We start from the raw sequence: 49,836 nt of genomic DNA on the forward strand, positions 1-49,836 counted from the left end.
TAAAAAAGCAATTGGAACAGTTGTTTTGATGGAAGGCATTTTTTTAGTTAGAAGTTATAAGGAACTGTTAATTGCTGATTGCTAATTGCTAATTGCTAATTTTTTCCCATTGGCCATTAGCCATTAGCCATTAACCATTAACCATTAACCCTTAACAATTTGCTGCAACTGCGTTAATTGATGATGATGCCATGCAAAATGCAGAATATTAATTCCCATTTCTTGGGCACCGCGAATAGTTTCTCTTGATAGCGATAAAGTATCATCAATTCCCCAAGCGCTAGAAAGTGAACCAACTACTAGTACAATGCCACCCCAGTTAAATAGGTGAATCGGGTAATTTTGCACAATTGGTAATTGAGCAAAGAGAAACGGTTGATTACGTAAAGAATGGTTAGAACTCAAAGTATCTGAATTGGCAGTAATAATGCCCATATCTTCAGCAAAATCGCGGATTGGTTGCAAAAATTCCCGTAACTGCTGAGTTAAATTTGACTCAACGGCTTTAAGTTCAGTTTCTAGCTCTTGGCGAACTGAGGTGATTTCCGATTCGTCGGTGAGGTTGGCGATCGCAAATCGCAATTGCTGTCTGACGGCACTTAGTTCAACAATATTCGCCTCTTGTATCGACACTTCTAGCAGTATCACTGCCCCACCTGCCAAATATTGACGTAAAGTCTGACGCTCAGACTCTTGTAATGTCAACAGTTGCCCAAGCGTGAAAAAGAGCAAATCGTAATCTAATTGCTCTGCACCTGCTTGCAATGTCACCTGGTTAACTGTTCCCTGTATAGCTGGGTAAAGAGCCGTAACTGATTGCATCAGGTAAGAAAACTTTGCAAAAGTCACAGCATCCCCCGTCTGTCCCGGAATTACTTGTGCTACCCGGACTTGCTCTAAACTTCGGACTTGTGCCAGCTTGCGGTAGCGTAGATCCAACTCGTTCGCTTCAGGATTTAGTACATCTGTGGCTGGTTCTAGCTGCACCTCACCAGGTTCGAGCAAAATCCGACACAGTTCTACATCAGTATCATTTGGTGGTGTAATCTTTTCATCAATCCGAAAAGTTTCTTGAAGCAGTTGCCGTTCTTCCAAACCTTGCAGACGGTCTGGATCTACATAATTAATCACCACATATACCACCAAAGAACCGCTAATAGATGGCTCTGAAGCGATATGAAATGCTAGCGGCTGCGGTACTACAATCGGGTTGCCACTATGGTCAATGGCAACCCCTGGTTGAATTAGCAGCCAGCGCCCATCCCGGTAGTCTTGTGCTACTTCAGAAGGTGGTGGAATTACGCAAACTCCCAGTCCGCTAACAATACCAGCTTGGTGTAGCGACTGATAATAAATATTCTGACGTTGGCGGTGATAATCATGAGCCAATCGCCAATGCTCGGCTGTGAGCAGCAAACCATTATTAACTTGTAGTCGTTGTAAAGGCTTAATTGATAAAGGTGGAAAGTGTGAGGACATAAAATATTTAATTGTTGATTATTAATTGTTAATTGCTAATGGAAAACTGAGTAATTGCTAATATAAATTCTAAATAATTTGCAAATATAAAAATTTTATAATTTTTTATCCTCTGCGGTTTTTTATTTATATTTTTAGTCATTAGCTATTAGCGCTTTTGATTCAATTGTTAAATCATAAGTACAAAATGCAGGTTTTTCTTGTTCAATAACACTACGGACAAAAGATTCATCAATTTGATTTTTATTTTCTGGGCGCAAATGCAGTGTGAAATGGAACGGGCGGCTACCACCTACAATAGAGTCTTCCCCTAACTTTGCTTCTCCAAACACACACCCTCGACTAAAAAATTCGGTAATTCCAATATGCTTATTTTTCTCATCAGATATGTGGTCATCTAAAGGTAACTCTGTTGCTAAGTGCAAGTAAAAACGCAATCCCCGCCGCGTACCACGCCATTGATAAATCTGCATGGCGCTTTTAATCAAATAGCGTTGTCGTTCCAGTCCGATTTGTGGTGTTTGATTCCAAGCTACCCAATGAGCCAGAAATGGTAACATCGCTTGAGGTGCAGTCAAGGGGTCAAGGTAAGCCCAGAGATTTTCTAAGGTATGAACGCAAGGTTCTAAGCTTTGCTCAAAGATTTTGAGAAAACGCCCGACAAAATCCACTTCCCGATAAATAGCAGGCAGGAAGTTGAGGTATAGACTGGGAGGACGTACATAAAGATTGAATGTAGTACTCTCTACTTGTCGCCTACTTGTGTCTGATTCAATTAAGTAGGCGTGGAGATGAACTATATAGTTGAGCTTGAGAGTTTCGTTAGGGTGTAACGCTGAGAGGGACTCAAAAAATTCAGTAGGTATCCTAAAATACAGCACTGCTTCCATCTGCTGACCCACACGGACTTCAGACCCCTCCATCCCAATGCGACACCACTCTTGAGGAAAGTCTCCTTTTACTTGCAAATCCAACTGTACGGGGCGAGATCCCACATTTCTCACTTGTACCACCATCTCGCTCGGTTCTCCTGGGCGCAGCAACAAGTTTAAATTCGGGCGCTCTTGAGCGTTTGTACCCATTCCTCCCCAAGAAATAGGGCGTTTTACTTCCGAAACTGGTATTGCTTCCGGGATTTGCATTGGAGTCAATTGCAGACTTAGAAGTTGGTTTTTGTGGGATTGTGTCATGAGTAGGGAATGGGGGGACAAGGGGACAAGGAGAACAATTCACGCCTTCTGACTTCTGAATGCTGACTCCTGACTAAATTACAGTAATTGCATGACTCGATCGCAGTTCACTATCTGCCCAGGAGCAGATTAGTCCCAGAGTTCCGGGGTTGATGATGTTATTAGGTGCTAGAGAGCGCGTCCAAGTGGAATCTTGTCGGCGGAGTTCAAATAAAAGGATGGTTCCGAGAAAGCGGACTCCGGTTGTTTTCTGAAATAAGCTGACGATATCTGATGGGTAGACGCTAGCACCAAATTGCCAGCCTTTACCATCAAGTCCACCTGTGAGTGGGTTGAGGAAACGGTATAAGGCTACTTGCAAGCTGCGGATAATCGCTTGCTGTGCATGAGGATTGTTGTATTCTGGCTCTAGCCCCACTTCTGCTTGCACGGCAACACCAACATATTCTGGTTCCCGCAGCCGCACTTGTACGCCCAATAAGCGTCGCTCATCTAGATAACTGAGGATTTGTGCGCTCAACGCTTGGTTGAGTGCGAATTGAGCCGGGTTGATGCCTTCAGCACGGTTAATGCTGTCGGTGTTGGCTTGCGGAACAATTAACAAGTCAACTATACCTCTGGTAGTTTCGTCATTGGCGCGTGGGGGGCAACACACACGAGAAACAGCACCTCTGCCAGCTTGCAGTGCCAAAGTTTCAAAGTCTTCGGGAGTAACGGCGCGATCGCGTGTCCTAAGTATTCGTGGCACTCGCATCACGGCATCTTCTAAAGATTCCGCATCAGCACCATTCCGAGCGGGGACATGATTTATTACCCTTTCTACATAAGGAATTGCGGTTTTGGGAATTCGCAAGGAGCCGCTAGTTACGTTGCCTTTGCGTCCGCCTCCTGTGCGGTATGCAACCATCCGAATCAGCGAACCTTTGGGGGGGATGGCTCCATACTGTCGTTCCATCTGTTGGACAAAGTGCGCTTGTTCTCCAAGTTGGGTGATGCTTTCACCAGCGATTTGTATTCTTCCCCGTAGCTGTACTTCTTCGCGCATCTGGGCTGGTTCCCGAATTAAAAAACCAAACTGCACTTCTCCTGTGAGCGAATCAATCCGATAGTGGCGGTCAGATGGACTCGAATCAGCAAAATCGTTGACCTCGCTCCAAATCTCCGGCAACCCACCAGGCGGCGATATCAGAATGTATTCTCCTGGTTCTCGCGGCAAAATTGAGGTATTTTGCAGTTGAAATTTCTGTCCGGGAGTGCCGTCACTTTTACCAATTAATTCATCTAGTACTAAATTACACTGACTGGCATTCACCGTCCCGCCTATGGAACGAGCGGAAATGCTGATTAATTGAGGCGAGTAAGTGTATCCTGACTGTGTACCCATTGGTAGCGTATAAACACAGCGCAGCCAGCGTCCCTGATAAGCGGCAAAGTAGGTGACGGGAAATTCTTGAGGCAAGTGCAACACAACATCAGCTTCGGCAACGGTGTTGGGGGCGGGGGGTTGCCCATCACTAAAGCTGAAACCACGGGTGCCATCATCGGACTCTTGCAAGAGAATCGGTTGCCAATATTGCCCATTCCAAGCTTCCCAATGGCGGGGCGGTGTATCTGGGTTGATACCTGTGGATGTAGCGGCTTCTCCCCGTAGTTTGATGGCGAGGACGTTGCCGCTAATTGGCTGTTCGGGACTGAATACCAGGTAAAAACAGTTTCCCGGTTGGGGATGTTCTTCAAAAATCGACTGGGCGCGTCCTTCCCAATTGTCATTATGTCGCGTCCAGAGATTTGTCAGGCGATCGCGTAATACTGTTGGTGTTGTTTCTGCCGTCCTCGCACTCAACAAGTGGGTAATTTCCGGCTGACCAATTCTCAGAGTTTCGTCAGTACTAAAGACAATTGCTTCTTCTGTTTCGGTGCGAATAGTCGCAACTTCTCTACCTGCGGGAATTTCGTAAGTATGGGGAAGGGCAGAACTCAGGTAGAACGTTAGTTCTGTTTGGGCTGGGGCGGCTGGGAGCAAGCGAATACCCAGCATTTCCAGAAACACGACAAAATTACGTCGCGGCACTTGGTTAAAGCGCACCATCATCTGGTCAGTCAGCCACGCAAACAGTTCTACCAGCGTGATACCAGGGTCGCCCGGATTGTAATTCGTCCACTCAGGACAATAGCGCGGGATGCGAAGAATGCACTCGTCTACTAAGTCTTTGAAGGTGCGATCGTCTAAATTTGATTTTGGTAGTTTTGGTAAAAATTCAAATTCTATGGTCATTTTTTACATTGCTAATTGCTGATTGCTAATTGCTAATTGCTAATTGCTAATTGCTGATTGCTAATTGCTGATTGCTAATTGCTGATTGCTAATTGCTGATTGCTGATTGCTGATTGCTGATTGTTTTTTCGATTAGCCATTAGCCATTAACCATTAACCATTAACCATTAGCCATTAACCATTAACCATTAACTATTAGCCATAAGATAAAACGGAAAAACCAAACTTCGCTGTTCGTGGCTATTCCTGGGGTGATATTCAATAATAATGTCTAAGCGACCACGGACTGGATCTGGTTCGGTACGCACTGCATCAAGGATAATTCGGGGTTCCCATTTCACTAGTGCTTCTTGGGTATACAGTTTTGCCAGCAACAGCGTTTGTGTATTCATTGGTGCAAAGATTAACTCTTCTAAACGACAGCCAAAATCTGGTCGATACACCCTTTCACCCAATCTAGTCCGCAAAATAATCAGTATTGATTCCTCTATATTTGGGATTATGGAACTTTGTTGTACAGTTCCCTGAACGCTAACTCCGAGTGGAAATGCCCATCCTTTACCCAAATGGGTTTCGTTGTTTTCTTCTGACATATTACTCTTCTGAGGTTGAGTAGTTTTCGGTATTTAACATCTAGTCCCAAATCGGAACTAGATTGATTATTAAATCCCGAAAAAAGTGATGTAGGTATTCATTAATACCCCTCCCTAACCCGACCCTAATAAAGGGGAGGGAACTTGATTTACGGTTTCCCCCCTTTCTAAGTTGGTGGGGAGGAATTGCCACCGGAAGAAAGGAAGGGAACTTGATTTCCGGTTTCTCTTGGAAAGGGGAGGGAACAAGATTTATTTTTCCCCCTTTCCAAGCTACGGTGTATACACAAGTCTGAAGTGGCTCAAGAATCTGGGTTTTACCCCACCCTAACCACTACCCGAATTCAATAAACGACTACCCAAATTCAATAAACGACTACCCAAATTCAATAAACGACTACCCGAATTCAATAAACGACTACCCGAATTCAATAAACGACTACCCGAATTCAATAAACGATCGCCCGAATTCAATAAACGATCGCCCGAATTCAATAAACGACCGCCCGAATTCAATAAACGACTAGATTTAAGAAGAAATTCGACTTGTGTGTACACGGTAGCCTTTCCAAGGGAGGTAATTTTACTTGTGTCTAAACCGTAGCTTTTATAAGGTGGGTAAAGGATCTACTGAAAATAGAAGCAAAACGCTGTAATTGTTTTAAACAACTTTGAGCCAATATGGTATGTAATGTAAATTATATTTAATTAATTTTGGATTCAACAGTAATATCACTGAAATGTGGCAAATACCGTCAGTGTTATCGCCGTAAAATCCCAGTTATGAGACAAAGAGAAATAATTATACCTAAACGGCGTGGAGAACGAAAAGTACTATAAAACGCCACACTGCTGCTGATTAAGGGGTACTGGCTGTAATAGATGAATGTAACTACTGAAAGTTATAAATATTTATATAAAACTCCATAACAATACTGAACTGTAAAAACCCTGATGCTGTGCCAAACTGGGACAGTCATATAGTTAATACTAAAATCTGGGGTTCCTAATGACACAGCAACCGCTTCAAAAAAAAGCTTTATCGAAATCAACTGCTACACCTAGCTCATCAGAATTTCTGCAAATGCGACCTTTTGCACAAACAAGCAAAACGGAAACACAAGAGGATCTTGTACCCCCAAATTTACAAGCGCAAGTAGAGCGAGCCAGTCGATATGGTTACAGTTTTGGAAAGTTAGCGATTCAACCCAAACTGACTATTGGTGAACCGGGAGATAAATACGAGCAAGAAGCGGATAGAGTAGCAGCGCAAGTGGTGCAGCGTATAAATCAACCTGATGCAGTGTCTTCTAGGCAAGAAGAGAATATACAGCGTGTGGAAAAGCCAGAAGAGTCAGAAATACAAATGAAATCCTTGGTGCAACGTCGGGAAGCCATTGGTGGAGAAGAAGCATCAACAGATTTGGAATCAGCAATTAACAGTGCAAAGGGTGGCGGACAGCCATTAGATGCAGGTCTGCAACGGTCAATGGGACAAGCAATGGGCGCTGATTTTAGTGGGGTTCGGGTACATACGGATGCTCAGTCAGACCAGTTGAATAAATCGATTCAGGCGAAGGCATTTACGACGGGGCAGGATGTGTTCTTTCGCCAGGGGGTGTATGAGCCAGAGAGTAGTGGGGGGCAGGAGTTGATCGCACACGAGTTGACCCATGTGGTGCAGCAGAAAGGGGGGGCGGTGATGCGAGCGCCTTTCCCAGCCACACAGTTATCGCAACACCCAAACAGCGAATCCACAGTACAGTTGAAACCGAAAAATATCTCAAACAAACACATCTTAAAGGTAGACAATGCAGGAGAAGTAACGAATGAACCAGCAGAGAGAGATGACCCACCGGTCTCCTACCCATTGAATTTGGCATTAACATTGGGAGTGCTAGCGACCAAAGGAGGGGAGGCGACAGGCGGACACTTGTTCAAAAGGGAATATGGAGGTGCAGATGACTACAAGAACGTAGTTACCTGGAGTGAAAAAAGCGAAGAAAAGTATACAAGTGGATTTGAAAAAAAGTACCTGGAGGAAGCAAAATTAGAAGCGACCGGGAAGGGGGGATGTGAGAGGAAAGTAGAAACAGCAGCAAGTTTTCGAGATTTCACCGACCTGGATCTGAACACGATCGACCTACCGGACAAAGAACAGAACGGAAACATAATAAGCAATAGGACAATAGGAAAAGAATCCAAAAACTCGGAGGGAAAGGCGGCGAAGTATAAGTTGACGAAACTAATAAAAGGAGCAATGGAATCAATACCAGATCAGGTAACAGGAAAAGTAAAAGGCAAAACGACAGAAGTCAAATGGGAGAGGCAGGGGAAGCTGATGAATATGGATGGGGGGATAAATGAAGGGAGGGTAGCCCAGGTGTTTGAAGACATATTGGACGGCGTAGGGGAAACCGCACAGATAGATCGTGCAATACGGAAGATAGATACCATGTGATGAAGAGAGAAATTCTACTATTTCCCTGGGCTGATTTTGTTGGCAACTTTACTGTTTTTAATATCTTCAAATTGCGATCGCTAATCTTGTAGTGCGATCGCCCTATTAGGGTGCGGAAACGTTGTGTAAAGCACCTTTTTGGGTTAGAGTGCGATCGCCTGCTCTTGTAGGGTTGCAAATATATATGCCATGATTTCTCAGAAAATCGCCAAATATTGATTGATTTTTTGCCGACATTATCATCTTGCTACTATCTAGCGATCGCTTGTATTACGCATAATCTTTTGTTTACCCATGAGTTATGATTAACCATTAATTTTGATGATTAAAATCATGCGGGTAATTAGTCGGAGGAGTTTACGAGAATTTTGGGAAAAGCATTCAACAGCTAGAAATAGCTTAATTTTTGGTATGACAGAATCACTAAATCTGAACTTGAGAATTTTATCCAATTGCGTCTACTATTTCCCTCGGCTGATTTAGTTGGCAACTTTACTGTTTTTAATATCAGTGGGAATAATTATCACTTAATTACTTACATTGACTATCAAGCACAAATTATCTTTATTCGTGCCGTTTTAACCCACGCAGACTACGATAAGGAGAATTGGAAAAATGACGACTGGTTTAACAACCCCTAGCCCTTATTATCTTAGTTTAATAACAGAATTTGCACCTCGTCCTATTACAAATGATACTGAATTAACGGCAACTCAACAAAGGATTAACTCAATATTAGATAAAAGCAATCTTAATCATGACGATCGTGATTACCTACAGGTATTAGGAATCTTAGTCTATGATTATGAAGAAAAAAATGAACAATTGCCAGAATTAACTGATAGAGAATTATTACAAACATTAATGTCAGACTATAATCTCAAGATACCAGATTTTTTCGGAATTTTTCCGCAAGAACAAACAGTTTTAGACATATTAAACGGAAAACGTCAACTCAATCCTCAAGAAGCTTTCAAATTGCGATCGCTAATCTTGTAGGGTGCATTAACTGAAAGTATGACACCAACCCTACCCTAAACTAAGCGATCGCTAATCTTGTAGTGCGATCGCTTTCTGTGCTGCGAGTGCGATCGCTCTTGTAGGTTGGGGTAAGATCGCGTTATCGGCTGTTGGGTTTCACTTCTCTATGGGACGCTTTGCGATCGTTTAACTTAACAAACAAATTCATGGAGAATAAAACGAATCTAAAATTTCGTCAGGTAAAGGTGAATCAAAGGTATCAGCAATTGTCAATTCGCCTTTAGCTACTCCAAGAGGACGAGCTTGATTGTGTTGAATTAAAATTTGACGAATGATTTCAATTTCATCATTAGACAAAGGATTATTAGGGTCTAATTCTTGATGATTATCTCGTAGATAATGCCATTTTTCAATTATTTTTCGCGAAGATTCATTACGCGGAATACCTGTTTCTAGTACCTCATCCAGTAGACGATCGATATTATTACTCAATTCTGTTAATGTAACCTTTTTCATTGTGTTCCTTTCCCTAAAATCGCCTGACGAAATTCTCTGACTGCTTCAACCCTTGAAGTTTGGGCAATTAGAACACACCGTGATAGTAAATCGATATCCAGCTCAGTTAGTCCAGGAAGCTCACTACGGTAAATTCGCTCATAGTTTTGCTCTTGCAGGTGATAGAGGGAGAAAAATCCATCTTCCCAGAACCAGACTTCAGGGACACCTAATGCCTTGTATCGCTCCAGTTTGTTAGAACCGCCACTGCTAAACACCACTTCTATTGAGATATCAGGGATGAGCTGCTTCTGACCAAGCCAGTAAGACTCATCGGCTTGGGCAGATGCTGTTCCTTGACATTCCTGAGTCATCGACCCAGCAGGGATAAATTCGATGCCCTTCTCTATCAGAAACAGTTCAATTAAGAACCCAATGATGGTTTTGAAAAATTCGTGGTCTTCTCCAGGCGTCAGAATCTCAATTGTGCCGTTGTAATAAAATAGCCGCACACCGTCATAGCCCTCAAAGCCTTTTTGGATTAGCTTGAACTGTTCCCATGTGCCATCGTAACGAACAATTCGTTGGTCGGTGGCTTTGTTCAGTAGTTGTACCATCGCCTTCGCCTCATGCTCGTATTAGGTCAACTTAACGCGAAATGGGCGGTTAGAAACAAACATCTCATTTAATCATTCTACTAAATACCTGGAATCTCAGATAACTCACATTTCAACTCTTCCACAGCAAAACCTGTGGCTTTCTGCCATTCCTCAATCGTAAAATTGTAGCCGTGTTGTTCTGCCATTTGTACAAATGTCTCCACATCAGGAGCAGTATTCAGCCTTTGGCGCAAATTGGGATTAACCTGAGCTTCTCTAAATAGTCTGGTAACTTCTTGCTGTGCCATAATTTACTCCTTAAATAACGAAAATTTTAAGTAATTGCTAATTGCTAATGGCTAATTGCTAATTGCTGATTGCTGATTGCTCATTGCCATTAACCATTAACCATTAGCCATTAGCCATTAACCATTAGCAGTCTTAACCCATCCCTTCACCTCAACATCAGTAAGTTGTCTTTCCATCTTCATGTACTCGTTCTTAGCGGCTTGCAAAATATGCTCCATCCGCACGGGCTGGTCGGCTTCGGCGGCAATAAAGGCCGCGTTGAGAGCGATGTTCCGAATATTACCGCCTGCTACCTGCAATTTTGCGAGTTTCCACTCATCAAGCTCTTCAATAGGTGTCTGGCTGGGAAACGCCTTGAGCCAAATCTCTGCTCTTTGATTGATATCAGGAAACAGAAACTGGACAATAAACCGGATGCGGCGGAGAAATGCCTGGTCAATGGAATTTTTGAGGTTTGTTGTCAAAATAGATAGCCCTGGATAAGCTTCCATGCGCTGCAACAAATAGGCGACTTCCATATTGGCGTGGCGATCGTGGGAATCTTTCACCTCAGAACGCTTGCCAAACAAAGCATCTGCCTCATCAAACAGCAAAATTACACCGCCCATCTCCGCAGCATCAAACACCCGCCCCAAGTTCTTCTCTGTTTCGCCAATATACTTACTCACCACTGCACTCAAGTCAATGCGGTATAAATCTAACCTGAGTTCTCGTGCTAGCACCTCCGCCGCCATCGTTTTACCTGTGCCACTTGCTCCAGCAAATAAAGCACTGATTCCCAGTCCTCGCTTACTTTTGCCGCCAAAACCCCAGCGTTCGTAAACTTTGGTGCGTTGGTGAATGTGTTTTGCTGCTTCTCGCAGTACTTCCTTTTCGCGTTCCGGTAACACTAAGTCATCCCATCCCGCCGAAGTTTCCATACGTTGTGCTAGTTCATCCAAACGCGGACGCGCTTGAATACGGCAGATGTCCCAAAGAAGCAGAGGGGGAGAATTAACGTCTCCTGACTCCTGACTCCTGGCTTTCAAGCAAGCGGCACGAATGCCACGATCGCTAAGGTTAAAGTGAGAAACTAGGGCATCAACGTGTCCGTTGAGGTTGGGGGCATCGCTCAAAGCTTTCTGCCATAATAGACGCTGTTCTTCAGAAGTGGGGCTGGTAACGTCGAAGGTGATTAATGGGCGATGCTTCTGGCGACGGCGATCGCTACTCAATAGAATTACAGGCACTTGGATGCTTTCTAGAAATTGAGAAATCGCTTTTTCTTCCTTCCTATCCAGCATTTCTAGGCGATCGCACTCTAGTAACAAGGCCAGATTATTTAAACTAAATTCCCGTTCCCACAGGCACTTGACCGAGTTAAGAATGCTAATATCTGTGGGCAGTAATTCTACAGAAAGAGTGTAAGGTACAAAGTTAAGTTTGTCACAAGCAGTGGAGGCGATCGCTAAAAGCGAAGCCGCATCGTTGCCACATAACTGCAACAGTGGCAGTAGCGGTTCTGATGGCGTTAGATACCAAATACTTACCATCTGTTCTACTAATTGCCAGTGGGAAGGAACTAGTTCTTCGCTCTTGGCTACAGCTGCGCCCATTGCTACAAGCCGTTCATTGAGATGATATGTACCCGTGAGATAGTGCAAAATTTGCTCGTCAATTCGCAAAGGACTGGTAGTGAGAGTATTACCAGCGCCAATTTCAATCAGCCGCGATCGCCGCAATGAGCCAGTGGGAGCCAGCGCTTCCCAGTAAGCATCTTCCAGCACCGCCAAAGCCAGACTGAAAGTAGGATAGTTCTTCTGGGCATCTCCTTGAGCAGCCGCACAAAGCGGAGCAAAACTAGCATCTAACTCCACCCCCGCACACAAAAGCAATACATCCCGTTCAAACGCTGACAAATTGAAGGTTTGACAAAGTTGTTCCAAGGCTGATGGGGGAGATGACGCAAAGAGTGACAAAGGTGGGGGCGTGGTGTTTTCTCCAGCTTCCTCCCCCTGCATCAAAGCTTGTCGCACACGGACAAGTTCTTGCATTAAGTAGCGTTGATTTTCTCTACGCCAGTCAGCATTTCTGTAAAAAATCATCTGTGAAAAATCACTTTTCCAACTCAGCAATTAAGTTCTGCAAATAGTCAAAAGCCTCTTTAGGCGGGAGTAAGATGGCTTTACCCTGTTGTAAAATTTCGTACTTTCCTTTGTGGTAGCCGTGCCCCACAATCAATCCCATTTTTATGGCTTTGTTTCCCATCTCATTCAACATATTTGTACTGGCAAATTCATATTCTTGTTCTAACTGCTCTCTCAACATTTGTTTAGCATCCATAGTAGTGTTTGGTAAGTAAAACGGCGTAATATTTGCTAATTGTTAATTGGTATAAATGCCAATCTTTCATTAGCTATTAGCCATCGGCCATTAGCTATTAATCTTAATTATTAGCCATTAACCAATGCTTATTGTGAATTTAGGCGCGTTATACCACTTAAAAGTAGGACTAGTTTCATCTCGATCGATACTCAGTAAACTTTCCGCGCCATCGATTTGTACGCGCAGCAAATACTCGCCCACTTTTACACTTAGGAGATTAAAAGCAATGGTATCGCTATTAGCACTGCGCGATTTAGCTTCAAATTGGTAACTTAGAGGATTGTCAATTGACCATTCATTCATCACGAGAACAACTCGCTGTTTCTTGCCTACCATGACATCTAGCTGTACGTTAAGAATTGCCGATCGCAGTTCCTCAAAACGTCCTTGGGACTTGGAGAGGTTAAAAACCTTGATGGTCGGACGAAGTACAAACGGCGCAACATTTGACTCAATGGTACGATGTCCATTGTTCACAGTTGGAGTACCAGTTGGAACGCTGTGAATGACTTGCAAGGAAGTCACACCTGCCCGTAGGCAATCAATAGACAAGTCTGAAAGAGGTAGAATAATTTGGGTTTCGCTTACCTCTGATGGCGAAACATCAAAGCCGTTAATTCGCACTCTTGTAATGTCACTCGCCAGATGCCTACCGTATATGTGCAAGGTGCTATTGGCCATTATTGGCTCTAATTTACCTGCCGCAGACACCACTTGTTCGACTACGGGACGGTTGGGAAAAGGAACCACACCACCTAAATTGCGATCGCCTACAGGTAATGACCGCTTCAAGGACTCTTCGCCCTCAATCATCACTACAGTTACTTTGTAAATCAGCGAAAGCATATAGGGAGCTTGGAAGAACACTGTCCAAACCTTAGATAGGTCATCTAGGCTCAGATCCATCGGAACGATGAGTAATTGCTGAATCTGATCTCCGAGGTTAGAACCAGCCAGAAATCTATAATTTGGCACACTCAACGCTTCCTGAATAGTATCGCCTGAAATTGTTGAGCGATCGTTAAGCGTGCGAACCACACTACCTAATAATCGCTGTGCTTCTAACTCCGTATCATTACCATAAAAGCTAATTGCATAATAAAGGTCAAGTGCTGCCTGACGCCTGATTGTAGCTCCCTTTGAGCGTGGCATAGCGTCCGCATTATTAAGAGCGGGATTGCGACTAACATGATACAGAAAAAGATTAATACCGATTTCTGGTGTTCCATTGCCGATATTTCTAGGCTGCACCGTTGTGACTCTCGCACCATCTATATCTACCTGTACGGCAGATTGTAAAATGCTTTGGAAAATTGCTGTCACAGTTGCAACAGCCTGATAATTACTCACGTACAATTATGTTGATGAAAAAATGATTCTATTCTTTGCGTAACATTACTGAGCAAAATTTGAAAAATTTAGTTTTTCTACTTTATCCAAGTCTTAGGTGATTGTCCATTCATCTTGCCTTTTGGAAGGCAGGAAAAGCCATTTCTAATTTACTAATGCACAATTTAGTTATATTTAACTAAGAATATTTTGGTAAATACATAATTAAAGTTTATTTTATAAATAAACTAATTAAATAATTGTTATCAAAATCAGGTTATTAAGCTCTTGTAAAACCAGAGTAATGTGTGCCAACTTATATGAGTAATGTAAAGATACTGGGCACTACGGGGAAGTAATTTCTAAAATTAATGTAATAATAGTTACATTTTAGAGTCAGAAACAAAGCGTTAAAATCTCCAAGTAATTACTTAAAATCATCTTGGCAGGGGTTTCTCTACTTGCGAACCAGACGCCAGTTATCCAGATTTCAGCCCCGCTAGTCTAACACGATGCAAAGTGCTAGAGGGCGTGATGAATGTACCTGAAATAACTGTAGTAGTCGCGGTTGTGATTCAAATTTGTAGTTGATGGTGATATGGTAGCGTCAATAAATTCAGATTTTAAACACCCGTAAATAAGACCATATTGCTCACATAAGAGTAGGTCGAGTTACTCTCGCCGATAAAAGCAATACACTGCCACTCTTTGTGCGTTATCTACCCCTAAACCCAATACCGTTCAGTTAAGCTTTTTTCTCCCCCCCTGCCTCCTCTGCTCCCTCTGCCTGCCTGAACAGATAAATTCCTTAACTGAACCGTATTGCCCCTAAACCAATGGAGGATTGTTACAAATGGCATTAGATTATTTTGCTCCTGGTGTCTACGTTGAAGAGGTAGACCGTGGTAGCCGCCCAATTGAGGGTGTCAGTATGAGCGTAGCGGGCTTCGTAGGCTTCACCGAAGATGTTCGTGGTGACGCAGATTTATTCAAACCAATGATGGTTACAAACTGGAGCCAGTATTTAGAGTACTTTGGCAAAGGTGGCTCAGATGGGTTTACAGACTTTGATGCCTACCTACCTTTTGCAGTGAAGGGCTGGTTTGATAACGGTGGGGGACGTTGTTGGGTGGTGAGCATTGGCACCAAACTACCTGGTTCCTCTGCTCCGACTTCCGAAGAAACTGGCACCAGACTGCTTACCCCTGGTGGAAAGCCATCTTTGATGTTTAACCTCAAGCTGCCAGAAGCAGAAGGCAGTGTACCTGCCTTACCACCGAGTGGCGGACGGTTCATAGTTTCGATTCTCGAAAGTGAGCCGAAGCCTTTACCAAATGATGCACCAGAGGGTACAGATACCCCGATTAATACAGGTGAATACTTCTCAGTTATTGTCCGTAGTGGCGACCAAATCCTTGAGCAGTATGACCATCTAACTTTGAACCAGCAGGTTGACACTGCGGTGGCTGATTATGTAGTAACTGCGCTGGAAAGTTCCGAGTTTGTGCAAATTGCTAATATTTCTCAGACAGGTCAAGCTCTCTCTCGTCGTCCAGCCAATGGTTCCTACGAAATTGCTCCACCACCATACGTTGCTCGTGCCGAACACATGACACGGGATGTGACTGGGGTACGCACCGACAAAACTGGTTTACAAGGCATTTTTGAAGTAGACGAAGTGGCGATGGTGGCTTGTCCTGATGTTATGCGAGCATACCAAAACGGACTGATAGACTTGGATCAGGTACACGGTGTCATAGAAATGATGCTGAGTATGTGCGAAAACTCTTTCCCAGGGCCAGCTTACCGGATGGTGGTGATAGACCCGCCGCCTGTTAAGCCTGGCAAAAACGAGAACCGTGCTGTTACTCCAGACCAGCAAAAACCGCAAGATGTGTTTAATTGGCTGAAGGAATTTAACCGCCGCTCAATGTTTGGGGCGCTTTACTATCCTTGGATAAAAGTATCCAATCCCCGCAACGGTGGTAAACCAATTCTGGTTCCCCCTTGCGGTCATATGATGGGTGTTTGGTGTCGTACCGACCAGTCACGAGGTATTTTTAAAGCACCAGCAAATGATACTCCACGTGGGGTTCTCGGTTTGGCGTATGAAACCAATATGCGAGAACAAGAACTACTGAACCCTGTAGGTATCAACTGTATTCGTAACTTTGCCAGCTACAACCGAGGGTTCAAAATCTGGGGCGCTCGTACCTTAGTAGAACCAGATAATATCCAATGGCGTTATATCAGTGTCCGTCGTCTCATTAGTTATATTGAGAAATCCATTGAGATGGGTACTCAATGGGTAGTATTCGAGCCGAACGATATGGATTTGTGGGAGCGGGTGAAGCGCACTGTCAGCAACTTCCTTGAGCAACTCTGGCGGGAAGGAGCGCTGTTTGGTGGTTCTGCTGCCGAATCATTTTATGTGAAATGCGATGGTGAAATGAACACCCACGAAACAATGATGAAAGGTCGTCTCTACGTTGAGGTTGGTGTTTGCCCAGTACGTCCAGCAGAATTTGTCATCTTCCGCCTTAGCCAGTGGGCACCAGGACAGTAAGTAATAAAAATTAGGAGACAGGAGAGAGAATTCTCACTCTGTCCCTACTTCTACATTTCCCGCATTTAGATAAGGAGTTGAAATATGGCTGATTTAAAACCAATACCTAGTAGTAGGTTTTATGTAGAATTTGATGGTGTTACTGAGAAACTGCTTAAAAATGTCGCTGAGATGAACTTTACAGGTCAAACGACAGGACACGAAAAGCCACTTGCCTCTACTAAAGATGGTAAAACGCTTTGGCAAACAACTTCAGGCGGTTTCAAGCAAAATCCTAACTTCACTATTGAGGTTTACTTAGCTGAAGGTGACATGGATTTTTACAACTGGATGAAGGCTACGATGCCAAAAAGCGAAGGAGGAGACGGTAAGTGGGCTGAGAACAGAAAGGGTGGCGCTATAGTTGCCTACGATAGTAGTGATACAGAAGTTATGCGCTGGAAGATAACTAAGGCTTGGATTAAATCTTACAAAGTCTCGGAGTTTGCCGCCGACAGCAATCAATTGGCTGTAGAGACATTTGAAATTGTCTGCGAACAAATAGACCGCACAAAATAAAATATTGGCTAATAGCTAATAGCTAATGGCTAATGGCTAATGGCTAATGGCTAATGGTAACAATCTAGTTAGCAATTAACAAAATCTAATACTTGTACAGGAGTTAACTATGGCAAAAGGTGAAGTGCTTGCTTGCTCTAAGTTTTATGTAGAGATTGACGGACTGTCAGACTTAATTGTCCAAAAAGTAAGCGGTATCTCTATAGAGTTGCAAACTGCTGGAGACCAGAATCCTTTTGGTGTTACAAAAGGAGGAAAATCTGCAATTCAGGCGACAGTTACCGGAGTCAGTAATGGAACGGTCACGGTGGAATATGTGTCTACTGTTCAGGATGACAGATTGATAAAATGGTACACTGACTCCCACTCACAACCCACTACAGGCGGAGGAACTTCAAATAAAGGAGTGCTTAAAACTGGCTCTATCATTCTGTATAATCAGGGTGGCGAAGAAGCAGCACGCTGGAATTTGACAGGTGTTATGCCCAAAACTTATAAATCAAGCCAACTGGAGGCAGGCACGACAGAACTAGCTAAAGAAACAGTCGAATTAGCTTTCCACTCCATCCGGCGTACTAAGTAATTTGAGATTAGTTAATGGCTAATGGCTAATGGGAAAAACAATTAGCAATTAGCAATTAGCAATCAGCATTTTATCAATCTAAAATTACAAAATACTTCTGTGACAGATAAGCAGTACGAACTTTTAACTTCTTCTCGTTATTACTTAGAAATTCGGGTAGATGGCAGTGACGATCGCATTGACGGCTATTTCATGGAATGTCAAGGATTTGAGCGTACTCAGGAGGCGATCGAGTTTTGTCAGGTGACTCCCCAGAAATGGGGTAAAGATGGCAATAGCGTTGGTCGAGTAGCACGCACTAAAATACCAGGAAATTCTCACAGTGGTAATTTAATTTTGCGTCGCGGGATGACTGTTTCTATGGCGGTGTGGGATTGGTTCAGTGCCGTTGAAAAAGGCAACTGGGCAAAACAACGCCGCGATGGTGATTTAACTCTCTACAACCAGAATGCTATTGAACAGGCAAGATTTAGATTTTTGGGAGCATGGCCCATAAAATACAAAATTTCTGATGTTAGTGCAAGTAATAGTGAGTTTGAAATCGAACAAATGGAGTTGGCAATTGATGAATTTAGTCGAATTAAATGAGGATCGACGCCATTAATCATGTCTCTAAGAAGCTAATAGCTAATGGCTAATAGCAATTAACAATTAGCTGTTAACAACACTCTTTACTCTTAGTTGAGTCTTATAGTACTTAGATAATGCAAACAGAGTTTGAATTTACTTTACCAAAAGGCTATCTTGATGTTGATGGTAATGTTCATCGCAAAGGGATAATGCAACTGTCACGGGCAATTGATGAAATTGTGCCATTGCGCGATCCACGAGTTAAGTCGAATCCGGCTTATGCAACGATCATTATTCTTTCACGAGTGATTAGCCGCTTAGGTGCATTGGAAGAAGTCACGCCTATCGTGATTGAAGAGCTATTTGCCTGCGATCTTAACTATCTACAAAAATTCTATCGGCATATAAATGAACTAGAACCGGAGGTTATGGAGCCAGAGATAACGTTAAAATCTTAGTTTGGATATAATCGGACTACAAGAGTTGTTAAACGCTCGAAAATGCTGCTGATAGCTAATAGTAAATGGTTAATATTAAGAGAAGAATAGCAATTAGCTATTAACAAAAAAAGTTCAAAATCTATTGAAGATTGCTATATAAAAACTTGATGTTAACTACAGAGTTTGATTTTACACTTCCTCGTGGATTGATGGATACAGAAGGCGTAGTTCACCGTGATGGGGTAATGCGACTCGCTACGGCGAAAGATGAAATCGCTGTGCAAAAAGATCGGCGTGCCAAAGAAGGTGAAGCGTATAGCACTTTAGTGATGTTTTCACGGGTGATTGTTCGTATAGGTACACTGTCAAAAATTACTCCCGAAATACTAGAAAATCTATTTACCCGTGACCTAAGCTATCTGCGCGAGTTTTACAACCGTATTAACCAACAAGGCAATTTAGAAATTCCTGTGTGTTGTCCTAACTGTAATAATAAGTTTTCTTCGGAGTTGGCGCTATCGGGGGAATTTTAGGCTACCCCTCAAATCAACTTTATGAGGAGGTAGCCTATGTTGCTTCTGAGTTCCATTGGTCGTTAGAAGAAATTCTCGATTTGGAACATAGCGATCGCCGTCGCTGGGTTATGGAAGTTGGCAAACTTAGAGAGTAATCGATAATAGCTAATGGTTAATAAGAAAAACAACTAGCAAATATGACTAAATCACAAATTAACGGCAAATTATTAGAACAAATTTTACATGACTCATTCTTGATAGAGCAGTTGAGCGATCGCGTTTACAAACTTTTGTGTGAAGACCTCCGCAAGCATCAAGAACGCAGTCAAGGATATGGGAGCCGAATTTAATGGCAACAACAAATGGAACACAAGCTTTTGGACTCAACTACGTCACAGCTAATCGTTTCTATGTGGGATTAGAAAGTACTATCTCTGCTTCGTTCACTGAGTGTCAGGGTTTGGGAGTTCGAGTCAAATACGAAACTTATTATGAAGGAGGTGTGAATGACCAGCAACGTATCTTGCTAGGACAGCCAGAATTTTCAGAAGTGACTTTAAAGCGTGGTCTTAGTGATGATATGGTATTTTGGCAATGGGCAAGTCAAGCTATGAGAACTGATTCCCAAAAGGCGATCGAACGTCGCAACGTTAACATTTTAGTATTCAACCAAGCCGGCGAAACCATGCAGTGTTGGACGCTGATTGGAGCTATACCTGTCGGTTGGAAAGCTCCTCAATTAGCAGCAGATTCCTCTACAGTAGCGATTGAAGAATTAACCTTGGTTTATGAAGGCATTAAAGTTGCTAAATCCGGTACAGCTTCTGCAACCTCCCTCAAGGGACGCAATAATGGCTATTTTGGTAGTAATTAAGCAATGCCTGAATCAAATAATGCGCTTTTAAGTGAAACTTCTCAATCAAAGTTAACAAAATCAACAGGATCTCTAAGTAAAAAAGACGCATTGTCGCCACATAAGCCTTTGGGAAGCAATCAGGGACTTACCCCGCAATTTCTCGTACCATTAGGAGTGCAGTCTCTTTCTATACTAGATCCTACAATTTTTTCTTCTAAAAACTCTGAATCAGATTTTTCTAATAACCTGTTTGAGGATTCACCATTTTTTTCAGAATACCGAGCTGCGACTCCAAAACATAACGCAACAAAACAAGTTTCTCGTGATTTAGTCACTTCATCATCGACAAAGCAAATTTTACAAAAAAAACTAGATTCAACAATTTCACCTCTGCAATTTTCCAACCTGACAAGAAAATTGCAGAGATCGGAATTTTCCGATACACAAGCTGATTTTGCAGTTAACTTTGAGTCACATAATACCCAGCATGAAGCAGCCGATATTGAGGATCGGCCAGAGTCGGTTATAGTTGATTCTCTCGCACTTTCCCCGATGCAGGCGATCGCACCAGTAACTAATTTAATACCAAAGGTTCAGCCAAAAACAGATTTTGATTCATTTCCTAGATTACAGCCGTATACAGAAACAATGCCATTGGCTTCAGACAGTAATATTACGGCTGAAAGCTCATCTTTACTAAAGAATTCTGTTTCAGGAAATATCATTCAATGTGCCCCAATAACAGATACGCCAGCAAGAAATAGTCAGTCAGGAACGTTGCTACAAATGCCACAGGTTCTACAAAATATTATGGTTTTGGATTCACTCGCTTCCACGCGATCGCTGAGTCAGTATGTTGCTAGTAATATAGTTACCCAAAGTTCTACTAACTCCCCTAAATCAGACCGTACAACTGTGTCAGGTAGTAATGTATCCTCTTGGTCAGATATTGGCAATTCTGTAAAGAGTAAAACAACTTCAGTACAGCGAAAAATGAGCAAACAGAATAGTTCATCTGTCAATACTCTAATTCAAGCCAAAGGAGCCAACGATCCAGAAACAATTCGACTATCAAGCCAACATGCATTTGTCAATACAACAGAGGAGTCTAGCTCTGAAGTATCGAAAAGCATAGAAACATTGGCACAAGCAATCTATGAGAAAGTAAAGTGTCGCTTGCGTATTCAGCAAGAGCGTCACGGACGTGGTTATACTGGACGCTCATCCTGGTAATCCTATTTACGTTGAGAGGAGAAAGTTATGTCACTAGTCAAAGCTAAACTGGTTTCCTCAGATGGGGGTGAAACGATTGAATTCATGTTTAACCCCAATCAATTAGTTTTTCAACAACAGATTAACCTTACTAAAAATAGCGGTGCGCGTACTGGTAGAGGATTACCTAAAGTCAACTTTGCTTATCCAGAACCTTGCACGCTCACCATCAATGATATTTTGCTAGATACTTACGAAGAAGGCGGTGGTAAAAGCGTCATTGTCCATATCCAAAAGTTTGAAAAAGCAGTGAACTTTCTAGAGAGTGGCAAAAATCAAAAAAAGCGCCCACCAACTTACGTATTTGCTTGGGGTAGCAATCAATATATTCGTTGTTTTGTCACCAACCTGACCTACAAATTAATTATGTTTTTGCCAGACGGTACTCCAGTAAGGGCAAAATTAGATTTGAGTTTAGAAGAAATTGACGAATCAACCTCCCAACCGGGTATGGGTACACCCAACCAAGTTGACCGCACAGGAGATACTCGTAACAAGCGTATGAGTTAATTGCTGATTCTAAGCATACATAATATTACAATTAGCCATTAGCTATTAGCCATTAGCAATTAACTTATGCCTGCCAGTTATACTGCAATCCCAACCTTAAAAATTGACGGACAACCTGCGTCTAATAGTTTGTTAGAAGATATTCTGCAAATCACTGTAGAAGAAAGCTTGCATGTACCGGGGATGTTCACCTTAGTAATTCGTAATGATTATTATTCAGCTCGAGAAGGGGAAAACCCGTGGCTGTACGATAATACTTTTACCATTGGTAAATCTATTGAAATTGGTTTTACTTCCAGCAACACGGAAGATACTGACTTTAACGCTGCTAATCAGAGTACCTTACTTAAAGGTGAAATTACTGCTGTAGAGGCGCAGTTTAATGCGGAATCTCAAGCTCCGATTATTATCCAAGGTTACGATGTCAGTCACCGTTTACACCGAGGACGCTACAATCGATCGTTTCAAAATAAGAAAGATTCAGACATTGTAAGTCAAATCATTGGTGAAGCTGGCATCACCGCAGGCACAATTGATGAAACTGGTGGCCCCTATGGATTTGGCGATCCAGTGGGCTACATCTTTCAAGAAAACCAGACTAACATGGAATTTTTGAGGGAACGAGCAGCACGTAATGGTTTTGAGCTATTTGTACAAGATGGCAAGCTGAATTTTCGTAAACCTTCAGGCGGTAATTCGTTGAACCTAAAGTGGTTAAAAGATATTACCAACTTTCATGTACGTGTTAGTAGTACCGAACAAGTTAGCTCTGTTGAAGTTAGAGGGTGGGACTATAAGAATAAGCAGGCGATCGTCTCCACTAAAAGCGCTCAAACTTCTCAGGTTGTGACTTCAATTGAACAGGGAAAAGGTACTAAGACCAGCACGGCCTTTAACAGTAGTCCGAAAATGATTGTAGTTGATAAACCGGTTTTTTCTAGCAAAGAGTCAGACGCGATCGCCCAAGCACTTTTTAACGAACTTTCTGGTGAGTTTGTCCAAGCAGATGCTAAAGCCGTGGGAAACCCGGATATTCGACCAGGAAAGGTAATATCTCTCAAAGATATGGGCAAATATAGCGGTAGCTATTACGTCACCGAAACCCGCCATATTTTCCAAAGTAGAGTTTACACCACAGATTTCAGCATTCGCGGCTTGCGAGGTGATGATTTATTTACCGCCATGACTCCCCAAACCCGTTTGCAACCAGGACAAACCCTAATAGTAGGAATTGTCACCAACAACAACGATCCGAAAAAATGGAGTAGAGTGAGAGTCAAGTTTCCCACTTTGACAGAAGAACATGAAAGTGACTGGGCAAGAGTAGTGTCAATTGGTGCAGGAAGTAGTCGCGGGTTTGACTGTTTACCAGAAGTTAACGACGAAGTGCTAATTGGGTTTGAACACGGCGATATCCATCGCCCCTTTGTCATTGGTAGCGTTTGGAACGGCAAAGACGCACCGCCCACTAGCGTACAGGAATCAGTTGCAGATGGTAAAGTGCGACTGCGGACATTCAAAACTCGCTTAGGTCACACCCTTCAGTTTGTTGAAGAAGATAAAGGCAGCAGCAAAAAGGGTGTGTACGTGAATACTGTAGATGGTCACAAATTGAATATAAATGATACAGAGAAAAAGATTGAAATCAAAACTAAAGATGGTCATCAAGTTCTGCTAGACGACCAAAAGAAAAAAATTGAAATCAAAACCAGTGGTGGAAATCTTTGTAACCTTGATGACCAAGGGCAGAAAATTACCCTCAGTGGAACTGGTGAAATTGAATTGACAGCACCTCAAAAAATTACCCTCAAAGTTGGAGGTAGCAGTATAGAAGTCTCTATGTCTAACATCAAGTTAAAAATGGGTAGCAACACCATCGAACTAGGAGCCGCAGGGATTAACATTGAATCCGCCATGACAACTACTGTAAAAGGATTAACAACTACTATAAAAGGTGATACAACAATAGGCGTCAAAGCCCCAATAGTAAATATAGGCTAATAGCTAATGGTTTATGACTAATGCAAGAAAAACAATTAGCAATTAGCAATTAGCAGTTAGCAATTAACATAAAAAAAACTATGCCACAACAAGTTGTGATGGGTGCTTCTCTACAGTGTGTCCCGTTTGGTGCTGCACCTAGCTCGCTGTTAGTTATTCCCAAAGGTTCACCAGTAATGGTAAATGGGATGCTAGCAGCAACAATTATGGACTTTGCCCCTGTCGCAAATATCCTGCCTTTTGGAATGTGTACCTCACTAACCAACCCAATGGTCGCTGCGGCAACTACCGCAGCGTTGGGTGTTTTAACACCTATGCCTTGCATTCCAGTGATTCTCGGGCCTTGGAAACCAGGAGCAATAAAAGTTAAAATTAACAATTTTCCAGCATTGCCCAACACTGCAATATGTAATTGCGCGTGGGGTGGTGTGGTTAAGATTAACTATGCAGGACAGATAAAGGTGAATATTACATAAAATAATAGTATCAAGATTGTACAAAAACAAAACTGTTTGAGGATGCGTAAAAACATAGTCAGTAAATGAGGATAAATATTTGTTGTTGAGATAAGTCAGGAGACAGAAGGAAATAAGGTTTTAACTTCATTCATCTTTCTTCACATAGTCTGGTTTTATTCTGCCGACCTATTCAATTGCTCATTGCTAATGGTTGAGGCCAGACTTGCTAAGAGCTATTAGCAGTTAGCTATTAGCCAGTCTTTTTATTGCAAAGGTGTTAAACCCGTTTGACCTAGCAAACGCTGACCTTCACGGGTTTTAAGAATTTCGGCAAATTTTTCGCCAATGCGGGGGTGATCGTTATCGCGGGGATAGACGATCGCAATCGGATATGCCAGAGGATATTGTCCGTTCTTCAATAACTCAGCTTTTGGATGATAACTGCCTTTCTTGTCACACAAATCTGTGCTGGGGTCGATATCTCTGTTATTATTCAGTACAATTACCTGTTTTGGAGGTTGCCCCTTTGCTTGTAAAGCTAAGGGATAAACAGAACACTGACCAACAATTTTGCTTAAGGAACTAAACCCAATCCCACCTGTTCGTCGGGATTCAAAATCTTGGATTACTGTTCGCATCATCTCAAATTCGGAGAGTTTTTTAATTTTAGATGTAGTAAAGTATTTTTCATTTCTATTTTCCGTATCTTCTTTTTTATTCAACATTAATTGCTGAAATAGTTCCACCGCCTCTTTATCTTTTGGTGCATATAAATTCACGGACAATTCAGAAGCACCCAACTCCACCCAAGAATCAACTTTTTTTGCATACAATTGACGCAACTGCTCTAAAGTAATCTGTCCGTTAAGCTTTTGTGGTAGTCCTTTTTCACGTTGGGCATAGCTGAAGGCAACGAAAACGGCTAAACCATCGTAGGCAATTGTCTGCGCCTCTAAGTCTCGTGGTAATGGTTGAATTAATGGGACAATCGCAAAGGCTGTTTGTCCTGACTGAACTTTGGCAATAGCATCTGCTGTTGATTCTGCTGGCTGATAACTCAGATATAACTTGGGCTGTGCAGTTTGCAGTCTTTGTTCTAGTTTTTGACCTTTGGCAATTAAATCAGGCTGTCGAAGTACATATTGCCAAATACCATCGCGTGCAGAGGTGTAAGTAAACTTACCGGGAGGAATTGCTGCCACATCTTTTAAACAACAAACTTTTGGTGTATTCTCCGTAGCAGTACTTAACTGCGATTTATTAATCAGCATCCATGCCAGCCACCCAAGCATTCCCAAACCTACGGCACTTAAAAGCAGTATCAACACACGAGGGAACTTTCTGACAGGTTCTATCTCAGGCTCTGCTTCTTTTCGATGTACAAGGGCTAGTGACACACTAGGCAACCGTTGTAATTCTTGACGGGCAGCAAAAGCATTCTCAAATGGCAATTCCAACTCCATCAGTCGCAGTATCCATGCCTTCAATTGAGGATCTGCGCCTCCCCAGTGCTTTTCGTTTCTGGGGTCAAGGGGTTCACCCATTTCTGTAACAACTCTTCCCGCCAGCAAGTAAAAGGCAATGTAACCCAAGGAAACTAAATCCTGGGACTTTTGTAAAGAGGGAAGAGATTTGTCTTGAATTGGATTGAACAGTCCTTCCCATACAGCTAAATCGGATAGATAAATAAAGAAATCTAGATTATTCTGGCCGAAAGATTCACCATTGATTAGCAGTAAAGTATCAAGGTTGAGATTGCCGTGAATTAATCCATTTTGCACTCCTCCTGCTTTAAAACGAAACTTTTGACCGTGGAGAAATTCCAGTGTTTGTAATACTTGATGCGCTACTTTTTTTACCTGGCAGTCTGACATTGCTCCCAAACTTAAATAGCGGTTCAGTGTCGGACAGTCATAACGTTCGTCGATTACCAGATAACAGCGTTCTTCCAAAGCATCGGCGATCGCTTCCAATGGTTGCAAAAACCGGAAATCTTGCACTCTACCATCAGCAAGGCTGATACCAGCCAAATTCTTAAACAGTTGTTTGTGCTGCCGCATTTCATCTTCATTGAAATACCGTCCTGGTAACAAATATTCTTTAATGACGACAGGCTCATTTACTCCTAGCTGAGTGGCGGCATAAAGTCGCCCCATACCACGCCTACCTAAATATTTCTCAATCCGATAAATTCCACGATCGCCTTTAATTTCTGAGTTGTTCGGTAAAAGGGACGGGAAACCGCACAACTGGCAAGTCTTGATTCTGGACTCATCGTCTGGTGTAGGAGAAGAGCGATCGCACCTTAGAGGGTCTTTGTCTGAGCAACGATAGCGCTTGTAAGGCGAGTTAGAGAATTGTACACCTGCTTCTTTTGGCAAGACGACGGATTCAAAAATAGGCTTTTTAGTTTCTTCTGCTGGATCGGCTTTTTTTGGAAATAACTCGTCGTGAATATCTGCCAGAATTGGCTGCAACCAAGAATACCGTCTCAGCACATTGAACTGAGACAGCCTAACTTGAATTGGATACCTTTGTAAATAAACTTTGACTATGGTCTGTGGGAGCTTTTTTATTGCCATAATTGCTGATTGCTGATTGCTAATGTCTTATTTCTAGGTTTAGCCTGGAAATATCTTTTGACAGACTCCGCCTCCTTTAGTTAGAGTTGAGGTGAGCCTCGCTGACTGCATTCTTCGTCGGAGACTGAGAACGAGGGAAAAGCTCGCTATTTAAGGTTTTGGTAGTGATGGTGGTGGTAAGATTTTTTGAGATGGTGCTATTGATGGGGTAATTTGCGCCTCTTTTACTAACTCTTGCATGACTATCTTTAATGTTGATTTTGCTACAAGTTGATTTTCATTGAGTTTAAGGGCAGCTTGCAAAACTGGCACTGCTTGTTGATAGCGCTTGAGTTTAAAGAGGACTACTCCACGTCCGGTGAGAGCATCAGCGCTTTGTGGATTGATTTTCACGGCTCGCTTGTACGCAAACAAGGCTTCTTCATAACGTTTCATGTCTGTTAGCACTATGCCCCGGTTGTACCAAGCTTCAAAGCATTTGCTGTTGAACAAAAGAGCTTTGTCTGTAGATGTTAGTGCTTCGTTATAGTTTTTTAACTGCCAGAGGACAACGCTCTGGCTTGCCCAGCCTTCAGCATTGTTTGGTTCGAGTTCTAGCGCTTTGTTGTAAGCCAAAAGTGCGTAATTATACTGTTTAATTTTGCTTAATATAGTACCCTGATTAAACCATGCCTGGGTGTAGTTCTGATTGAGTGCGATCGCTTTTTTAGTCGATTCGAGCGCCTCTTGATATCGTTCTAAGTGCCAAAGCGCCACGCTACGATTGCTCCAAGCTTCTGCGTAGTCGGGTTTTATCCCCACTGTTCGCTGTAGGGACGCAAGTGCTTTTTCATACTGCTCCTGTCCTGCCTGCGCCTCGCCTAGCTCGTTCCATGCCTGAGCCAGACCAATTTCTTGCCAATTGCCATCTCCTTTAATTGCTTCGTTACAAGCTGCTTCTGCGTCTTTATATTGTTGGTTTTTGTTAAGAATAGTACAGCGTCCTACCTGTGCAAAGGAGTATTTGGGGTTGAGGGCAATGGAGCGATCGTAGGAGGTAAGCGCCTCAGTGTTGCGTGACAGTTTCTCTAAAACTGTAGCTTGGGCAGCCCAAGCGATCGCATCATTCGGGTCGATGGTAAGCAATTTGTCATAATCGGCGATCGCTTGTTCTAATTTATTCAACTGACGATGAGCAATTGCCCGATTTGCCAAAGCGAAGGTCTGGCTTTTATTTCCCCAATCCCCGTTACCATTTAAAGCTTGATTGCAAGTAGCAATTGCTTGGATAAATTGTCCCAGTTTGTTAAGCGCCTCACAGCGATATGCCAGGGTTAAAGACTCTTTTGGCTGCAACAACAGCGTCCGATCATAAGCTACTATTGCTTTTTCGTACTGATTTTGCTGGCTGAGAATCAGACCGCGATGGAACCATGCTAGCTTCGGCGATTTTCTTCCCCAGTTACCATCAACTTTTAGCGCTTGGTTGCAGCTATCTAAGGCTTCTTCGTTGCGTCCCAAAGCCATTAACGCCATACACTTGTAGGTGAATGCGAGGGAAGTTTTCGAGTTAAATTTGAGTGCTTGCTCAGAAGAAGCGATCGCTTCTGGATATTGTTTCATCAATAGCTGCACACCACTATAGTCTGTCCAAGCCAAGGGATTTTTTGGTTTGAGGATTATCGCCTGTTCGCAAGCAGCTTTGGCTTCTTCGTACTTTTGTGCGTCTAGCTGTAAATTACATAGATTAGACCAGTAGCTAAAGTCTTTCAGTTTTTCATCAAATGTAAGTGCCAATACTAAGGGAGAGGCCACCTTTGCCGATCCACTTTTGACGTTGCACAGTTGAGAAAACAAGAAAAATAAAGTAAGGGTCGCTATGCCAAAGATTTTTTGGTGGCGCTGCATAAAATCTATTAGTGACCTGTGGAATATACTAAGTAGCGAAGTATAACTAAACATGGGTTAAGAATGTAAATAGCTAATGGCTAATGGCTAATGGCTAATAGTTAATGGTTAATGGTTAATGGCAATCAGCAATTAGCAACTAGCGTCGAAATTTAGTATTCCCAAAAAGATAGTCGAGTTATGAAAATTTTGATAATTTCTTTGATTTTCCCCTTGCTGTTAACAACGGTGGCTGAGGCGGCGAATTCTGACAGTGTGAAGCGGTTGCTAGAAAGCAGAGAGTGTGAAAATTGTGATTTGGTAAATGCTAACCTCAAGGGTTTTTATCTGCGTGGAGCAAATCTTAGAGGTGCGAATCTCAAGGGGGCGAACTTGAATGGAACGGATTTGCGTGGAGCATTTCTGGTGAAAGCGAATCTGACAGATGCGGATTTGCGAAACGCGAATTTAGAAAATGCTAATTTACAAGATGCCAAATTGGAGGGAGTGAGATGGAATAATACTATCGTGAGCGATCGCACGGTAATTAGTAGTAAATGGCGTTTGGTTATGCAGGTGGTTAACCAAGGGGTGCGCCAAGATTTGCAGGAAGCCGACCTGAAAGGGGCGAACTTTAACGGAGCTGACTTACGAAATGTAAATTTAGCAGGGGCGAATCTGGAAAAAGCTAGCTTAGAAGATACGCTGCTGAGTGGGGCTAATTTCAACCAGACGAATCTCCAAAAAACCAACTTTTTTATCAGTGATTTGAGAAACGCCAGCTTCAGCGAAGCAAATTTGAAAGAAAGTAGCTTAATGGCGGCGGACTTGCGGGGAGCATATCTCACACAAACAGACCTGAGTCGTGCGACTCTGAGTAATGCTTACCTCAGTGGTGCAAACCTGGAAGACTCTAACTTAAATTCAGCTAATTTAGCACGAGCATACCTCACCAATGCAAATCTTAGCAGGGCAAAGCTACAGCGTACTAATTTATTTACTGCTGATTTACGAGGGGCAAATCTCGATAGTGTAGATTTGAGAAGTGCTAATCTCCGTGGTGCAGATATTAGCGATACGATGGTGAAAAACGGCAATTTACGCGCACTGAAGTTGGAGGGGGCAAATTTACAAAAGATGAAATTGAGTGGTGCAGACTTGAGCGGTCTTAATCTCAAGAATGTTGACTTCAACGGTAGCGATTTGAGCAATACTAACTTAAGTGGCGCTAATTTGACTGGGGCTAATCTTAAAGGTGTTAACCTTAGCGGTGCGAATTTAATACAAGCAAATCTCAGTGGTGCAGAACTAAGTCAAGCCAACTTGAGCAAGGCTAATTTAACTCGTGCTAACCTAAGCAGTGCTAATCTGCAACAAACTATTCTTAGCGGCATTAAGCTTGACTATGCTAACTTTTGCAATGCCACTATGCCTAACGGCTCTAAAGGTAAGTGCTGAAGACCACTTTATTTACCTTCTGTATCGCTTTAGTCACCTATAATGTGCTGTCTGTGTTTAAGACAGCACTCAGGAGTGTTCATGTGACTGACAAAATTGAAACGGAAGTTTCCAGCTGCTACAAAGCTTACGAAATCAGGGGTATTTCCCGGAGAATGATTGCGATTCTCCCTAAAAAATAGGTATTATCCACCCTGTGAGATTCAGCCATCACGTCTCACCTTCTTGAAACGCCAACTCCAACGAGAACGGTAGACACCCAGGATTGGCAGCTGCCCACTCGTTAGCTTCTGCAATTAGAGTTTTGTTACCTGAATCGAGATAAAATTGCATTTTGGCACTCTGCTCCAGTCTTTCGCGTTCTTTGCCCCCAATTAGGCATCGCGCAATTAGGCAGTATTTTCTAGCTATACGCTTGGCGTGGGATGCTGCTTGGAGTCGCAACTTAGTCAGATTCTTCAATTCTGACAAAGCGAGAGTTGCTGCTGAGTCACCTGAAAGTGTGCTTTGCTCGCTAGCTTCGCCTTTTTGTAAGGTTTCAGGCGGCACAATTGCAGATGTAGGTGGAATATTAACAGAATTGATTAATAAGTTTTTGTTATTGTAATTTTCAGACGCGCTGGGGGTAGAGAGGTATTTAAAATCCTTATCTGAAGTAATTTCATTAACGTTTTCAACTATTTGTATAATATTTGAATAAATTAAGAAATTATCAGAATTATTGACAGATGAAGTTAAAGACAAATCTTTTAACTGTAATAAATTCAATTCTGCTAATCTTAGTAAAGAAAAAAAGAAACGAGATTTAGAATCTGAGAGAATTCGTAATTGTATTGAAGGAAAATTTGGGCAAGCGAAAAGAAGGTTTAGCCTCAATCGAGTGATGGCGAAACTTTCCCATACTTCTGAAACTGCAATTGCTATTACTTTTTTAGTGATGAATCTTTCTACTCACCTGTCGCGGGTGTTTTATGCTTTTTTATGTCTATTTTTGAAAACTGCACCTTTTTTGCAGTTCTGTATAACTGAAAGTTATTATGTTGTTAGTTAAAAACAATAAAAGCTTATCTTTCATTTTGCTTGAATAACTAGTCAACCCTTAAAATTGCTTTTTCATACTTTTTCAGCAACCCCTAATGTAAGCGCTGTAACATTTGTTGCGAATTGTGGATTCTACCCAATGTCGCACCCTAGCTTCGATTTCGTGTTGGTGTCGGCAATATTGGCTGTAGCCAGGGGCGTTAATTGCAGTAGTAAGGCAAAATTCGACTAATTTATCACTCTCTAAGTCTAAAAAGACGATTCCGTAGCCTACAAAGATTTGTAGGAGGGTGTTTGTTTGTCCTTTTCCTATCCAGCCTGTGGTGATGATTTCTTCCCAGTTGGCACGCCACTGGGCAGCATCAGCAGACTCTTGCTTACGATATCTCTCCCGTGAAATTTGTTTTTTGGCTTTGTTTGCTACCCGTTTTAGTTTGGTTAAATCTTGCCGACTGGCCGCGCGATCGCAATAATCGAGGAAGATAGAAACTGAGTCGCTAATTGGTTGTAAGTCATCATTAAGTAAAAAGGAGCCACTACCCGGTTGCATAGGGCAACGGATGGCTTTGTAGTTGGTTATTTGTTATTATCAAATTACCGATTATAGGATAGTTTGTGTTTGTTAGCACTGGTGATTTACCAACTTGAGCAGAAATTAGTGGGATGATGACACCTTGAACAAGAAATCTGGGTTGATTCGTTTTTAAGAAGTTAAGGTCGGGCATTTGTCAATAAATAATAATATTTAAAATGTTGCGGAAATCGAGGTTGGAAAGACAATTTTTGAGCAGGCGAGCACGTAATCTTGATATGTATTATTCATTTTTGACCCTTAAGTTCATGTCGAAGTTTTAGTTTCACACCAACTCCACCACGCTATAAACGAATTTTGAAGCTCCATTGCTGAAATTACTGCTTGATTTTTCTTATCTTTACAAAAATTAAATATTTTTTATAAAGATAACTTTTTTAACTTATTTTTAGGTTAATTCAAATTTAGGACAAGTCTAAAGTATTTTTTGCATCGCATTTCGAGGAGAACTTCTCCAAAATAATCATCTTCATGTCCTATCACACTAAATCCAATACTTTGTCTCTATATCAATGACTTTTGTATCAAACTCATTTTTGATACGCTCGAAAAAATTCAAGTATTTCACAAGCGCTTCTATATCTTCCTGGTTAATTAGATTACTATCTTTATACCATTTTCCTCCAGGATCGAGATTAGATTCGGCTTTAACGTGGTTATCTATATCTCTAGCTAGATCATTAATAAATTGAGCTTTTGCTAGTTTATCTGTTGAGCGTAGTTGAATACCTACAAAAAATAATCCTAGCGATGCTGCTAATCCACTAATGAGTGCTGCAATTGCATTAACTGCTTCCCAGGGTTTGGAACCAAAACCATTAGAAATCAAAATAATTACTGTCAAACAACTGATGGCAAAAGCAGCATAACTAGCAAATTTTTGCATACTCATACCTATAAATTAAATTTGGAATTTACTGTCACCTCTCACAAGTGGGATTGAGTACATCAAAATGGGTGATCGCCTTTTTTTCGATTTCGGGCAGAATTATGTTGTGTGAGATGTGTGATCGCAGTTTCCTTGTTAGCAACTAAATGTCCGGCATCTCTAGGGGATATTGGCATTTTTTAACACAACTTCAATACATCGGGAATGGATTTTGCGATCGCTTATTCCCGGTATGATAGCTTTATATGTTGTCACCCGTGCATTATTAAAGTTGTCGCTATGATTGCAGCCAAAACACCCACTCGCAGACACTGGGAAGTGTTTGAGGTTTACAAAGCTAAGGTTGCTATCAAAATGGAGCCTGAAGAGTGCATATCCCATTTGAGTTGAGTATGCACAAAATCCTAAAGTAAATTTTCCTTATGCAAAATGGACTTGACTAGGGATAACAAATTAATCGAAGAGAAAACGAATGAATTTAAAGTTATAAAGAAAAATTAAGTCCAGCACCACTGAATATATCCCAAAGGATCAACAATCCCTTGAACCTGCCCAGGGCTATTTGTTATCTGCTGCCCGTTCACTCGCTTTTTGTAAGGTTGTCCACTTCGCCAATCGAATTCATCTACAAAAAGTTCTTTTCCTTGAATGAAAGCACTGAGGTAGTCTTCTAAATAGGGTTCTAAGTGCTTGTTGTACCGAGCATTAATTTGCCCTCTCATTGCCAATATCCAGTAACCATCCCAACCTGCACCTTGTAAATAATCAAGGTACTGTTGCTTCTTTTTAGAGTAATAATAACTATCAAAAGGCGATTCTTGCCAAATTCCTTTTTTTAGTAAACAAGCACGATCTGCGATATTTTCCCGTTGTTTTTTTCTTGTAATCCATGTCCAACTTTGGTTGCATGGACGCAAATACCAGTTTTGCGAAGGCAGATGAGTAACTTGGAAGAAGACGACGGGTTTTGGTCTAGATATCTGTGGATTCAGCTACCACTAACCAAAATGCCACCACTGGGTGCTAAAACAATCCATAACCTCTCAGTATTGCTTCAAAAACTTTACAAGGACTTAGAAAACTTGCCGTCTAAGACTTACCAACTGAATCTAAGTGGGCAACAAGTTTGGAAGGAATGGCATTGTTGGTGTGAAGAGCAGAAAGTTACTGAACCAAATTCCGCATTGAGAGCCATTTATCCAAAAGCAAAAGAGAGAGCAGCTAGAATTGCTCTCATTGTCCATTGTGTAAATGCCATTGTTGATGATCGCATACCGGAAACTATCGTACAAAGTGAGATATTGGAGGTAGCGATCGCATTTACAAAGTGGTTGATTGGTCAAGCTCGGCTTATTTATGCTGACTCTGGTATAACAATTCATCCAGATTCATCAAAAATTACTCGATTTGTAGAACGGTTTAGAGGGACAGGTTGGATTACGGCAAGGAAAGTTACTCACTGGTCATCAAGTCGTGAGAAACTAACTGCTGATACAGCTAGAGCATTCATGAAACAGATTGTTGATTTGGCTCATGCAGTTGATAATAAACAGTCTGGTAGAGCTTACCAAATCAAAATCAAAGATGATTTTGGTAAAAACTGGTAACAATTAACCTTAATTGCTTTGTGTAATAGACTTTGAAGCTCGTAATAAAAGCGTTAACAGATTGGTAACAAACACGAATAAAAGCTTGAATGCCTTGATGGAACCACACCTAATGATGGTAACAAAGCTCATCAATTATTTAATAATGAAGAGTATTTTGTTACCGTCGATATCTCTGCGTTCAAGTACTCGATATTAAAAAGGTGCAGTAAGTTCCAGGAAAAGGTTGTTACCTAATAGTTACCAAGTTTGTTATGGCTCTAGAAGGTTCCTCAACTAGAGAACCTACGAGAATTTGTTACCAAGTTACCAACTTTCAATTTTTAAGCAAGCGATCGTTGGGTTCGTTATATTGGGCAAATTTAAGATCGCGGTATGCAAGGTGTGGGTTTTCACTATTCAAAAGTTTCATGATTACTATGTACCTTGCCGAAAACTCAACTTCGCCAATGCAAAGAAGTTAATTCCCTTCAATAGATTTAGTGCAATTGTCTTCATTGTTTTTGCCCGTAAGCAATTTAACCATCATGTGTCACTAGAAATAGTACTTCAGTAGCGAGAACTTTTTATGCACACTGTTTTGGAAATCAGTAAAGTATCACTAACAGCAGGAGTTGAGGTATGATGAATATTCGTGAAGAGTTAAGAAAAGCTATGCTGGATTATGCTCAGAGAAAGGGATTTGCACCTTCAATACAACCTGAAGAATTGCCCCATTTGACACTAGAACATGATCAATCAATGCCCGAAAAAACTTTTGTTTCTGAACTGTGTCCTGTTCAGCCCAAAAATCATGATGTGAAGCTACTAACTTAAGTAATTCTCGGTTATTGATATTAAATTGGCCTTTATTTTGGGTTTGTTGTTGTAACTGCTCAATTTGATTTCGTAATTTCCGGATAGCTTCAGAAATGGCAGGGTTCACGTTCCGGCTATTATGAGTCAAGGTTTCTAATCCTGCTAACTGTCTTCGTACATCCTGTAATTCTGCTGATTCTTCTACAACACCTACATCTGCAAACTGAGCAATTTCATCCGCTCTAGTTGTTAAAGCCTCTATTACGGCATTTTCTAGGTCTGCTATTTTCACGCTATGGTTACGCTCGCATCGCCCTATGCGTTTCCTCGCACAGACAAAATATTTAATTACTCCTTTTGAACCACTAGCTACTACACAGCGACCACCACACTCACATTTTACTAATCCAGTCAGGGGATAAACTCCTCTACGATGCCCGAAACCTTTTACTCTACGGTTAAAATCTAAAATATCTTTAATTGTTTGCGCTTCTTCTCGACTGATTAGAGCTTCATGGGTATTGAGATGAATTTCTGGATTCTTCGACTTAGGATAATATACCAAATCACCTTGCAGAACAGGACTGGTAAGCCATTGTTTTAATGCGGTTTGCCAAAACTCTGAGTAACCATAGCGATTTTGAAAGTATCGACATCCCTCATTCAAAGATTTTTCTGTAATGTAGTGTTCAATCAAATCCCTTGCCATATCCGCTTTAGAATACTCTTTCTTATCAGCTAGCAAACATAGAAATGGTTCACGATTGGGGTAGAGTCGATAGTCCTTCACTATGTACCCAAACGGTGCATGTGAGGCACGTTTCTCATTTCGGAAATGCTCTTTACCTCGTCGAATGCGCTCCGAAAGGCGATCGCTCTCCATTTCCGCAAGAGCGCCCAGCATATTGACATGGAACTTTCCAGCAGCAGTAGACAGATCGATATTGTCATCCAACGCTACTAGCACACATTCTGATTCCTGGAACTCAGTCAAAACCTTATGCAGTGTAGGCAGGGAACGAGACAATCTATCAAGACTGGTAATAATAACTCGCTTAACTAAGCCACCTCGAACCCACTGCATAAGTTGCTGAAAATTAGAACGTTGGTCTTCTTTGCCCTCACGCCCAGATTCAGTGTCAGCTAATACAAGCTCTGCTCCTGCTGCCTTCAGACGAGCTATCTGCTGATCTAATGCCGCCGAGTTTTCTGCCTGTTCTCTAGACGAAACACGGGCATAGGCAATCACTTCGGGAATTTTAACAATTTTCTCCTGACTGTTCACAAGCACCAATACTTACCCAACTACTAGATAGTTTACCATCTAGCTCGCTATACCACTCTTTTTTCCATATAGGGGCATTGTGTTTGAGCGTATCAATAGCATATTGGCAAGCTTCAAAGGCCTCACTCCTATGGGGAGAACCCACAGCTACTAAAACGCTAATTTCTCCAACTTGCAAACGTCCAACACGATGATAAATCGCGACTCGATTCACATCAGACATAGATAAGCGAATATTAGCAGCAATTTGATAAAATATCTGCAACGCCATTGGTTCATAAGCTTGATACTCTAGAGCAATCACAAGTTTACCATCGGTTTGATTGCGAACCATGCCACTCATCACAACCACAGCACCGTTGGCTGGATCGTCGGATTTGGCGTAGATTTCTTCCAGAGACAATGGTGCAAAGGTAACGGCAAAACTATCTTCGGCTCTTGGTTTAACAGCAGAGGTAAGTGTGGTTGTCATAATTGCATTGATATTATGTGGGTTTTTTCTATTGTCTCTGAAGAAAGCGTTGCTGGCCTATGTTCACTAGCTCTTGTTAATGCTTTTGGGCAAAAAGGATTTTTGAAGTTGATAAATTTTGTTGCCGAGCAGGACAGCAATCAAGGGTTAAAATTATTTTCCCATAGTCAAAGTAATTTTATCTGTTAGCAATGATGAAATTTATGCGAGTATGCGTATAGGCGCTAGAGTTGATGCTTATATTGTCATGACAGTTGCTCATACAGGGTTTGGAATTAGCAAAGAAATATTAGATAAAAGATTTGAACCATTTTTTACCACAAAAGAATTGGGTAAAGGTTCAGGAATTGGGCTATCAACAATAATGGCAATTATTAAAGAACATGATGGTTTTATCACTGGATCAAGTATTAGTCATTAATCTGCATTATCTAGACGATCGCAGTCATATCTGCCTTTAATCTCTTGATTGAAAAAGCTGCCAATTGAGTCTGAGGAATGTAAATCTTCCCAAGTATCCTCATCTACGCCTAAGTACTGATAAACAGCTCCACTTTGAAACTCAACTTGCAAAATCTGTTCGTTGCGATCATAGCCTACAGCCATAGCCATTGATGAGACAACTGGTAGCATGACAATTGGTTCTTCTTCAAAGGGTAATGCAGTCGTTTCGGCAATTGCTTCGTTCAGTTCTTGCAATCCTTCATAAGCTTGTATCGGTGCCGGAATTTCCAAAAACTCTAGTTCGTTGCCTCGGTCGAGCAACAACTGCAAATATCCATCAGAGTGAGCGATCGCTACTAAACTGCTCAAGTCTACCTTAGATAGCTTCATTTATTTTCTACTCTCCTATTAGCGTAGTCGGGAGTGGTAAAGTTTTATGCAATATCAAGCGTTTTATAGTACATTTATACTAAAAAAGTACTTAGGTGTCAAGTTTTTCTCCTAAGAGAGAATTTTAGGTGTGTAGAGACGCTTTAGCAAAGCAGCACGCAGTGTTTTTCTCTGACATCCGCGGAAATACTCTTGATTAGGCTTGGGTGAATGGGCGTATTTGAGTCAGCTGCTGTAGAAATCTCTGGTTTGTGAGGGGAACTCAAGAGGCGAACTAAAAAATTGCATAAATGTTCAACTTGCCTCAGCTAAGTACTTGAAAATTTCAACCAATCTTTGTTGTATCTAGACTCAACTGAGTCTCCGTTGCTGTTTGTATGACTCAATTAGCTCACCCTTTTGGGTGAGTCATAGATCAACCGATCAGATGACCTGACTGAAGGAAGTTGAGATTAATAATAAAGAGGACTCTATTACTAAAGAACACCAATCGCATTTTACCTAAGTATAACTTATGAAACTTGCTACCTTAATAAATTCTGCACTTATTTTGGCTTCTATTACACTTGTACCCGGAATTGCTGGCGCTCAAACAGCTACTACCAATAATAGCGAAACAATAGTTTTTAACTCTAACAATTTATCCACTAATTCGACTTCTGTGAACTACCTCCAGCCTTTAAATCTAGTCACTTTTGCTTATCAAGGAGGTCTGCAACAACATGGTATTCCTAGCGGAGAAGCGCTAGTACTTAAAACTCTAAATAGAAATATTGCTGCGAAAGATTTGGTTAAAGCTGCTGTGAATGCAAATAAATTACCATCACAAGTTTTAAACGATCAAAATTATCTAAGTGCTGTTAATTTAGAACTCAACGTATTGCCAGATTATGCAGCTGCTGATTAATTTGGTTTTTCTTATATCTTTTAAGAAAGCTAAGTTGTTCAGTATGGTATATTTGTATGCTTGTTACTAAGGATAAAAGCCTTTGGTACATAGCGATCGCAGTGTATTAAAAGTATATAAGAAAGCTTGATATTGAAGAATAATTTCTAAATTTTGACATAAGTTGCATTTATCCTGTGCTAAAGCCATAGAAAATTGTATAATCGACAGCTTATCGATCAAAAATTTCCTTTTCTATAGAGAATGACAGAAGTAATACGATCCGGGGGCCTAAATAATATTGAGTCCATTGAGTTTGAAGAGCAGTGCTTAGAAAAAGCCAGAGAAACAGGCGATCGCAATGGAGAAGTCGTTTCTTTGGCAAGTTTGGGTAATGCTTACCATTCACTAGGTGAGTACCACCTAGCAATTGAGTTTTATCAGCAGTGGTTAGATATAGCTAAAGAAATAGGCGATCGTTTAGAAGAAGCCAAATCTTTATCTGGGTTGGGTAACGCTTACCAATCACTGGGAAAATACCAGCGAGCGATTGAATTTTATCACCAGTGGTTAAGTATTACCAGGAAAATAGGCGATCGCACTGGGGAAGGCATTTGCTTGGGAAGTTTGGGTAATACTTATGAATACCTGGCTAAGTACGAGCAAGCGATTGAATTCTATCACCAGTGGTTGAGTATAACCAAGAAAACAGGTGATTGGACTGGGGAAGGTATTTGCCTGGGAAGTTTGGGCAATACTTATGAATCATTAGGATCTTACCAACTAGCAATTGAGTTTTACCAACAATGGTTAGGGCTGGCAAAATTCATTAGCGATCGCAATGGTCAAAGCATGGCCTTGAGTGGATTGGGCGGTGCTTATAAGGCTTTAGGAAAGTACCAAAGGGCGTTTGAGTTTTATCAGCATTCATTAGAAATCAGAAGGGATCTTAATGACCCAAATGGGGAAGCAAACGCTTGGTTTAATTTGGGTTTGGTATTAGAAAGAATCAATCGAGAATCAGAAGCGATGGATGCCTTTTGCAATGCTCGTGAAATTTATCATGCAATGGGACTCGATGCCAGCCTGCAAGATTGTAACCATGCTATTGAGTTTCTTTCTCAAAATATTGCAAGCTCAACATCTGCCTTCTGGTTTAGAAGATGGTTAAGTCATTTGTCACAGTTGATCAAAACTGGTTCTAAATAAAGAGTGCTGAGTTCCGAGTTAAAAGACCCCTTTAATTTGCTCAGGACTCACCACGATACTGATTGAAAACTGCAATTGAGTTATTGCGATCGAAGGAAACCACAGAAAACGGATCTTTTCGATCCCCCATTTCCATCCCAGGAGTGCCTACAGGCATTTGAGGAACAGATAAACCAACAACATTTGGCTTTTCTTGAAGCAGACGTTTGATGTCGTCTGCGGGGACGTGTCCTTCGATAACATATCCATTAACAATTGCTGTGTGGCAAGATGACAAGTTATCCGGCACGTTGTACTTTTGTTTGACTGTTTCGATGTCAGGCGTAGAAAAATCTGTGATTTTAAAACCCTGTGCCTTTAAGTGCTCAATCCACCCGCCACAACAGTTACAATCTGGACTGTGATATACAGTGGCATTTAGCACTGTTGATTTTGATGGTGTCTGTTGCTCTTGGATGTGACTACTGCTAAAAACAGTTTGAGCATGACTCATAGGAGCAGTGCTTCCCAAGATGCTTAACACCCCTAATGTTAAAACCACTATTTGCACAGTGGCAGGCATCAAGATGGGACGTAACCATTTTTGCCAGCAATAAATCAATTGTTTGTGTGACATCTGATACTTCCTAAATACAACATTGCTTCCAAAACACTTTGCGTTTAAAAACACTACGATTTTAAATAAAAGAGATATGAGTAAAATTAAATATGTGTTATCCATAATCGAATGGCACGAAGAAAAGCGAAAATGCTTGCCAGATGAAGATTACAGCTTTTAATCAATGAATAGTGAAAGAATGGTCAAGCGATCGCTATTGAACTTTGGTTGACCATTAACAGCCATCAAATCGGTATAAGTACACATTGAGATTCAGGAATCCAAACTCGCAAGTCGCTGTTATACAAACGAAAATTGGTGTCTCTCAGTAAAAATCCCAAGTAAATTAAGAAGTTGCTAGCGGTGTCTCACGACAAGCCGCTTCTCTACGAGAGGTTACGCTAACGCGTCTACGCACTATGAGATTCCGAGCCTCCCGACATAGTAATAATCTCTCCATTGCATCATGGCGTTCTGGGTTGGTTTCTTCCATAGCCCGAAACTCGTCTAACGTCAGACGAGTTGTTATTACATCTGGGGGACTGGTTTGAGCAAAAACCACAATCAACCTCTTAAATAATTAGCTCTAAAACTATTATCAGCAAAGCAAAGAAGAATTGCCAATGAACGGTCGAATGCCGCAGCTTCCAAGTGAAAGTATGATGTACGCAATCGCCTTGTTGCGCATGTGTTTTATTGCCTTTGGCCAAGAATTCATTCAATTCACCAACGGCAAGGAAATATTATCAACTCTGCTAGCACGAATGGTACTAAGAAAAGATACAGCCCTTGATCTGACTAGTTCCCAGCCTGTAGGCTGGGAACTTATTCTTGGAGGCTCCGCCTCCAGTAGCTTGACAAGAGGCAGAGCCTCTTTTAAATACATTCCCAGCCTGGAGGCTGGGAACAAGATGACACAAGCCTTTGGGCTTTTCTTAGTACCATTCTCTGCTAGCACCTTGAAGTTAGTAACGATATCTTTAAATATGGAACGAATCTAGGCATTTATAAGTAAATCTTATAGTTATGATAGATTTTTTTCTACGTAATATACACTTTCTTGAAAAATTTCCAAGATCCTTTAATGGTAAAATGTTATAAAATCATGACATTAAGCAATATTCTATAGGACTTGTTAATTTAGCGTTAACAGGTCTATGTAAATGTTGCTCTTAATGTCTTGAATAAATAATCTAGTCGATGGCTTATCTACAATCTGGAAAGGTACTACTGTGTGCATTGTTATCTTTAGTTTATAAACCGATTTAAGATACTATTTTTGCTAACAAACTTGAGATAGATGTGTTTGTTTATTTCGGTATTGATAACTAGCTACAACATAATGTTATAACTCATATTTTCTAAGTTGATGCTTATTTATTAGTGTGGAGTTTATGAAAAGAATTTCCCCAAAAAAGCGAACTAATTCTGTCTATTTAAGATTATTTAATTACAAAAATCTTCACTTGAAATGGAATAATTACTGGTTTAAGATAACTGGAACCTGGCGGTCGTGTCCTCTAACATGTCCTATAGATAAACCTCATCACAGACATATTTTTTGGAGTTGGCTTGGTAGTTTCTTAGCAATCGCAGCAACGGCTTACTTGTCTATGAAAACACATTCTCCTCTGCTTATGGCTCCGTTTGGTGCTACTAGTGTATTGATATTTGGTGTACCAGACAGCCCTTTGGCTCAACCCCGTAATGTGATTGGTGGTAATCTTGTAGCTGCCTTAGTCAGCCTAATTATATTACATCTTTTCGGTTCATCACCTTGGACAATGGGAATGGCAGTAGCAACAGCCATTGGGATGATGCAGCTGACTGGAACTCTACACCCACCTTCAGGAGCAGTTGCCTTAGTCGTAATGATGACAAAAGCTCCTTGGCAATTTCTATTAACACCTGCTTTACAAGGTTCTATTATTTTGGTGCTTTGTGCTGTGGTTTTTAATAATCTGGCACAAGAGAGGACTTATCCCAAGCACTGGCTATAAGATTTTTAATCTTGTTTCTATCAAAGGTGGATCTGCTCACCACAAGTGTACAGTGACAAATAAAAAGTCGCTGTACTATATCCTAATAAAGCAAAAGTGATTCCTTATTAATCATCATATTTTCATGAAAACAAATCGCTTTTTTGAGGCGATCGTTCCATAATTGATATTTTGGGGGTTAGTTTACCTCCAATACTGTTCAGTTAAGAGACGCGATGAATCGCCGCTTCTACTCTACAATAATCAGTCTTTTGTCTTGACGGTGATTTTTCGCGTCTTTACGATTTATAATTTTCATCAAAAAACTTTAACCGAACCGTATTAAGTTTTATTCTGGTTTTTTGTGCCAATGCCCATCATCGACTTTTTCGTAATCGCGCTTTACCGCACTCCAAGCGACTCGAAAGGCACGTTCTTCTCCACCATATTGTTCTTGAGCGCTGTTAAATGTAGCCCGGAAAATTTCTTGGGCGTGCTTAGGTAAGTTTTCTTTGACTGAATCTGGTAAGTCTGCAATTTGTTTGTAAGGCATAACTTTTATTTCCCCAGTCTCATAGTTTTATTCTACCTTCATCAGTATCAAACTTTGGAAGTTTTGAAGAGTTTAAATATCTTCATCAGCAGCATATTGTTGACAGCGATATCTGCGGTGAGCTACGCTAACGCACACCGCCTGCATTGGTTAAAAGCCAGGTGCTATCACTGAATTTGAAGGCAGCATTTTCAGTTACTCAATACCGCTAAGAACTGCCACCATTTCGCCCAATAATTACACATCTTTAATAATTCCTCATTGAATTCTTAACTACGAACTACGAATTATTAATTACTTAAAGACGTGATGTTGTCAAAAAACTAATTGTTTGTGGTTTGAAACTCGATACACTCTCCCAATAATTAACCTGGTTAATATTTACCTTTAGCAAAGCAATATCTGGTTCGTCTAGTCCTTTAGGAAACCAGGTTTGAAGTTCTGGCTTCCATAGCTCTCGCATCTTGTTGCGGTCTTTCACAAGTTGTGCTGTACCTGAGATAGAAACGTATCGCTGCTGTTCGGGTGAAGAGAAACTAATATTGACTTGCTCATGGTGTTCAATTTCAGTCACCTTATGGGAACCAGCATAAGTAAAGAACCAGAGTATGCTATCAGAGTTAATCTCACCACTCTTTGACATGGGGTAACTATGCAAGCTGCCATCATCATCGACTGTGGTAAACATACCATAATCAATATCTTTGATTAGTTCATGCAGTTTTTGAATCTGTTGAGCGCGGTCTGTAGAAGTTGTCATTGTCTGTAATTTTTTCTCTATTTGTTGTCTGGGCTGTAATTTTTGATTACAACCAGATTTAATACTGATAAAGATATTTTTCAGTATTAACCTTTTTAGTTTCAATTGCGTGAGCCTAAAGGTCTAATTATAATAAAATTAGCTTTTTTAGTTATATCTATAGAGATATTTGTTGAGAGTGACTATTTTGTGCATATACAACTTTTAGGTATAGTGAGGTTAATTTGGTGCTTATTTCTTTGGACACAGGACTTATGCAACTGGCACAGGCGATCACTAATGACTGGTACTTTGGTACTATATAGCTGACGTAACTGGCAAAGGCGATCACTCCTAAAGTAGTATGTTTATACTAAAAAAATTCAGATGAAATGAACTAGATTAAAAATGTAAAGTGTCCCTTTTCACGCCAAACTTTTGGGCTGCGGCTCAGGTTACTGTAACGAATACTTTTGAATATGAAGTTTACTAAATTAGATTATTGCCAGTATCTACTTAGTAGTCAAATTAATTATACGATGACCAATTTGGCAGAGCATTTAGAGACTATTAGTCATAATGCAATTAACTACTCTTTGAAAAGAGAAAAGTTAACACCTCGGTTACTCTGGGATAATGTGAAAGAGGTAGTCGAGCCGGATACGAATGTTTACATAATATTTGATGATAGCATTTTAGATAAAAGGTATTCTGAATAAATAGAAAAAATTTATTATTGTCCTTTAAAAAACAATCGGTTGGTTAATGATACATTTGGACAAGAAAAATATAAACGGATTGAATTATTAGAATGGAACACTGAAGAATTAGACTGTGGTAAAATCATCAAAATTAAAGGCTTCACAGCTAAGACAAAAGTGACACTATTCCGGGTTACTGTTTCTACCAACAGAAGGGATTATATCGCTACTAACGATTTATCTCAAAGTTCCACGGATGTTGTACAACAGGTGTGTAAAATTCGTTGGAAAATCGAGGAGTTTCACAGAGAAATTAAACAATTAACTGGCATTGAATCTTGTCAATGCCGTCAAGCTAGGCTCCAAAGAAATCATATTGCTTGTGCAATGTTAGTTTGGGTTAGGTTAAAGAATTTAGCCTATACCACTAGTCAAACTATTTATCAAATCAAGCATAATCTGCTTTCTAATTATTTAATTCAGCAACTAAAACGCCCAAGTATTCTTATGTGCTTGGTTTGATTGAAATTTTCCCGTGGCAGGGTTGCGACCTGCACGCTATTTGTGCCAGTTGCGTAAGTCCTGAATAAAAAAGGGCAAGATATTATTGTTGCCAGTCGTTGGGCTTTAATGCGCGATCGCAACGGGCAAGCAATATATATTTTAACCGTAAATACTGATATTACCGAAAAAAAGCATTTAGAAACTCAAGTTTTACGGGCGCAACGTTTAGAAAGTATTGGCACCCTAGCTAGTGGCATAGCTCATGACCTGAACAATATACTGACTCCGATTTTAACGACAGCACAATTGTTACAGATGAAAATGGCCGATACCGATGAGCGTAATCAACAGATGTTAAAAACTATAGAAAATAATTTTAAGCGTGGGGCTGCTTTAGTCAACCAAGTCTTGCAGTTTGCTCGAGGAATTGATGGTCAGCGTACCGTTGTGCAAATGAACCATTTATTTTCAGAAATTCAGCAAATTGTCCAAGAGACTTTTCCAAAATCGATTGAATTGACAGAGTATATTCAGCCTGAACTTTGGGCTGTAATTGGTGATGCAACGCACCTACATCAACTGCTGATCAACTTAGTAGTTAATGCTCGTGATGCTATGCCCAAAGGTGGCCATATCGAAATTTCTGCGGAAAATCTCTTGATTGATGAAGATTATGCACGCATGAATCTGGATGCCCATGTTGGCCCTTACATTGCTATTACTGTTGCAGATACAGGCATGGGGATGCGCTCAGAGATTATCGATAGAATCTTCGAGCCATTTTTTACTACTAAAGAGATTGGCAAAGGTACAGGATTGGGTTTATCTACCGCCAAAGGTATCATCCAAAGTCATGGTGGTTTTGTAACTGTGACTAGTCAAGTCAGCAAAGGTACGGAATTTAAAGTTTACTTGCCGGCAGTGGAAGTAGCAAAAACGCCTCTAGTAGAAGACCTGGAGTTATTTAAAGGTAATGGAGAATTAATTTTAGTTGTTGATGACGAAACCAGAATTTTAGAAACTACTAAAATATTATTAGAAGTTTACAGTTACAGAGTACTGACAGCTAGTAATGGGATTGAAGCGATCGCGCTCTATGTTCAACACGAAGATGAAATAAGCGTAGTGTTGATGGATATGATGATGCCCTTAATGGATGGTGCAACTGCTATCACTACGTTGCAAAAAATTAATTCCCAGGTCAAGGTTGTGGCTGTTAGCGGTCTGAACGTTAGTGATAAACTGGCTAAGATCCCTGGAATTAAAAAGTTTATTGCTAAACCATATACGACCAAGGAGTTATTGCAGACTTTACACAGTATTCTTGTGCAGAAATCCACAAACCCAAACTTATATATTGCACCTAGTAAAACACTTTTTAAGTAGTCACTAGGCAAGATCAATCAGCCATACCCAACAGCAACAGCAAGAGCAATGCCTACAGTTTTTGCACTTCCTACGCAACCAAACGCCCAACTTTCTTAGGCCATCCATTCAGTCCACTGTGGGGCATCTGTCACGCAGTTGCTACTTCTACCGAGAGTGATGCAGTTTGTAGATATTGAGTTATCCTTGCTTACTATTAAACTTATACACTTAGCCGTATTTTCTCGTAATTTATTTCAAAAATCAAATAGGATTCCTATAGTCCAGAATTAGCATCTGAAAATTGGCAGCGTCTTTATCATTCGTGACTCACGTTATGAAGCTATCATTTATCTTCAAAATGGTAATTTATACTTTAGGCAATACTTTTGTGATGTCGGCAAAATCTGAGATAAGCTCAATGTAGCGTTCAGACATGATTGGGTTATGAAGAATAAAATCTGTTTTGGATGCTCAGGTATCGGAGCTTATATGCCAAAGTTCTTGGTATTTAGCGCCTACGTTGTGATTACTGTTTCGGCTTTCTCGCTGTCTGGCTGTATACGCGAAAAAACAAAAAAAATTGTCGGATTTTCGCAGACGGAGAACATCGGGCCGTGGCGCATTGCCGAAACAAACAGCATTAAGGAAGAGGCCGCCAAGCGTAAGCAAACTTATGATTTTTTGATGACGGATGCCCAGGGACAGACATCGAAGCAATTTGCCGACATTGAGGATCTAATCGCACGACAAGTTGATGTGATATTTCTTGCACCACGTGAGTATGAGGGCCTCACGCCTGCACTCGAAGCAGCGAGAGCGGCAAAAATACCGGTTTTTCTCATCGACCGTGAAGCGGCGGGAAGACCAGGCGAACATTTCGTCAGCTTTCTTGGGTCGGATTTTATCGCCCAAGGCCGCCGCGTTGGCGAATGGCTGGCTAAGGCAAGCAATGGTAAGGCATCCATCGTGGAACTTACCGGAACAGCTGGTTCATCGGTCGCAATCGATCGGGCTAAGGGGTTTCGTAATGCGATCGCCAATTATCCCAACATGAAAATCATCGCCACGCAGACGGCGGATTTTTCACGGGCTGCGGCCCAGCGTGTAATGGAAAACATCATCCAGGCTAAAGGTTCTGACATTACCACAGTGTATGCTCACAACGACGAAATGGCACTAGGTGCTATCCAGGCTCTCAAATCCGCAGGTATGAAGCCTGGTAAGGATGTGATGGTCGGTTCAATTGATGGTCAGAAAGCTGCGCTTGAGGCGATAATCCGTGGTGAGCTTGGTGTTAGTGTCGAGTCGAACCCGCGTTTTGGCCCACTTGTTTTTGCCACGATGGAAGAGTATTTTGCTGGCAAGAAAATTCCTCCTCGGATTATTCTCAAGGACAGACTCTTCGACGTGACCAACGCCAAGGATTTCGTAGATGAAGCATACTAGTACCACAAGGCAGAAGTCAAAAGGAATCTAGCGTAAGAGTTTTGTTAATTTGGAATGGGTGGTTTATTCACGCCGTGCTGTACTAGGTAGTTCTCACCCTAAAATAGAAAAAAGATAACCTAAAATTATCCTGAACTTCCACGATGGACAAAAAACATTATTAAGGAGGTTTAACGCGTCATGGCTGCCACAAAGTCTCTTGAGCTTGCAAGTGTGCGGTATCTTGGCAAGCTCATCACCTCCCAAGGCGTGCTGCTCATACTCCTTAGCTTGGCTGTTTTTGCATCCTTTCGTTATGAAACGTTCCTGACACCTGTTAATCTGATGAACATCATGCGACAGAACAGTATGCTGGCGATCGTGGCGCTGGGCATGACTGTCGTGATTCTGAGTGGAGGAATCGATCTGTCCGTGGGTTCCCTTGTTGCGCTAGGCGGTGTTATCGCAGCAATGCTTGCTGGACAAGGAAGCTTTGTGGCGATCGTCGCCGGCATTGCTAGCACCACGTTGCTGGGTGTAGTCAATGGTCTTTTGGTGTCTCGCGCGCGGCTTCAGCCGTTCGTTGTTACTTTATTCACTGCCAGCGCTGCACGTGGGCTGGCGTTGAGCATCACCGAGGAGAGGTCGATCGCCGTACCCTCAGCAGCATCAGGACTTGTTTGGCTGGGTAGGGGGTTCATTGGTTGGGTTCCTGTACCTGTGTTGATAGTTGCACTCTTATATTTTGCAGCTTGGTTTATGCTGCACAGAAGCCGATTAGGTTTGCACATATTCGCTATTGGCAACAATGAGGAAGCCTCCCGACTTATGGGCGTGAACCCAAACCGAGTAAAGCTAGCAGTCTACACATTTAGCGGGTTACTTTCAGGGCTTGCTGGTATTATTCTCGCAGGTCGTCTAGGGGCGGGTCAGCCTGTGGCTGCCTTTGGCTGGGAGACGGATGCGATCGCCGCCACCGTCATGGGAGGAACGTTTCTTGCAGGGGGTCAGGGGAGCGTCTTCCCGACACTAGTCGGTGTACTTTTACTAGGAATGATGTACAACCTTTTAAATCTTGAAGGAACCATTACTCCTTGGTGGCAGCTCGTACTCCGTGGTGGGTTCTTACTTTTGGTCGTGCTTTTTCAGCAGCGTATTGTGTACAGAGGCTAATGTCAGTAGATTGAAAATCTTAACTCGACTCAATCACTGCGAAGATGGCTGCTTCAGACATTTGGAATTAAGAGACAGACGACTCTACCGTTCAAGTCACCGTACATTTGAAAATTATTGCCGCGATCGCTTTGGGCATAGCTGTCAAAAATCGAAAATCCCGAACCACATCAATGCGGAAGGGAAAAATTGTTGGAGATTGTGACAAGTTAGTTACTTGGTACAAACCTAAAATCTGCCCTAAAGGATTGAGCCTAGATCAATTTGGGCTGCTACCCCCAACTATAACTGTGCGAGAGTGCTATAAAGTCATGAAAACGTTCTAAATTGGTTTAATTCAGTGTGGTCTATTTTTTGAGCCTATTCGATAGCTATTATTGTGGTTTTTTTGATCGCAAACTGCTGTAAATAAACTATAAAAATTGGGACTGAGAAATAAATCTCAGTCCCGATAAAAAAGCGGGCTAACCGCTACTTATATGGTTAACCCGTGCAGCTTTGGGAACGCGCAGAGAAATTGTTATTGCAATACCAACTTCACATTGGCGTTTTGCAGACCGCGCTGTTTAACTTCAGCCAAAGTTTTGTTAACGGCATACTTTTGGTTGATTGAGTTGATCAACTCGGTTTGGTTGTGCTTCTTAGCAACGCCCCACAAGTCAGCGATTAGGTCAAAAGAACCATCGCCATTGCGAGACCAGCCGAGGTCATATTCGCCTTCCAACACGGCAACGATGTCAGAACGGACACGCTGACCGTTATAACCACGGACATCAGCTTCAGTCTTTACGCTGATACCGAGGTCGCGCAAGGAAGCCTTGAGGATTTCGGCATCGGTGATTTTGGTACGCAGGGTGCTAAAGTGAGACATTT

Annotated in this window: 54 protein-coding genes and 3 pseudogenes (1 of these 57 cut by a window edge); 28 read left to right on the top strand and 29 right to left on the bottom strand. The window is 41.6% G+C overall.

The window, feature by feature from the left end:
• The 6 genes from RMY16_RS10935 to RMY16_RS10960 form a co-directional block, all read right to left on the bottom strand.
• Nucleotides 1-39, bottom strand: the beginning of a protein-coding gene (locus tag RMY16_RS10935) for a cache domain-containing protein (RefSeq protein ID WP_322736372.1). It extends 1,755 nt beyond the left edge of the window; 39 of the gene's 1,794 nt are visible here — the first part of the coding sequence; the start codon lies at nucleotides 37-39; the stop codon falls past the left edge of the window.
• A gap of 105 nt (nucleotides 40-144) precedes the next feature.
• Complete coding sequence (locus RMY16_RS10940) at nucleotides 145-1,479, bottom strand: hypothetical protein (RefSeq protein WP_322736373.1); 1,335 nt, start codon at nucleotides 1,477-1,479, stop codon at nucleotides 145-147.
• Nucleotides 1,480-1,613: 134 nt separating this feature from the next.
• A complete protein-coding gene (locus RMY16_RS10945; RefSeq protein WP_322736374.1) occupies nucleotides 1,614-2,621 on the bottom strand; it encodes a phage tail protein in 1,008 nt (335 codons plus the stop codon).
• Nucleotides 2,622-2,742: 121 nt separating this feature from the next.
• Nucleotides 2,743-4,944 (bottom strand): putative baseplate assembly protein, encoded by a 2,202-nt coding sequence (locus RMY16_RS10950; protein WP_322736375.1) that lies wholly within the window; start codon nucleotides 4,942-4,944, stop codon nucleotides 2,743-2,745.
• A gap of 188 nt (nucleotides 4,945-5,132) precedes the next feature.
• Nucleotides 5,133-5,537 (bottom strand): GPW/gp25 family protein, encoded by a 405-nt coding sequence (locus tag RMY16_RS10955; RefSeq protein WP_322736376.1) that lies wholly within the window; start codon nucleotides 5,535-5,537, stop codon nucleotides 5,133-5,135.
• A gap of 327 nt (nucleotides 5,538-5,864) precedes the next feature.
• Entirely contained in the window at nucleotides 5,865-6,095 is a 231-nt protein-coding gene (locus RMY16_RS10960; protein WP_322736377.1) for a hypothetical protein, read from the bottom strand.
• Between the two features lie 451 nt (nucleotides 6,096-6,546).
• Between RMY16_RS10960 and RMY16_RS10965 the strand changes: the two genes are divergently transcribed.
• A complete protein-coding gene (locus RMY16_RS10965) occupies nucleotides 6,547-7,998 on the top strand; it encodes a DUF4157 domain-containing protein (protein WP_322736378.1) in 1,452 nt (483 codons plus the stop codon).
• 105 nt (nucleotides 7,999-8,103) lie between these two features.
• Here the strand turns inward: RMY16_RS10965 and RMY16_RS10970 are convergent, their stop codons facing one another.
• Entirely contained in the window at nucleotides 8,104-8,235 is a 132-nt protein-coding gene (locus RMY16_RS10970) for a hypothetical protein (protein WP_322736379.1), read from the bottom strand.
• 215 nt (nucleotides 8,236-8,450) lie between these two features.
• On the opposite strand from RMY16_RS10970, the gene RMY16_RS10975 reads away from it, so the two are divergent.
• Both RMY16_RS10975 and RMY16_RS10980 read left to right on the top strand, forming a co-directional pair.
• Nucleotides 8,451-8,639 (top strand): type II toxin-antitoxin system HigB family toxin, encoded by a 189-nt coding sequence (locus RMY16_RS10975; RefSeq protein WP_322736380.1) that lies wholly within the window; start codon nucleotides 8,451-8,453, stop codon nucleotides 8,637-8,639.
• The gene (locus tag RMY16_RS10980) at nucleotides 8,614-8,997 is read left to right on the top strand and encodes a transcriptional regulator (RefSeq protein ID WP_322736381.1); all 384 of its coding nucleotides are present in this window, start codon (nucleotides 8,614-8,616) and stop codon (nucleotides 8,995-8,997) included. The genes RMY16_RS10975 and RMY16_RS10980 overlap by 26 nt, the downstream gene beginning before the upstream one ends.
• 186 nt (nucleotides 8,998-9,183) lie before the next feature.
• On the opposite strand, the gene RMY16_RS10985 is transcribed toward RMY16_RS10980, so the two are convergent.
• From RMY16_RS10985 to RMY16_RS11010, 6 genes are all read right to left on the bottom strand, one after another.
• Entirely contained in the window at nucleotides 9,184-9,495 is a 312-nt protein-coding gene (locus RMY16_RS10985) for a hypothetical protein (protein WP_322736382.1), read from the bottom strand.
• Complete coding sequence (locus RMY16_RS10990) at nucleotides 9,492-10,091, bottom strand: Uma2 family endonuclease (protein ID WP_322736383.1); 600 nt, start codon at nucleotides 10,089-10,091, stop codon at nucleotides 9,492-9,494. The genes RMY16_RS10985 and RMY16_RS10990 overlap by 4 nt, the downstream gene beginning before the upstream one ends.
• 80 nt (nucleotides 10,092-10,171) lie before the next feature.
• Entirely contained in the window at nucleotides 10,172-10,381 is a 210-nt protein-coding gene (locus RMY16_RS10995; RefSeq protein WP_322736384.1) for a Nif11-like leader peptide family natural product precursor, read from the bottom strand.
• 117 nt (nucleotides 10,382-10,498) lie between these two features.
• Nucleotides 10,499-12,466, bottom strand: coding sequence for an ATP-binding protein (locus RMY16_RS11000; protein ID WP_322736385.1), 1,968 nt, complete (start codon nucleotides 12,464-12,466; stop codon nucleotides 10,499-10,501).
• A 10-nt stretch (nucleotides 12,467-12,476) separates the two neighbouring features.
• Nucleotides 12,477-12,704, bottom strand: coding sequence for a hypothetical protein (locus RMY16_RS11005; RefSeq protein ID WP_322736386.1), 228 nt, complete (start codon nucleotides 12,702-12,704; stop codon nucleotides 12,477-12,479).
• Between the two features lie 117 nt (nucleotides 12,705-12,821).
• Nucleotides 12,822-14,096, bottom strand: a complete 1,275-nt coding sequence (locus RMY16_RS11010) for a DUF4255 domain-containing protein (protein ID WP_322736387.1) — start codon at nucleotides 14,094-14,096, stop codon at nucleotides 12,822-12,824.
• An 832-nt stretch (nucleotides 14,097-14,928) separates the two neighbouring features.
• On the opposite strand from RMY16_RS11010, the gene RMY16_RS11015 reads away from it, so the two are divergent.
• From RMY16_RS11015 to RMY16_RS11075, 13 genes are all read left to right on the top strand, one after another.
• Nucleotides 14,929-16,641: a phage tail sheath family protein gene (locus RMY16_RS11015; RefSeq protein ID WP_322736388.1), complete on the top strand. Its 1,713-nt coding sequence runs from the start codon at nucleotides 14,929-14,931 to the stop codon at nucleotides 16,639-16,641.
• A gap of 84 nt (nucleotides 16,642-16,725) precedes the next feature.
• Entirely contained in the window at nucleotides 16,726-17,199 is a 474-nt protein-coding gene (locus RMY16_RS11020) for a phage tail protein (protein ID WP_322736389.1), read from the top strand.
• A 109-nt stretch (nucleotides 17,200-17,308) separates the two neighbouring features.
• A complete protein-coding gene (locus tag RMY16_RS11025) occupies nucleotides 17,309-17,782 on the top strand; it encodes a phage tail protein (protein WP_322736390.1) in 474 nt (157 codons plus the stop codon).
• A 99-nt stretch (nucleotides 17,783-17,881) separates the two neighbouring features.
• A complete protein-coding gene (locus RMY16_RS11030) occupies nucleotides 17,882-18,370 on the top strand; it encodes a phage tail protein (protein WP_322736391.1) in 489 nt (162 codons plus the stop codon).
• A gap of 113 nt (nucleotides 18,371-18,483) precedes the next feature.
• Entirely contained in the window at nucleotides 18,484-18,810 is a 327-nt protein-coding gene (locus tag RMY16_RS11035; protein WP_322736420.1) for a hypothetical protein, read from the top strand.
• Between the two features lie 149 nt (nucleotides 18,811-18,959).
• On the top strand, nucleotides 18,960-19,325 hold the full coding sequence (locus tag RMY16_RS11040) for a phage tail assembly protein (protein WP_322677791.1): 366 nt from the start codon (nucleotides 18,960-18,962) through the stop codon (nucleotides 19,323-19,325).
• Nucleotides 19,319-19,462, top strand: coding sequence for a DUF6760 family protein (locus RMY16_RS11045; protein ID WP_322736421.1), 144 nt, complete (start codon nucleotides 19,319-19,321; stop codon nucleotides 19,460-19,462). The genes RMY16_RS11040 and RMY16_RS11045 overlap by 7 nt, the downstream gene beginning before the upstream one ends.
• 42 nt (nucleotides 19,463-19,504) lie before the next feature.
• Nucleotides 19,505-19,657: a hypothetical protein gene (locus RMY16_RS11050; protein WP_322736392.1), complete on the top strand. Its 153-nt coding sequence runs from the start codon at nucleotides 19,505-19,507 to the stop codon at nucleotides 19,655-19,657.
• Nucleotides 19,657-20,181 (top strand): phage tail protein, encoded by a 525-nt coding sequence (locus RMY16_RS11055; protein ID WP_322736393.1) that lies wholly within the window; start codon nucleotides 19,657-19,659, stop codon nucleotides 20,179-20,181. Before RMY16_RS11050 ends, RMY16_RS11055 begins: the two co-directional genes overlap by 1 nt.
• A 3-nt stretch (nucleotides 20,182-20,184) precedes the next feature.
• Nucleotides 20,185-21,396, top strand: coding sequence for a hypothetical protein (locus RMY16_RS11060; RefSeq protein WP_322736394.1), 1,212 nt, complete (start codon nucleotides 20,185-20,187; stop codon nucleotides 21,394-21,396).
• A 27-nt stretch (nucleotides 21,397-21,423) separates the two neighbouring features.
• Nucleotides 21,424-21,945, top strand: coding sequence for a hypothetical protein (locus RMY16_RS11065; RefSeq protein WP_322736395.1), 522 nt, complete (start codon nucleotides 21,424-21,426; stop codon nucleotides 21,943-21,945).
• A gap of 66 nt (nucleotides 21,946-22,011) precedes the next feature.
• Nucleotides 22,012-23,946, top strand: coding sequence for a VgrG-related protein (locus RMY16_RS11070; RefSeq protein ID WP_322736396.1), 1,935 nt, complete (start codon nucleotides 22,012-22,014; stop codon nucleotides 23,944-23,946).
• 80 nt (nucleotides 23,947-24,026) lie between these two features.
• Nucleotides 24,027-24,422, top strand: a complete 396-nt coding sequence (locus RMY16_RS11075) for a DUF4280 domain-containing protein (RefSeq protein WP_322736397.1) — start codon at nucleotides 24,027-24,029, stop codon at nucleotides 24,420-24,422.
• A gap of 245 nt (nucleotides 24,423-24,667) precedes the next feature.
• On the opposite strand, the gene RMY16_RS11080 is transcribed toward RMY16_RS11075, so the two are convergent.
• Both RMY16_RS11080 and RMY16_RS11085 read right to left on the bottom strand, forming a co-directional pair.
• Nucleotides 24,668-26,986: a substrate-binding domain-containing protein gene (locus RMY16_RS11080; RefSeq protein WP_322736398.1), complete on the bottom strand. Its 2,319-nt coding sequence runs from the start codon at nucleotides 26,984-26,986 to the stop codon at nucleotides 24,668-24,670.
• A gap of 150 nt (nucleotides 26,987-27,136) precedes the next feature.
• Nucleotides 27,137-28,873, bottom strand: coding sequence for a tetratricopeptide repeat protein (locus tag RMY16_RS11085; protein ID WP_322736399.1), 1,737 nt, complete (start codon nucleotides 28,871-28,873; stop codon nucleotides 27,137-27,139).
• A 180-nt stretch (nucleotides 28,874-29,053) separates the two neighbouring features.
• Here RMY16_RS11085 and RMY16_RS11090 point away from each other — a divergent pair, with 180 nt between their 5' ends.
• The gene (locus RMY16_RS11090) at nucleotides 29,054-30,310 is read left to right on the top strand and encodes a pentapeptide repeat-containing protein (RefSeq protein WP_322736400.1); all 1,257 of its coding nucleotides are present in this window, start codon (nucleotides 29,054-29,056) and stop codon (nucleotides 30,308-30,310) included.
• A gap of 210 nt (nucleotides 30,311-30,520) precedes the next feature.
• On the opposite strand, the gene RMY16_RS11095 is transcribed toward RMY16_RS11090, so the two are convergent.
• Nucleotides 30,521-30,859 carry a hypothetical protein gene (locus tag RMY16_RS11095; protein ID WP_322736401.1) on the bottom strand — a complete coding sequence of 113 codons (339 nt, stop codon included), beginning with the start codon at nucleotides 30,857-30,859 and terminating at the stop codon, nucleotides 30,521-30,523.
• Between the two features lie 226 nt (nucleotides 30,860-31,085).
• Between RMY16_RS11095 and RMY16_RS11100 the strand changes: the two are divergent.
• Nucleotides 31,086-31,361: pseudogene (locus tag RMY16_RS11100) on the top strand (transposase); the annotation flags it as partial.
• 72 nt (nucleotides 31,362-31,433) lie between these two features.
• Here RMY16_RS11100 and RMY16_RS11105 read toward each other — a convergent pair.
• From RMY16_RS11105 to RMY16_RS11115, 3 genes are all read right to left on the bottom strand, one after another.
• The gene (locus RMY16_RS11105) at nucleotides 31,434-31,901 is read right to left on the bottom strand and encodes a hypothetical protein (RefSeq protein ID WP_322736402.1); all 468 of its coding nucleotides are present in this window, start codon (nucleotides 31,899-31,901) and stop codon (nucleotides 31,434-31,436) included.
• A 526-nt stretch (nucleotides 31,902-32,427) separates the two neighbouring features.
• Nucleotides 32,428-32,835: a hypothetical protein gene (locus RMY16_RS11110; protein WP_322736403.1), complete on the bottom strand. Its 408-nt coding sequence runs from the start codon at nucleotides 32,833-32,835 to the stop codon at nucleotides 32,428-32,430.
• A gap of 494 nt (nucleotides 32,836-33,329) precedes the next feature.
• Complete coding sequence (locus tag RMY16_RS11115) at nucleotides 33,330-33,749, bottom strand: hypothetical protein (RefSeq protein ID WP_322736404.1); 420 nt, start codon at nucleotides 33,747-33,749, stop codon at nucleotides 33,330-33,332.
• Nucleotides 33,750-33,770: 21 nt separating this feature from the next.
• Here RMY16_RS11115 and RMY16_RS11120 point away from each other — a divergent pair, with 21 nt between their 5' ends.
• A complete protein-coding gene (locus tag RMY16_RS11120; protein WP_322736405.1) occupies nucleotides 33,771-34,439 on the top strand; it encodes a DUF3987 domain-containing protein in 669 nt (222 codons plus the stop codon).
• 652 nt (nucleotides 34,440-35,091) lie between these two features.
• On the opposite strand, the gene xisF is transcribed toward RMY16_RS11120, so the two are convergent.
• Together xisF and RMY16_RS11130 are read right to left on the bottom strand one after the other, a co-directional pair.
• On the bottom strand, nucleotides 35,092-36,522 hold the full coding sequence (gene xisF, locus RMY16_RS11125) for a fdxN element excision recombinase XisF (protein ID WP_322736406.1): 1,431 nt from the start codon (nucleotides 36,520-36,522) through the stop codon (nucleotides 35,092-35,094).
• The gene (locus RMY16_RS11130) at nucleotides 36,497-36,994 is read right to left on the bottom strand and encodes a molybdenum cofactor biosynthesis protein MoaE (protein WP_322736407.1); all 498 of its coding nucleotides are present in this window, start codon (nucleotides 36,992-36,994) and stop codon (nucleotides 36,497-36,499) included. The genes xisF and RMY16_RS11130 overlap by 26 nt, the downstream gene beginning before the upstream one ends.
• Before the next feature lie 211 nt (nucleotides 36,995-37,205).
• On the opposite strand from RMY16_RS11130, the gene RMY16_RS11135 reads away from it, so the two are divergent.
• Complete coding sequence (locus RMY16_RS11135; protein WP_322736408.1) at nucleotides 37,206-37,415, top strand: ATP-binding protein; 210 nt, start codon at nucleotides 37,206-37,208, stop codon at nucleotides 37,413-37,415.
• Here RMY16_RS11135 and RMY16_RS11140 read toward each other — a convergent pair.
• The gene (locus RMY16_RS11140) at nucleotides 37,412-37,828 is read right to left on the bottom strand and encodes a KTSC domain-containing protein (RefSeq protein WP_322662161.1); all 417 of its coding nucleotides are present in this window, start codon (nucleotides 37,826-37,828) and stop codon (nucleotides 37,412-37,414) included. The two genes, RMY16_RS11135 and RMY16_RS11140, sit on opposite strands and share 4 nt — an antisense overlap.
• 514 nt (nucleotides 37,829-38,342) lie before the next feature.
• On the opposite strand from RMY16_RS11140, the gene RMY16_RS11145 reads away from it, so the two are divergent.
• A complete protein-coding gene (locus tag RMY16_RS11145; RefSeq protein ID WP_322736409.1) occupies nucleotides 38,343-38,735 on the top strand; it encodes a hypothetical protein in 393 nt (130 codons plus the stop codon).
• Nucleotides 38,736-38,801: 66 nt separating this feature from the next.
• On the opposite strand, the gene RMY16_RS11150 is transcribed toward RMY16_RS11145, so the two are convergent.
• Nucleotides 38,802-38,924 (bottom strand): hypothetical protein, encoded by a 123-nt coding sequence (locus tag RMY16_RS11150; RefSeq protein ID WP_322736410.1) that lies wholly within the window; start codon nucleotides 38,922-38,924, stop codon nucleotides 38,802-38,804.
• Between the two features lie 54 nt (nucleotides 38,925-38,978).
• Here RMY16_RS11150 and RMY16_RS11155 point away from each other — a divergent pair, with 54 nt between their 5' ends.
• Nucleotides 38,979-39,923, top strand: a complete 945-nt coding sequence (locus tag RMY16_RS11155) for a tetratricopeptide repeat protein (protein ID WP_322736411.1) — start codon at nucleotides 38,979-38,981, stop codon at nucleotides 39,921-39,923.
• A 40-nt stretch (nucleotides 39,924-39,963) separates the two neighbouring features.
• Here RMY16_RS11155 and RMY16_RS11160 read toward each other — a convergent pair whose 3' ends face one another.
• Complete coding sequence (locus RMY16_RS11160; protein ID WP_322736412.1) at nucleotides 39,964-40,539, bottom strand: DUF411 domain-containing protein; 576 nt, start codon at nucleotides 40,537-40,539, stop codon at nucleotides 39,964-39,966.
• Between the two features lie 328 nt (nucleotides 40,540-40,867).
• Nucleotides 40,868-41,083 carry a hypothetical protein gene (locus RMY16_RS11165; protein WP_322736413.1) on the bottom strand — a complete coding sequence of 72 codons (216 nt, stop codon included), beginning with the start codon at nucleotides 41,081-41,083 and terminating at the stop codon, nucleotides 40,868-40,870.
• A gap of 61 nt (nucleotides 41,084-41,144) precedes the next feature.
• Here RMY16_RS11165 and RMY16_RS11170 point away from each other — a divergent pair, with 61 nt between their 5' ends.
• Nucleotides 41,145-41,522, top strand: coding sequence for a hypothetical protein (locus RMY16_RS11170; protein ID WP_322736414.1), 378 nt, complete (start codon nucleotides 41,145-41,147; stop codon nucleotides 41,520-41,522).
• 612 nt (nucleotides 41,523-42,134) lie between these two features.
• Nucleotides 42,135-42,521, top strand: a complete 387-nt coding sequence (locus RMY16_RS11175; RefSeq protein ID WP_322662171.1) for an HPP family protein — start codon at nucleotides 42,135-42,137, stop codon at nucleotides 42,519-42,521.
• A gap of 328 nt (nucleotides 42,522-42,849) precedes the next feature.
• Here RMY16_RS11175 and RMY16_RS11180 read toward each other — a convergent pair whose 3' ends face one another.
• Together RMY16_RS11180 and RMY16_RS11185 are read right to left on the bottom strand one after the other, a co-directional pair.
• Nucleotides 42,850-43,053, bottom strand: a complete 204-nt coding sequence (locus RMY16_RS11180) for a ChaB family protein (RefSeq protein ID WP_322736415.1) — start codon at nucleotides 43,051-43,053, stop codon at nucleotides 42,850-42,852.
• Between the two features lie 298 nt (nucleotides 43,054-43,351).
• Nucleotides 43,352-43,813 (bottom strand): pyridoxamine 5'-phosphate oxidase family protein, encoded by a 462-nt coding sequence (locus RMY16_RS11185; RefSeq protein WP_322736416.1) that lies wholly within the window; start codon nucleotides 43,811-43,813, stop codon nucleotides 43,352-43,354.
• Nucleotides 43,814-44,271: 458 nt separating this feature from the next.
• Here RMY16_RS11185 and RMY16_RS11190 point away from each other — a divergent pair.
• From RMY16_RS11190 to RMY16_RS11205, 4 genes and pseudogenes are all read left to right on the top strand, one after another.
• A pseudogene (locus RMY16_RS11190) lies at nucleotides 44,272-45,015 on the top strand (transposase).
• Nucleotides 45,016-45,075: 60 nt separating this feature from the next.
• A pseudogene (locus RMY16_RS11195) lies at nucleotides 45,076-46,383 on the top strand (ATP-binding protein); the annotation flags it as partial.
• A 426-nt stretch (nucleotides 46,384-46,809) separates the two neighbouring features.
• A complete protein-coding gene (locus tag RMY16_RS11200) occupies nucleotides 46,810-47,811 on the top strand; it encodes an ABC transporter substrate-binding protein (RefSeq protein ID WP_322736417.1) in 1,002 nt (333 codons plus the stop codon).
• Nucleotides 47,812-48,144: 333 nt separating this feature from the next.
• The gene (locus RMY16_RS11205; RefSeq protein ID WP_322736418.1) at nucleotides 48,145-48,963 is read left to right on the top strand and encodes an ABC transporter permease; all 819 of its coding nucleotides are present in this window, start codon (nucleotides 48,145-48,147) and stop codon (nucleotides 48,961-48,963) included.
• 91 nt (nucleotides 48,964-49,054) lie between these two features.
• On the opposite strand, the gene RMY16_RS11210 is transcribed toward RMY16_RS11205, so the two are convergent.
• Complete coding sequence (locus RMY16_RS11210) at nucleotides 49,055-49,189, bottom strand: hypothetical protein (protein ID WP_322736422.1); 135 nt, start codon at nucleotides 49,187-49,189, stop codon at nucleotides 49,055-49,057.
• A gap of 294 nt (nucleotides 49,190-49,483) precedes the next feature.
• A complete protein-coding gene (locus tag RMY16_RS11215; protein ID WP_094350625.1) occupies nucleotides 49,484-49,834 on the bottom strand; it encodes a DUF1257 domain-containing protein in 351 nt (116 codons plus the stop codon).
• Between the last annotated feature and the right edge of the window lie 2 nt (nucleotides 49,835-49,836).

This window comes from Nostoc sp. DedQUE12b, from assembly GCF_034530835.1.
Lineage (GTDB): Bacteria > Cyanobacteriota > Cyanobacteriia > Cyanobacteriales > Nostocaceae > Nostoc.

Coding starts and splice junctions, on each gene's coding strand:
- RMY16_RS11065 (WP_322736395.1), top strand. CDS start 21,424: ATGTCACTAGTCAAAGCTAAACTGGTTTCCTCAGATGGGGGTGAAACG.
- RMY16_RS11145 (WP_322736409.1), top strand. CDS start 38,343: ATGAAACTTGCTACCTTAATAAATTCTGCACTTATTTTGGCTTCTATT.
- RMY16_RS11090 (WP_322736400.1), top strand. CDS start 29,054: ATGAAAATTTTGATAATTTCTTTGATTTTCCCCTTGCTGTTAACAACG.
- RMY16_RS11205 (WP_322736418.1), top strand. CDS start 48,145: ATGCGACAGAACAGTATGCTGGCGATCGTGGCGCTGGGCATGACTGTC.
- RMY16_RS11020 (WP_322736389.1), top strand. CDS start 16,726: ATGGCTGATTTAAAACCAATACCTAGTAGTAGGTTTTATGTAGAATTT.
- RMY16_RS11070 (WP_322736396.1), top strand. CDS start 22,012: ATGCCTGCCAGTTATACTGCAATCCCAACCTTAAAAATTGACGGACAA.
- RMY16_RS11175 (WP_322662171.1), top strand. CDS start 42,135: ATGAAAACACATTCTCCTCTGCTTATGGCTCCGTTTGGTGCTACTAGT.
- RMY16_RS11055 (WP_322736393.1), top strand. CDS start 19,657: ATGGCAACAACAAATGGAACACAAGCTTTTGGACTCAACTACGTCACA.
- RMY16_RS10965 (WP_322736378.1), top strand. CDS start 6,547: ATGACACAGCAACCGCTTCAAAAAAAAGCTTTATCGAAATCAACTGCT.
- RMY16_RS10940 (WP_322736373.1), bottom strand. CDS start 1,479: ATGTCCTCACACTTTCCACCTTTATCAATTAAGCCTTTACAACGACTA.
- RMY16_RS11120 (WP_322736405.1), top strand. CDS start 33,771: ATGAGTAACTTGGAAGAAGACGACGGGTTTTGGTCTAGATATCTGTGG.
- RMY16_RS10995 (WP_322736384.1), bottom strand. CDS start 10,381: ATGGCACAGCAAGAAGTTACCAGACTATTTAGAGAAGCTCAGGTTAAT.
- RMY16_RS10980 (WP_322736381.1), top strand. CDS start 8,614: ATGACGACTGGTTTAACAACCCCTAGCCCTTATTATCTTAGTTTAATA.
- RMY16_RS11025 (WP_322736390.1), top strand. CDS start 17,309: ATGGCAAAAGGTGAAGTGCTTGCTTGCTCTAAGTTTTATGTAGAGATT.
- RMY16_RS11140 (WP_322662161.1), bottom strand. CDS start 37,828: ATGAAGCTATCTAAGGTAGACTTGAGCAGTTTAGTAGCGATCGCTCAC.
- RMY16_RS11215 (WP_094350625.1), bottom strand. CDS start 49,834: ATGTCTCACTTTAGCACCCTGCGTACCAAAATCACCGATGCCGAAATC.
- RMY16_RS11180 (WP_322736415.1), bottom strand. CDS start 43,053: ATGCCTTACAAACAAATTGCAGACTTACCAGATTCAGTCAAAGAAAAC.
- RMY16_RS10955 (WP_322736376.1), bottom strand. CDS start 5,537: ATGTCAGAAGAAAACAACGAAACCCATTTGGGTAAAGGATGGGCATTT.
- RMY16_RS11150 (WP_322736410.1), bottom strand. CDS start 38,924: ATGGCTTTAGCACAGGATAAATGCAACTTATGTCAAAATTTAGAAATT.
- RMY16_RS11185 (WP_322736416.1), bottom strand. CDS start 43,813: ATGACAACTTCTACAGACCGCGCTCAACAGATTCAAAAACTGCATGAA.
- RMY16_RS11000 (WP_322736385.1), bottom strand. CDS start 12,466: ATGATTTTTTACAGAAATGCTGACTGGCGTAGAGAAAATCAACGCTAC.
- RMY16_RS11075 (WP_322736397.1), top strand. CDS start 24,027: ATGCCACAACAAGTTGTGATGGGTGCTTCTCTACAGTGTGTCCCGTTT.
- RMY16_RS11005 (WP_322736386.1), bottom strand. CDS start 12,704: ATGGATGCTAAACAAATGTTGAGAGAGCAGTTAGAACAAGAATATGAA.
- RMY16_RS10990 (WP_322736383.1), bottom strand. CDS start 10,091: ATGGTACAACTACTGAACAAAGCCACCGACCAACGAATTGTTCGTTAC.
- RMY16_RS11130 (WP_322736407.1), bottom strand. CDS start 36,994: ATGACAACCACACTTACCTCTGCTGTTAAACCAAGAGCCGAAGATAGT.
- RMY16_RS10985 (WP_322736382.1), bottom strand. CDS start 9,495: ATGAAAAAGGTTACATTAACAGAATTGAGTAATAATATCGATCGTCTA.
- RMY16_RS11135 (WP_322736408.1), top strand. CDS start 37,206: ATGCGTATAGGCGCTAGAGTTGATGCTTATATTGTCATGACAGTTGCT.
- RMY16_RS11080 (WP_322736398.1), bottom strand. CDS start 26,986: ATGGCAATAAAAAAGCTCCCACAGACCATAGTCAAAGTTTATTTACAA.
- RMY16_RS11110 (WP_322736403.1), bottom strand. CDS start 32,835: ATGAGTATGCAAAAATTTGCTAGTTATGCTGCTTTTGCCATCAGTTGT.
- RMY16_RS10950 (WP_322736375.1), bottom strand. CDS start 4,944: ATGACCATAGAATTTGAATTTTTACCAAAACTACCAAAATCAAATTTA.
- RMY16_RS11200 (WP_322736417.1), top strand. CDS start 46,810: ATGAAGAATAAAATCTGTTTTGGATGCTCAGGTATCGGAGCTTATATG.
- RMY16_RS10970 (WP_322736379.1), bottom strand. CDS start 8,235: ATGTCGGCAAAAAATCAATCAATATTTGGCGATTTTCTGAGAAATCAT.
- RMY16_RS11105 (WP_322736402.1), bottom strand. CDS start 31,901: ATGCAACCGGGTAGTGGCTCCTTTTTACTTAATGATGACTTACAACCA.
- RMY16_RS11015 (WP_322736388.1), top strand. CDS start 14,929: ATGGCATTAGATTATTTTGCTCCTGGTGTCTACGTTGAAGAGGTAGAC.
- RMY16_RS11170 (WP_322736414.1), top strand. CDS start 41,145: ATGAACGGTCGAATGCCGCAGCTTCCAAGTGAAAGTATGATGTACGCA.
- RMY16_RS11060 (WP_322736394.1), top strand. CDS start 20,185: ATGCCTGAATCAAATAATGCGCTTTTAAGTGAAACTTCTCAATCAAAG.
- RMY16_RS10945 (WP_322736374.1), bottom strand. CDS start 2,621: ATGCAAATCCCGGAAGCAATACCAGTTTCGGAAGTAAAACGCCCTATT.
- RMY16_RS11040 (WP_322677791.1), top strand. CDS start 18,960: ATGTTAACTACAGAGTTTGATTTTACACTTCCTCGTGGATTGATGGAT.
- RMY16_RS11050 (WP_322736392.1), top strand. CDS start 19,505: ATGACTAAATCACAAATTAACGGCAAATTATTAGAACAAATTTTACAT.
- RMY16_RS11085 (WP_322736399.1), bottom strand. CDS start 28,873: ATGCAGCGCCACCAAAAAATCTTTGGCATAGCGACCCTTACTTTATTT.
- RMY16_RS11155 (WP_322736411.1), top strand. CDS start 38,979: ATGACAGAAGTAATACGATCCGGGGGCCTAAATAATATTGAGTCCATT.
- RMY16_RS11160 (WP_322736412.1), bottom strand. CDS start 40,539: ATGTCACACAAACAATTGATTTATTGCTGGCAAAAATGGTTACGTCCC.